We start from the raw sequence: 57671 nt of genomic DNA, 5'->3' as shown, positions 1-57671 counted from the left end.
GGCTTCATCAACTTCTTGAATACTTTCTCCAAATCCATCTTTCCAGGTATCTTTTGCAACATTACCAAGCTCTTTTGTAGCTTCTTTTGATAAACCAAGTGTAGATTCTAGCTTTCTATTAGATGCATCAAAATCAGACGCTACTTTTACAGCAGCTGCACCAATACCAGCTAAAGGTAATGAAACACCGGCAGTCATATTTGCGCCTGTTTCTTGCATCTTGCTACCTACATGGCTAATTGATTCCCCTGCTTTTTGAAACTTATCATGCATTCCATTTGCAGTTTTTTGTACACGATCTTCGAATTGTTGTAAATCTTTATAAGCGCCTTCTGCTTTAATACCAATCGTTCCGAACAGTTGGAACATTTCAGCTAACATTTACGCACCCCCTTTCACGGGGCCGATAACCATTTTATTCTTCATCGTCTTCTTGGAAGTGAGCCATGATTTGAGCAGCATGCGCTTCACACTCTTCTTTCGTCCATACTTCACCCATTTCATAAGATGATTCTTTATCGTCCTGGGTTTCCGTTAGTCCAAAGGCTTGAAGATAATCATTAAAAGTAGTACCTTCTTCAAGTTGACGGGTTTGAAAGCCAATGAACGCCATCTTCTTCCACTCATTTAGTTCTTCTTGCTGCTCTTCTCGTGCAATTAAAGAAAACAGATCCATTAAACGCGAATACGGTATTGATAAGACATAATCATCTGTCCATCCATACCGTTTTTGGATCTTATCGAAAGCACGTAACATGTTTTGTTCGGCTTCCTCTAAATATTCCTCTGAATTTTCGTTTAAGCTTGAATCGGAGCTGCTGCTGATTGGCTCCATTTCTCGCTCTGAACTTTCACGAGTCCCTTGACCTGGTTGAAAAAAGTCATTAGGTCTTCACTTTCTAATAGGCCTTGTATAACAGCAACCATTGCTTCCGGAGGGAACTGTCTAAATTCTTCTGCTTTCACTTTTAATAAACTAGCAAAGAACTCTGTAAAATCATCCTCACAAGCAGGGATCATCGTTAGAACACGGAAAGCAAATTCTAATCCTTTTTGTTGCTGCTTCTCTTTAAGTGCAACTAATTGTGCTTGTTTTTCTTCTTCTGGAAGAGATTCTGCTTCTTTAGTTAGTTCATCCATTGCTTGCTTATCCTTGCCGAAATCTGCAAAGTTAACTATTGCGCTGCGTCCAACCTTCGAAATAATCTTAGCGAATCGCCAAACGTCCGTTACATTTAATCGTCGCATTGATACTTGTACACCTGCGATTGTAATATCCGTACCGGTATTCATCATTTTTTCTAAAATAGAAGCCATTTTGTACTCTCCTTTTAGCATTTAGCTTGTTTTATGTAATAGAAAACCGACTACCATTTATACGGTAGCCGGCGCTTTAAGTGCTGCTGTTTTCTTTTTCTTTGGTAAATAGATTTCATACGGTGGCGTAGATGGTGCAGATTCACTGTAATGACCAATAAACTTACATTTCAAACCAACTGTCCCCTTACCATCTTTTAAATCAACCTCAATAGATGAAACTACCATTGCATTACGAATTACGAAAATGACAGGTGATTCACTACCCGAAATCATACCGATTAGTGCGATATCATGGTAATTTGAATCCGGAATATCATTTGAAGGTTTCATAATATCGTAATCCGCTTCTGTAGTGCTATCTACCGTCATCCCAGGTAAAGCTAACTGCAGATTTTCTTTCGTAAATTCCACAAGTGTTACCTCAACATGTGGTTCATCTTTTAATAGCCATTTACCACGTACTAATTTACCAAGTACACCATCAATATCTGCATCATAGTATTCTCGATCAAAACCGACTTTTGTTCCGCCAGTTGTTGCCCCAACCATTTCACCTAAATCTTTAATACTTTTAAAGTTTTTGTAAATGACACCAGGACCGATAACAAAATTATCAGTAGTCCCTTCACGGACACCATTAATTAATTTCCAGCTCATTTGCCCTACCCCCTAATACAAGTCCGTTCGCATGGTTCGGACAAGAAATTTTGCATTTATATGAATGATAGATGGATCTTCATCCGGTACCGGCAGTTTACCTGCACGATGTATAGAAAGTATCCCATCATCTTTTAAACCAACTTCTCTATCTAGTAACTTCTCAATACGTGTAGCAATTAACTTTGCCTTATCATAATCCCCATTATCACAATACACATCGAAATTTAGAATCATACGATCTATAATTTCAACATCATCCGGATTATCTGCTTCAATTCTCATAACTACATAAGGCATTTCCATATCATCTTGTGCAGTTTGGAATGAAAGAGCAGGGCCTTTGTCCTCGCCTTCACCATATTCTGATAGATTAGCTTTTATTATTTCATCGTTCTCTACAAGTATTCTAATAGCTGCAATAGCGTTAGACACCTATTACCCTCCCATCATTCTTTTAAGTTCTCTACGTTCTTTTTCAAACGCTTTTAATAGGAATGGGCGGGCTTCCATATGACTTGTACCAGTTTCAAGCCATATTGCTTTCTGCAAGTCGCTTCCTACTGCACCCAATACCTCTGATTGTGACCGTTTAACATTGTATTTAATCGAATTTAACAAGTCACCGGTACGAACAGCAGGAGCTTCACCTGGTTTAGAAGCAGTATATTTACGACTCGTATGAGGTATTTTGTATTGTTTACCGCTACGGCTACCCGTGAGATTCTTCTTCACTTGATTTTGTAAATGAATAGATGCTGCTGTGACCTTTTCAACACACATAGCGTTAATATGCGTCTTAATTTGCTCCATATTGCTTGAATACTCAATTTCTACTGAATTAGCCATATAGAATCATACCTTTTCGCAATAAATTTCAATGTGGTGATTCATAAACGCAGGATTTCGCGGTTCCCCTTTAACTTCAAACGTATAATCAACACCTAATTCTTCACTTTTGAAATGAATACGATCATTAGGTTTAATTTTGTAAGAAGCAGGCGCATATATCTTAAAGGTTGTATCAAAATTCTGTTTATCACGCTTAAACCTCTCATTATCAGCAGCAGAATTAGTAGTTACACGACAAGTCATATTGTCGTAAACGTCCTCTTCTACTTCTGCATAATTACCAGAGGATTGTTTCTTTTTCATTTTTCGTTTTACAACTACCTCATGAATATATAAATCATCCATTCCACCATCATCGAAATACATTTCGTTCATGTAGCCATCACCGGCTTAACTCTTGCTCTAAACCCTTTTAAACCATAGAGTATCTTATTGTTTGTAGCTGGTTCATCTAGCGTTTCTGGGCTAATCTGGTACGAATAATCACCAATACTCTCCGATGTCTTCATACCTTTTCGTTGTAAGTTAGCACGAACGACTGCAGAAACAACCAAATCAATAATACATTTCTTCATAAGTACCTGCAGATCATCATAATCTTGTATCTTATACTCGAATTCATATAACTGATTTTCGGATAAACCATAAACAATACGCCCGTTTACAGTAATAGAATCGGTCATATCTTGTTTCGAACTAACATGAGTTACTTTTGCTATAGATTCAGCAGGAAAAGAAAGCCAAGCTAATTTACTTGTTTGGATGATTTCTTTCATTGGATTCTCCGGCTTAACTCTTAAATACTTCTTAGCAATAACCGCATAGTAATCTATTAGTTGTTGAATTACTGTATCAGGCATCTTTTGCACATTTACGCGGTCTTTAATGTCCTGTAAGGTAATATCCATTATGTTTCTTTCTCCTTCTTATCGACTTCTTTTACAAGTTCAAAATGTCCAGTGCTTACAAGGTAATCAGCTTTTTCGTTTGCAACTGTTTCTTCTTGGCCATTCTTAAACTTTTGTCCATAAGCGGTGTAAGTGCCACCGAATCGCAGCGTAACTACTTTCATAATTAACACCCCTTTCACGAATGTAAACTATTACACGAAAGTTTACATTCGTATCATTGGTTTTATTGGTTATATATCGTTTTCCATTAAAAACAAGAAAATAATAAAAAAGTATACATTCAAAACCCTAATAACAAAGAGTTTGTTTCCATAAAAAATACGCCTGGATATTAAGCTCCAAACGCATCCGGAATATTTGTTAGGATTGCTACTGCATCCATTTCTTGAATTACAGCATCATCATCAAAGTGAATTACATAGAATCGTTTATCTTCCATTACTGCAGCTTTACCTTCTGTTGTTTTACGGATACGAGTATCGTATGTATTAACTGCAATAAAGTTTTTAGGGTCTGCAAGAAGAATTACATCATCTGCTAAAGATGGCACTGTCACAATTCCATATCCCATTGGTTTATTAACTTGATCTCCTGCTCCAAGTAATGCAGCATCACCGGCACCTGTAGGACGATTTGTTAAATATTCAATCCATTTCTCTCTGCGGTTTGGAGACATAATCCAACGTAGATTACTATTTTTATATTTATTTGGCATTGCACCAGATAACGCAAAGATAGAACCTTTACCGAATCCATTAGCAGTTGCTGCTTCACCTGTACCAGTTACTAATTTAGCATGGTCCACAATATGTGATGCTTTTGATTTCTTGATTTTTTTCAACCATCCATCATTAATATTTAAGAATGGGTCGGAAGAATCTAGGTCACCATTCCAATGTAAGTCTTCAAGGTCAATACCGGTTTGAGTAGACATAAGTTCCATTACTGTATCCTCATAACCTTCACCTTCAATATTTTCACGAAGTAATTCTTCAGTAATTTCCCAAGGTAGACGAATTGGTTTTGTATTATATTCAATTTTTGATGTTTCCACACCGGCACGGTATCCATCATCGCTATTTTCTGTTTTCTTACGTAAGATACGGCCACCAATTGCGATTTTATCTAATTCACCCTGCTTCGCTTTACGCATTTCTTTACGGTGTAATTGTGAGAATGGTGTTGTATCAAACGCCATACGGAAGAATTCTTTACTTTGCTCCGGATTTAATAATCCTGCATTCATTCCACTTGTTGTCATTGCTGCCTTTTCAATACGATCTAAACGTTTTAATAGTTGTGCGTTAGTCATTGTCATAATAATAAATCCTCCTCTTACAGGTTAATCCCTGCCCATTTAGACTTTTTAATTGATTGTTGCCCTGGTGTGAATTCTTCGTCTGGGTCTAAGCCTTTACGAATAGAAGCAGCATTTTCGATATTCTCAAGACGTTCAGCAAATGGCGCTAATGCTTTTTGGATAACCGCTGCAACTTTCTCTTCATCTGTTTGCTCTTCTGGTGTCGGTTCTACTTCTTCGCCATTCACTTGCTTTTCAATCTTTTCTAATTTAGTAGCTAGTGGCTCTACTGCTTGTTTAACAATCTCTGCAATATCTTCTGCTTTCATTTCGTCTTCCTCCTGTGGTGAAGCTGCTTCTTTTATTTCATTAATTAAAGCTAATGCTTCATCTAATTTTGTATGATTCTTTTGGGATAATACCTTCCCAGCTTTTTTAATACTTTCTAAAACAATGCTTTCTGCTTGTACACTGTCCTCTGATTTCGCAATGGTATAACCGCCTTTAATAGAAGAAAGTATGTCCTTCATATCATCAAGAGCAGCTGCCATACGGTCGATATCGGGGTTACTTTCCCAAATCTCCCAATAGAACACATCTTCAAATAAATTAAAAACAGCCCGCAAATCACGCTTTTGTTTTTCATCAACAAAGCGGTCTTTTACTTCACCTTTTGCGATTTTGTGAGTTTCACCTTTAACGAAATCTAGCATTTTTCGAATAAGGCCTTTATCTTCATGAGTAAAATCATCAGTCTTGGCAATTTCAACACGTTCACCAAATCCACCCATAGAAAAACCAGTGACTTCACCTTTTTTAATTTCTTCCCAGGTTTCTGCATCATCAACACGAACAGTCATAAGCCACGTTCCTGCTTTTACTTCTTGTTCGCCTACTGTCATATCACTTTTAGCAATCCAGTTTTCAACCACAGTCCCTTTACCAGCGATTTCATCATGTTGCTTGTCGATGTGTTGGTAATTTTCCATAAAGGTATAAGCTGCCTTTTCTATTTCTTCTGCGGTCATAATATCCCCATGTGAATCTTCTACATCTGGTTCATATACAACACCTGTAACAAGCTGCTTCTCTTCTTCTGTTTTAAGGATTGGAACTTGCTTTGATATATTAGGTTGTTTAGCAGATTCACTTTTCATAATGGCAAATTGACGACCGTTTGCGCCCTTTGTAACTAGCGAAATATAACTGATATTGGCGTTTTTTAGTTCGTATCCCATCGTTTTACCTCCTTCCCTATAAATATTGGGGTTCCACTGTCAAAACGCATAGCAGCCAATTTAAAGCCGTATACGTTTTGACGATGAAACCCCAATCAAATAGGTGTATTTTACTACTCTTCTGAAATCATAGTGCAGCGGCAATGTGGATGAGCTGGCGGACACATCTTTCCATTGCTGAATAGATCATCAATATCTACCGTTTCCCCATGTAAACCACCACATTCTTTACAAACACGCTCATCGTTTCCTGTAAGCCATGTTTTCGTGTTTCTATTTGCGCCCTTATAAGCAATTAAATTACCGTAGTTCATTGCATATGTTGTTTCTGTTCGTGCAATCATCATTGCTCTGTAGTTACTTGCTTCTGACATTACATCTGCAATAGAAACACTTAATGCATCGACACCCATTCCCTCACTAAGATTCTTTAACATAGTTTCTCTTAATCTATCTTTAGTGGTTTCATGGATTCCTTTAGCTAATTCAAAAGCGTAAGCAGCAACCCATTTTGCAGCAACGTCACCAATTGGGTCTAATACCATCCAGGTTAAACCGTTTGATGCAATGGCACTTTGTACAAACTCTGTTACATCATCCTGTAGGGTGTCTGTGACTTCATCGACAAACATTTGTCTTTCTTCATCCCAATCGACACTATCAAGAAATCCATCAACTTCTGCTTCATCAATTACAGGAACAAATTCTTCATCTGCTTTATTAATACGAATTACGGGAAGCAGGTTTAAGAGCCGTTTTCCCTGCTCTGAAAAAAATCAGCTACCTTCTTTTGCATAGCTTTCTCTATTTCTTCATGCTTTTCCCTAAATGCATTAATAGCAATTAAGTTATCTTGCTCATTATCTGCAGCTTTTGCAATTGGTTCAGGGAGGGTAGTTTTAGTTGTATCATTAATGAATTTATCTCCCCCTGGTACAGGTTCATAACCTACTACTTTCCGTGACTCATTCAGCATTAATATTCCACCATCATAACTGTCTTTTGCATACTTCAAATCAGCTTCACGATCATCCGTATCGATTTCATTTAATTTGAAATGCCAATCTAGGCTGCCTAATATTTCAGCGAATACACGGAACAATTGATTATTTAATCGATGCTCTAAGATTTCCTGGCCAGGCTCTATAATAGAGCGCTTGTACATCTCGTTCATTTCTTTAGCGGTTGTTTGTCCCAATGAACCTGTCATAGCCCAACCGATACGATAAGGCGGTACACGATGGGCCACACATATCTCCATTGCGTTATCCTGTTTATATAAACGGAAACTACCTTCTTTTACGTCTGGGCTGACTTTCTCTAACCTAGCTTTTGCTCCTGGTGGAACAGGAACTACGGCCAACTTATGATGTTCACCCTTAGTTTCTGCAGAGAAAAACGCTTTTAGTTCGTTTTCTGTTCCCTCATCTATTTCATCGACTCCCTCAAGGAATAGCAGAGCATCTGGAATAGTCTTACCTGTGAAAAAGTTAATGTTGTAATCTCTTACCGCTTGAGAGCCAACTATTGAACCAATGGAACTAACGTAATTAGGTATCCCATAATAAGAAGAACGAGAACCGAATTTACGAATAACAATTACTTCTCCGGCTTTTTCTGTTTCATTTTCTGCAATATCCTCCGCACCTAATGGATTACCATCAGCAAGACGATAATCATCAGGGTAACCAAACTTTTTAAACCAACGTTCTTTGTTATTAACGATTTGAGCAAAACGTACTTTATCTTTATGAGCACGTACTGTATGAGCCGGTATATGATAAAGCTCTACCGGACTTTCACCCTTCTTATCGCGAACAACTTCAATGACGCCCCATCCAACCGTTTCGTAATCCTCCCATACAGCTCTAAGAATTTCTGAACTTGTCATTTCTGGATTACAATTCCGCATGAACTCTTTGAGCCTTTTATATTGCTCCTGGCTAGCTGCTTCTTTCACTTCTTCAAAAGGCGCGAAGTCAAAACCGACACCTGCAATATCATCCACTTTCGCGCTAATACAAGCAGAATGAATAGGGTTACTTTCCTTTATATCAATCAGTACCTTCATATCATAAGGCGGCTTAACCAATCCCTTATCTCCATATATTTGTGCGAATGGGTCAACTGCCATTTGTTTGCTGTTGTCTTCCTTATTCTTCTGATCATCTGCTGCTTTATTAATACCAAATACCTTTACATTTTTAATTGTTTTCTTATCGCCCATATCGTTTGTATGTCCTCCTTTCTTCTATTGATAAAGAGCAAAAGAAATAGCCGAACAATAAATGTCCGACTACACTCTTTTAACCTTTCCACCCATAACTACTTTATGTTTGCTCATATCGTCCTCACATGCATAACGAGTCATATCGATACTATGATTGTCCTTATCTTGTAATCTGTTTTTCGGATTACCATCTTTATCAACTTCATAATCAATATTTTCAAATTCACCTGCAGTTTTTGGACAACGCTCGGGATCAATTATGATTTCTACTAAATCATCTAACCATTTTTCTCCGTATTCAACAGAACCAGGCCCTTTAACTGCACCCTTAATTTTCTTGATATCATGATCGTTTTTCATTTCATCGATTGATTTTGGTTCAGAAGAATCCGCAATTATTTCAACATCATCCCAGCCGAGTTTTTTAATCTTTTCAGCTAATGAACGGTTACTGATTTTAACACCATGTATTTCACCAAATATATAAAGCTTCCTGCGTGTTTTGTCATAATGCATACGACCAAAAGACAGCGCGTCATTCCCGTAACCCCAGTCAATTCCTTGACGTATATTATCAAATGTTTTAATTTCTTTATCTGTAATACGCCTGAATTTAAGGTTACTAAATGGAACAACACCACTACCTGTCGGTTTCCCTTCATATTCGTGTTCGTATTGCTGCGGTTTAAGCCTTTTTGTTTCTTCTGCTTCTTCTACAAACTGCTTAGAAATATGCGGGTTATCATGGTATGTACTATGATGTACAAATGTATTCTTTGGTCTGAATTGCGTTTCAAATTTCTTGTTAACCCAGGATTGTTTTCTCTTCGGTGGGTTGTATGAGTAATACATTTTATATCGCAATCCATTCGGTAATTCTTTACGCAAAATAGATTTTTCAATTGTAGAAACATCTTCTTCTAATTTAAATTCGGCCAATTCTTCAAACCATGCAATAGCAACTGGATATTTCGCTATCTTAATAGATTTAATTTTCGCAGGGTCATCAGCACCACGGAATATCATTTTGTTCCCACGCGGCTTATAAATGATTTCCATTGGACTTTCTTTAAAACGAAATAAATGTTCTACACCTAATATTTCTATTGCTTCTTTTATTTGCTCATAGCAGGATTCTCTTATTGTATCCTTTACTTTACGTATGCAAAGAACCGTAATAGGAAACTGAATAAGATCCATAACAATACAAATGGATATATCAGTAGATTTACCTGAACCACGTCCGCCTTTACAAACAATTTTTAATATTGATTCACATTTACGAGCTAACCAAACTTGATGAAATGCCGGTGGAAGTATTTCTGCGATTTGCTTTTTAGACATTTAAATCACCACTAATATTATCTACAATGACAACCGGCTCAATATTGTTATCATCATTATTAGTATTAGATTTAATTTTGTCGATTTGAACCTGGATAAATTCAAGTTTGGCCCTTCGTTCATCATCTATATTTGCTAATCTATCAAAATCTCTAATAAGAGCAGATAAGGTAGAAAGTGCTTTAGATTGTGCATTTAAGAAGCTAGCCTGTTTGTCCCAAGCGAATTGAATTTCCCACTCTTCTTCGAATCCACTTTCGCTAAGTTTTTTCTTTCTCAGTTCCTTTGTCATGTCCTCTTTATTATTAACGAACATAATACGTTGAGCATGAATGATTTGAGCGTGCTGCAACATTATACTTTCCCATAGAATCGATAAAGGATCATTGTTAATCGCTTCCTCTAGCTCTTCTTTTAAAACATATAATTCTTTTGGTAAATACTTTCTATATAAACCATGGGTAGCAGCATTACCATTACGCAATGGAGCAGAACCTCCGGGATTACCAACAGCATTTTTATTGCCCTTTTTAGCTCCACCGCGATTGTTTACAGCATTCTTATTACCTTTGGGTGCTCCTGGTTTCTTTTTGGAGTACTCCGTATCTTTCTTTGGAGTACTCCGTTCATTTTTATGGAGTACTCCATTTAATTGGTCTATCCATCCATCTTTGGATTTCCATCCACCAACCGTTTTTTCACTTACAGTTTTTTCGGATGTAGACAACAATTCGGAAATTTTACGATTCGTAATATCACCGTTATGTTCTTTAAATATTTCATACGCTTTGTTACGGTCTGGACTTCGTTGTCTGGCCATAATTACATAACACCTGCCCCCTTATCCAATTGTTTGCACTTCCTTCTCTAAACACTCAATGCATATATGAGCATTATCCGTATTTGCTTCACGGATATATGTTTTATCAAAATGAGTAATAGTTAATGGCATTTTTAAGGTCCACATACACGGCTCATTACAAACAGAGCATGTAGGAACGTTTATAGTTTCTTCTTCCATTTACACCACCTCACGCTAATTGCTTTACAAAATAAAAAAGCAGCGGATTCGCTACTTTTGTTGTTTCTTATTTATAAACTGAAATCTTCTAATGATTTATCGATCTCATCTTGTTGAATTCCTATATAACGTAATGTAATAGACGGAGCAGAATGATTAAATATCGTTTGTAGCATTACTACATCTTTTGTCTTCTGATAATAATGGTATCCAAAAGTTTTTCTAAGAGTATGCGTTCCAATTTCATCAAGCCCTACTTTTTCAGCAGCGGTATTCATGATTCGATAAGCTTGAATTCTAGTGATAGGCTTTTTTGTCTTTTTAGAAGCAAATAAACAATCCGTTTCGTTCATTCCACTTACATACTCGTTTATTTTTTCTCTTAACGCTGTATTGATAATGAAACGTTTATCTTTTCCGGTCTTTTGTTCTTTAATAACAATGTGAGTTCTTTCTTTCACATCATTTACATGTAACTTTAATAAGTCACTAATTCTTAGACCTGTATTGATTCCCATTTCAAATAAAAACAAATCACGATAAGACTGGCGACGTAAAACCTCTTTCACTTCTTCTAATTTTTTCTTATCTCGAATTGGTTGCACAAACTTCATTCCTTACCCCTCCATACGTTATGTTACATTATATGTATCTTTATTATACAATATGTTACATAAAATATGGTAGTTATTTTTGCAAATGGATAAAAACGTTGATATAACAGCGTTTCTCTCCTTAAATCTAATGTAACAAAATATATGATGTGTTACATTAGACTATATTTTTAATTAATTACCATTAAATGGGTTGAGTTGAGTTTGTTTTGTTAATCCTTATCTTTCCTTAACAACAAACAAGACGCCACCCAGATCATGGTAGCGCCTACGATAATTGCTATACACATGTTTGTTCTATCTACATAGTAAAATAAAACACCCATAATGAACACATCATAAGATTAGTAACCCTATTTTCTGTCCGTTGATTATTATGTTTATAGACCTAGATTATGCACATCTATATTCAGTAAGTGCATACCCTATTACATGAATACTACTTTAGGAGTGATTATATTATGAATCCTTTCCCGATGAGGATTGTTGTAGCTCCAGCTTCGACTTGGCAACATTTAATTCACCATCCTTCATATGGTCAATATGGTATGCAACCTGGGCATATCCCCTTTACTCCTACAATTGCGCCTTCTCCTGTAATATACCAATATCATTATATTTTTCCAGCATTGTATTTCCAAGAGTTTCACGGTACATTTAACATCTAATCTAAATAGAAAAATATCCGTTATCTGTACCATTGATGGTCAATTCATGTTATACCTAAAACAGTATTTAAATACGTTTAATGTGTAATTTCTATATAACAAAGAAAAAAGCACCCGTTTTGGATGCTACTCTTTAATTAATACTATTCTTGGTTTACTTCCTTCATACGGACCAATAACTCTATTCTCTTCAAGACAATCAATAATCTTTTCTGCACTAGTATAAGCAACTCTAAATCTACATTGAATCCGAGTTACTTATGCAGCTTGTTAGCTTCTTCTATAATGTTTCCCTGCAATTTCATCACTTAAATGTGTTTCCGTCATATAAATTCTACCTCCCACACAAATAATAAAAAGCGCACGAATGGACGCTTTGATATAAATTATTAATTTGTACTTCAATTACGGTAAATGAAGTTTTATCCTTCTTCCAATCACCTAATATTAAGTATCAATCTATTAATACACTATTAAGTAACTGGAAGAAGAGCAAAAGCTCTCCTTAATAACGGTATCATTCAATCGTTACCATCTGCTGGTTTCGGATTTTATGTGCCATCATTACGAACCGTTTAGAATTTTAAAAACAACATAATGAGTTGTGTTTCCCGCCACTTCCCACAATACAAATATAACACGTTAATTCCAAAATAACCGGCACATTTCCTGCCAAAAAGCGGTCACGACTCTGCCAACTTTTTCATAGTTCAAATTTTTCCACTGCATCTGTTAATTCCACTGATACACCGAAAATACTTTTTTTCATTTCTGTCATTTTCTTTTTTATAATCCACTGTGGATAATTCAATTCTTCTAGAATATTTCTAAAATAAGTTGGATTTAGCTTTAACACATCAGGATTTCTTCCAGTATTCCTTTTGTATCTAATTATTACTTCTAATAGTTCTTCATTTAACATGAATTACAATTACCTCCCCCTTACATTTTATATTTATGTATATACACCATTCAATTCCTTGATACTACCACTTACCCTTATCTTATATTGTGTGTAACTAATCCAAACGCTACAGCCCTTGATATTAATAACTTCATAGCACTTTCTCTTTTGAGTTACACAACACAATAAAAATGAGTAACCGTATAGAATAGGGTAGCACCACACATCCATCAACTTAAGGAGAATAAACGCTACCAAAACAAAAAAAGCCCCAAATTTTTCTTAAAAATAAGTTAGGGCTTTTGAACCAGAAAAGTATATTTTCAACTATGAAAACTACGATAAATTTTTCCTTTTTTCCTACTTGCTAAATTCAGCAAGTAAAATTTTTTTAAAAGGATTAGGACTGTCAGTTCTACCCAAACTATTCCAATTGACGACCAACGTATGCTTGCCTCCAAGTTTACCTCCAACAAGAGTAGTAAACCCTAGAATGCCACCTGTGTGTCCCCATATCGAGACACCGCTTGGAAGCTTAGTTTCATAGATTCCAAGACCATATCCATCGATTCCTTCTTTTCCTGTAGGAACTGTAGTAAGCATTTGTTTTAGTTGCTGTTCTTTCAGTAATTTGCCACCGAGCAAGTAAGAGAAAAATTTGTTTAAGTCGTCAGCAGTAGAAATCATATCTCCAGCAGAGCTACCTGCACTTGGGTTATAATAAGTAACGTCTTTTAGCTCACTTGCGCCGTCTGGTTGGACATATCCACGGGCATGGTTAGTGCCTGGAATAACACTTGAGTTGCCTGGTAGGAATGTATTCGACAATTCAAGTGGTTCAATAATTCGATTTTCAACCTCTTCCGCATAGCTGTTTCCAGTTACTTTTTCAATAAGGATACCCAGTAATACGTATCCTGTGTTTGAATAAGACCAGCCCTTTCCTGGAGCAAAGTCTGGGGGAAAAGAAATCCCCATCTTCACTAACTCTTCAGCCGTATACGATTTTTTTGTATCCGTAAAATCAACGTCTTTTGACCTTGAGTATTCAGCGATACCACTTGTATGGTTCAATATCTCCCGGATAGTAATCTTGTTACCATCATATCCATTTCCTTGAATGACACCAGGCAACCAGTCTTCGATGTGGTCGTCTAGCTTCAGGCGATTCTCTCCAACTAATTGAAGTACAACTGTTGCGGTGAACGTCTTCGTCACACTCCCAATGCGAAAGCGAAAATCTGTTTTCATTGGTTTCTTGGTTCTCAGATCTGCTATTCCAGCGGCATACCCCCACGTTTTTCCACCCTCAGAAGTTTTAGCAAGTATCCCCGGGTATCCAAATTGCAATGTATCCCGCATTGCTTGCTTGACGGAAGTACGATCTCGTTGAGTATTTGTTTGTAACGAACTAGATACATTTTGAGTAGGCTCTGCTTTTACAATTGAGGTTGGTGTTGTATATAACAGGGAACTTCCAGCTATTAAAAGGGCCAGACTTGCACATGTAATTTGACTACGTATTTTCATAAGGCATTCCTCTCCTCTATTCATATTGTATAAGTGTTTGCTTACGGATCCTTACTTCCTGAAAAGACTTAGGGAAAGGCCCTCACGTATATAGATTAAAGCCCCAGTACAAAGGTATCTATCAATACCAACAATTTGAGCCAGTTAAATCTCCATCCCTTCTATAACAAAATTATTCAAAGGTATAAAAGCATATTATGTACCCTTAGTTATTGTTAGGATTAACACAACATGAGACATAGCCCCAACCCATATTTTACTTTATTTATCCATGATATGTATTGAGAAAGAATGTAAATTCGAATCCTTTCCGTACCCCAACTATTGATCGTTTTTTTCACCTATTATAATTAGTTATTTTGAATTTCATAATAAAAAACTGTAAAAAAATAACGAGTCCCTTAACGTACAGGAAGCGGTTGAAAAATATGTCTAAACGCACAATTTTCTTTTTTGATATGGTGACCCCATCGCAATCAAGCTAAGGTTTTGAAGTACCCACTAAATGAAATTTCTCTTTCTCTATAGTTAGTTATTTTGAGAAATCAGCTCACTTTTTGTTTTTGGGGTGTTTACTTTTCTTAAGTTGATGGATGTGGGGGAGCACCACATCCATCAACTTAAAGTTTTAATATACCAGAAATCAGGAATATTTTATTCTGTTAGCTTGATAGCGATAGGGTACAGCCAACATTTCGGAAGCTATGTATGTTAGACGAATTTTAACCTAAAAAGTCGAATTCTTGTACGTGAAGTGCAGTGATATTTCATTCATATAATCCGTATTATCTGAACTTAATAAAGTCTGTTACACTCTCTTCTTTAGGAACGTTTCCATAATATCCTTCTTGAACCATTCATAATCAAACTGAAAAGCTACATTATGCGTTTTATAGCCTGGATTAGTAACAAAACGAAAGTCTGCAATGCTTTGACCAAATCCTTCCCCTTGATCAGGAATCACTTTAATGGGTACCCTTGAAAGACTAACAGCCTCTTGATTCAGCAAATACCACACCGTTACAAAATCATGCATAGGACTTCCACTTATACCAGGATTCGACTTGGAGTAGAAATTATAATAATAATCTAACATAGGTTTGATGATGAGTCCTGCAAGATCCTGTGTATTCCGATGAAATGCATCGATTTGCTGGACCATTTCGGGTGTAACAATCGCATGTTGAGTCACATTTAAAGGAATAACCGTCAAGTTCTTTGCATGCTGCAGAATTAAGTTTGCTGCATAAGGGTCTGAGTAAAAGTTAGCTTCAGCCACAGCAGTTACGTTACCTGGGTAGAAAAAAGCTCCCCCCATGCAAATGCATTCTCTTACGTTTCGCATTGTTTCTAAATTCAATACAAAAGTCGTAGCTAGCGAAGAAAGTCTTCCTAAATTGATAATTGTAAGATCTTCTAAATTTGATTCTATAATTTGATAAATATCATTTAAAGGATAAACTGGATATGAAATTTCAGGGGGAATAATCGGTCCTAATCCAACTTTTCCATGTACCTCAGGGAAATACTGAATCAATATACCTGTCAACGGTACAGAAGCACCAAGGAATACAGGTATTTCTTCTCTTCCCGCAATATACTTTAAATAGTTAATATTTTTTATTACATTTTCTCTTGATACATTTCCATAATCGGCCACAATTCCTACAAGTTGAATGTCTTTACGAAAAAAGGTGTACAGTATAGCAAACGCATCATCAATCCCTAAATCTGTAAACAGGAGAACCTTTTTTTGCATATCTCTTCCTCCAAAATTTATAGTATTCTACTTTCACCAATGATGTAGTGATTAGACAACGCTTGTATATATATTTTTTATGTATTCTTAAAGAGTGGATTCTATTCACTTGAAATAGCTTTTCTCATCTAAATTTGATTTTATGTTCAAGCGTAAGTTTCTGTTCTTAAGTCGATAAGCATATGTTGCTATCCTCGAACAAAAAAGCAATGATTAGATTTTAAACCTAGTCATTGCTTTATCCATTGCATCTTGGTTTACTCCTATATATCTTAACGTTACTCGTTCACTTGAATGATTGAATATCTCCATCAGCAAAGCTATGTTCTTTGTCTGCATGTACATATGATATCCAAATGTCTTACGTAATGTATGTGTCCCAATCTCATCTAAACCAAACTCTGCTGCTGTACTGCTAAGTATTTTATACGCCATGCTCCTTCCAATTGGTCGATTCGTTCCTTGCCTACTCTTAATTAGATACTCATAATCTTCCATACCTTCAAGATACCATTTTAACTCTCTTCTTAATGCTGCAGTAATTTGAATACGTTTCTGTTTACCTGTCTTCATTTCACGCATTGAAATATGGCTTCCTTTTAAATCTCCAACCTTCAGTTTTAAAATATCACTAATACGTAGACCTGTATTAATTCCCATTACAAACAAAATATAATTGCGTTCATTCTTTTCTTTTAGATATTCTTTAATTTGTTGTATTTGCTCTGGATCACGTATTGGTTGAACAAAATTCATTATTCATTATCTCCCCTTCCTTCAGTCTCATAAACTTCTAATCCGAGCGCAAAAGCAAGTTTATAAAACGCTTTAGATTTCCAACGTCGATAAGTACGCTCTGACATCCCTATTTCGTTATAAACCATGTAATCACATACATCCTCATCTTCTAAATAACGTTTATAAATAATATCTCTTTGAATTCTTCCAGCACGTCCGTTTCCTAATCGATTTAAAAACTGATCAATACGTACTGACATTCTTGCAAGCCACTCTTCTCGTTTACTTTGTTGAATATTTGCTATAGCAACATCTTCTAACGGCTTACCAACTGTATGTGTAGGACCATGCTCACGCATTTTATAAGAAGGAGTGACTTTCATTTCTTTACGCATCATCCCAAATTGTCTATGTATACGTACGCTTTCCAACACACCTTCTAATTCCTCCTGTGTTGCTGATCTATCGATTTTTGGTAAGAAAGATAATTGTTTAGTCATGTAGGACCACTCCTTTTTATTTTTTTACTTTTGTCTTAACGCTCCACGTCTACGTTCATAACGTGGTTCACGAACTCCCATTAACTCTTCAATTTCACGAGTGCTAAATTTCTCTTTTCGTTTTTTCTTATTTTTCTTCTTTGCTTGTTTTGATTGCTTTTTCCACTCACGTAACTGATTCTTTAGCACCTTCATTTCCCCATCTCCTTTTCAAAATAAAAAGGACACCTATTCTTAAAACAGCTTTCATTGCCGCTTTAATGAATTGGTGTCCTCTAGTTTTCTAGCCGGACTATATTCTGTTTGCTTTCACTTTAAAAGAATTATTGTTTTAACTGTTCTATTAAATTACTCTATTCATCGTTCCCTTCCAATTCCTCACTCTCTTCACGTATTTGTCCAATTAATGAAATTACAGAACCAACCGCTTGAACCCAACTTCCTATAATATCTATTAGCTTTCCTTCTTCATTTTCATTAGTTTCGTTTTTCACCTGAGTGTCTGTATCTTTCTCCACATCATTTACACTACGTTCTTTATTAGACTGTTCCTTATTTCTGATACTTTTTAATTCGTCAATACCTCCTATTGCTTGTAATGAATTCCCAATTGATTGCAATAAGTTTCCTATAATATTTAAGTATTCATCTTTATCGGATGTATCCTCAAATTCATCTGCTAATGCTGTAAGTCCACCCAAAGCCTGTGTCCAATTCCCGGCAATCACTAATTTAATTTGTGTTTCTTCTTTAAAATCGATAATCAATCCAGATATTACAGTGACATTACCAATTGATTGGATTTCATTACCGATTTTTTCAAGAGACACCTCTCCTTGACCATCAGCCTCTAAAGCATTTCCAACAGCCTGTAATACATTTCCATAAACATTTAAATCCTTTCTTACATTACTGCTTATAAAATCAAAAGGCGTACTTCCAATAGCGGAAGTAATTGTTCCTATCGCTGCTACCCATGCACCAAATATCTCTTTAAATTGATTCTCCATTTAAAACATATCCCAGCATTAAGTAATTAATATAATCCTATTCAATTTCTCATCTTACTGTTAATAATTTTAAATATCTCTTGGCCATCTCCTTTTTATTATAATGTCTTATAAAAATATTTTTTTAGGAATTATGCAAATTTGTTAAACGTACTTCTACGTTTATACTTATTACTGAATTAACTTTATAAACCAACTATATCTTTAAATTTATTAAAATACTTAAGAATCATTATCCGCTCCACACAATGTAAAATGTTCAAAAAGCTCATATTGATCAGCGAAACATTCTAAACATATTGGACAGATATACATTTGTTTCACCACTTTCTTTTAAAATAAACCTTTCATTAAGTTTTATTCCCATATAACTCTTCCAATTCTGTTTATACTGTAACTGTAAATTTAAGTTACATACTATTTATATTAAAAAGGATTATTTTGTATAAATTCAGTTTCCCCTCACTTCACAGTTGTAATCTCCACTTACTCCTATGGATAAGTGTTTAATCATCCTATAATTAAGTATGTTCGACCGTGTGCGAATACCTTTTTGAACACCCTTTTAGCTAGGAGTAATCCTAGCTTTTTATTTACTTCTCTGAATAAAACTCAATATTCTGTTCATACTATAATTACATTTAGAGACACATCCCTGTTTGGAGCAGTTAGCTTTTGCTAGCTGCTCTTTTATTTAGAGTTGATTGTCACTCCTACTACAGCATTTTCATATGTTATTGTGTAGCCGCATCTTTTCAGTTGTAGGCTCATTCATTTTATTTCTTAAAAACCTTCATGAAGTATCATGCACTACACACTCCGAGGAAAAGCGCTGTTCGAAGGCGCTCTTTTTTTATCCTAATAATATTCACGATTTTGTACATACTACTCATAAGCTGCTTTCTTAACAGTGTTTGCAGCCCGGAACCTTTTTTGGGAAAAGGAGCAGTTAGCTTTTGCTATCTGCTCTTTATTTGTAAAAAGCACTCAATTAACTGGACTCACATATAATATTCTGAGTTCCTTTCTTTATAAAATAGTCGTTATAAAATGGGTCTCGTCACGAGAGCACTTTACTAAGTGCTCTTTTTATGTTCCAACTTAATACAAAATGAAATTTTTATATACATAAATACCTGACTAAATCCCTATAATAATTAAAAATTCAGGTGGTATTCAATGAAAACAGTACTCACGACCCTTAAATATTTATTAATTACACTTGGAATTACTTTCTTAGTTATTCTAGGTTACATATGGTATTTTCCACATTAATTCAAATAGCGTTTTGTTCAAATTAACGACCATAAAATCGGACATATTTACCAGTGTTTTTACCAATAAATTCATGATTACCTTAAGTTTTTTTCACCTTTTAATTGGACAGGCATATGATGTTTTATGGAGGCATCCACTTATAGCAATCTACGTTTCTTGTCAAAGGGCATACTTATATGTGTGCTCTTTTTGTTTGTTATGAAGACACGCTTTTGTTCACATTTCTGATACATTTATGAAACATTCATGTGTTATCTTTAGTAAGTCCTTTAACTACAGAAAGATTTATTATGTAAAAAGTCCTAGTCCCCTCTAGGGATTTTTACATTGAGATAACGATTTTATAATTCATCAACATCTTCATGCCCGCGTAATACATCTGTAAACATTACTGAATTTCTTGCTTTTCTCCTTAAAAAACGTTATATACTACATTTGAAATAAGTGAATTTGCTTATTATCTTTCCTCATTTCCCATGTGACACAACCTTTTATTGAGCGCTAGGATCAATCCTAGCCTTTTTTACGCAAGATAAAGATTTTATTTAAACTCGCACCTACACCAAAAACATACATACAATATTATGGGTATTATTTTTCAATATTAGTTTTGGTCAGAGCGTCTTTCTCTCAAGGCGCTCTTTATTCTTTAATGACAGGCTCCATAACTCCAAGTAAGGCATACAATATTAAAAATTCACTCGTAAAAATCTGATTACGATTTTCTGAATTTTTTATATTTCATGAGACATTTACATACCTTACTAAGGGTGCATATAAAAATGCGCTCTTTTTGGTATGGAATGTGAAATAAAGGCTTGCTCTTAAAACCTTTTATGTAATTATTGTGGGGGGGTTCCTTACACCAGTGTGTCTGTTTACTCATAAGTTGTTAAAGTATAAATATAAATTGTTAGTTAATTTATAAGGGAGGTGTAAAAATGAGTAAATTTAAAAAGAATTGTCACATACCCTTTCCATGTGCCTTTCCTTTACCTCAAATCGGGTCTACTGGATTAACTGGTGCTACTGGACCTTCGGGACCTACTGGAGCTACCGGACCTTCAGGTGGACCTCGGGGACCTACCGGGCCTACTGGAATTCAAGGTAGCCTGGGACCTACTGGGCCTCAAGGTATTTCTGGACCTCAAGGGATTCCTGGGATTTCTGGATCTATTGGTCCAACTGGACCTTCTGGAATTCAAGGTATCCAAGGTATCCAAGGCATTCCTGGCATTCAAGGTCCTATTGGACCCACTGGAATAACAGGGGTCACTGGAATTCAAGGGATTCCTGGCATTCCTGGCATTCAAGGGATTCAAGGGATTCAAGGGATTCCTGGTCCGACCGGCCCTCAAGGGATTCCTGGCATTCCTGGTTCTGTAGGTCCAACTGGACCTTCTGGAGCTGTTGGACCTACCGGCCCTTCCGGGGGACCGCCAGGACCAACGGGCCCCACTGGACCTTCTGGGGGACCACCAGGACCAACCGGAGTGACTGGCCCCACTGGACCTTCTGGGTCACCAGGACCAACCGGACTTCAAGGTATTCAAGGTATCCAAGGGATTCCTGGCCCCACTGGACCTCAAGGAAGTCAAGGGATTCAGGGGATTCAAGGTAATCCGGGGCCTATTGGTCCTATTGGACCTACTGGAATAACTGGGGCGACTGGAATTCAGGGTATCCAAGGTATTCAAGGTAATCCGGGACTTATTGGACCTATCGGCCCGACTGGCCCAACTGGGCTTCAAGGTATCCAAGGCATCCAAGGCATTCCTGGGCCTACTGGATTACCAGGAACCGCTGGAGCTACCGGATCTACTGGACCTACCGGACTTACAGTATCTGGGTTATCTCATTATGCTTATGTTTTCAATACAGCAGCTCAAGTTGTTGCCTTAGAAGCACCTATTCTTTTTAATTCACATGGTAGAATGACATCTGGTTTTACTCATACGCTGGGAACTTCTCAATTAATGGTTCTTAATGCAGGTGATTATAAAATTTCTTTTTCTGTATCAGGAGTTGAACCTAATCAATTCACACTTTTTTTAAATGGCGCTCCGGTTACCAGCGCAGTTTATGGATCAGGTGCAGGGACTCAACCAAACAACGGGCAAACAATTATCGCTTTAGCTGCAGGTGATATTATTACCCTTAATAATCATACTTCTGCCGCTGCAGTTACTTTGCAGACTTTGGCAGGTGGAACACAAACGAATATAAATGCTTCGATTGTAATTGAAAAATTAAATTAATTTAATCATTTATTTCTTGAAACTCTAGCAGTTAATAACCTAGAGTGGATTCTTTTTTTAACAAGCAGTTAGCTTTTGCTAGCTGCTCTTTTAATTAGTTGCGATAGATAAGACTTTGAAGTTATCTTCATTTTTCCCCCCGCTTACCACTGTACGTGCGATTTTCATCGCATACAGCGCCCCATCTTATCCTTTTATACTAAAGCAACTAGATTACAAACAATGTTGTACTCACCAACGTATTAATTCCCCTTTCTTACGAAAGGTCACATCATCTTACTCGATCCTGTGAGTTACATCTAATTGATTTAGTTTTCAAAGAACAAGACTAGGGACTATCCCTCCACATTCGTTACATGCTTCGTCGGTACTGTGTCCCCACTTTCACAAGAATGAAACAATTTCGGTTCGTTAGAACCCTATATGCATCTGTCCGCTAGTAGGCATTGGTGACAGTTTCTTGCTTACCACGTTCCGATTGACTTAGCTTTACATATATCCTTAGGTGCTTGCTGTAAGCCTATTATCTTTACATCCTCATTGTTAGATGTTCCGAATTTCATATTATTTACTCTTACTTTTCGGTAGATAAAGTCATCAATGACGACATACACATTTCAGTTTAGACCCGTACATTCGCAAGTTCGCCAGTCCGTTAGGACATTCTCACCATAGATATTTTATAGCATCCCGACCTATCCATTACCATATGATTTCTCACTTAGGTTTTGTTCAGCCGACCTCACCTAGCTTCATACAATTTGTGACTACTATCACGCCTTGCATGTAGGAGTATCAGATAAGTAGTTTCAGCTCAACCTGACGGCTTTCATTCCTACTTTCAGTCAATTAGTTGTTGCTATCAAATTGATAACCCTTCTATTTCGTGTTTACACACTTATAAGGAAACGCGTCGCGCAAATAACGATTTTGTTTAGTTTTCAAACCTTTTATCTACAACGAATTCTTAAATTAATATATAATAATACATATATTTAAAACAATTTATTATTAGGAGGTGTAATTATGTCATTTGCAGCATGGAGTGCTATTTTTATGACTTTAATCGGAGCAATATCCGGAGCTATATTTGGTACAATCTCTTCTAGAAACAAGAGCAAAAGTACGAACTAAAAAACCTAATAATAAAAGTTAATATCTATTTCAGTGCCAGCTGATACTTCCTAGACATTTCAGCTGGCATTTTCTGTTCAAATAAGGATTTTATTTAATTCCCGTTCATCTTTTTGATTTCTTCGAATACATTAATATCACAAGAAATTCTACATGGTGCTCTGGTCCAGTTACCTTGAATTTCTTGCAGACCTTGAGAGAAGAATCCGTTTTTAACAAACGGGTTCTTTTATTTTTGGTCATACAACAAGAAGTTTGTTAAAAAATTAATTAAATTCTACATCCTGGTGCATTCTATATCTAAAAGGACTAATCATAAAAATCTTAAAATACATTGCTCTTATTATTGGATGGATCACATTGATATCTTTTGGGTATGCTATATTCTTTTTGTAATTATTTCTTTGCCGCACTTTTAATTTTCCCATTAAAATTTATCACCATTAGGCAAAAATCACATATATTATTTATGGATTGTTATTCATAGTTTTAGGCGGAGCACCCTGGTCAGGTGCTCTTTTTTTATTAATCAAATAACTATTTTATTAAGTTTTTTATACCAGTAGTACATCTCTTATTAACTTGTTACTTTTATTTTTCCTGAAAAAATAAAAACGTTTGTTTGTATTTTTTATTAATGCCCATTTCCTCTTTTTCTGCATTCCTATAAATAGACAACAGCATAGGATAAAAAGTAAATGATAAAATTATGAGAGGAGCTTGGATATGCAACATACTCCACGTTATTATTATCAATCTCAAAGCCCAATGGATAGCATCTGGAATAACAATAATTGGATTTACGCTTGGAATCCTTATTATTACAGTTACAACAATAATGCTTTGGACCACAACCGATATCCTTATTGTGAAAATTTCAGATTAACAGATTATGGAACTAGACCATTTGTATTGAATATTAATCAAGCCACCAAACAAAACAATACTTACCGAACCGCTATCTGGACAGGAAAAAACTTACAAGTAACTTTAATGAGTATTAATGTTGGTGATGACATAGGTTTAGAAGTACACCCTACAACCGATCAATTCATACGTATTGAAGAGGGTCAAGGACTCGTTCAAATGGGTGATACCAAAGATAAATTAGATTTTCAAGAAATGGTCTATGATGACTATGCAATTATGATACCTGCTGGAAAATGGCATAATGTAATTAATATGGGGAATAAACCACTTAAAATTTACTCTATATATGCACCTCCAGAACATCCCTATGGTACAGTTCATGAAACAAAAGCGATTGCCATGTCTACTGAAGCAAATCGGTATTACTAATGAGAAAATATCTTAGTCTTAAACAAAATTATTGCTTAAATACTTCAAAACCATAAAAAATTTAAAATAACTCTTAGTCATAGAGCCACTTAAAAACCACTCTTTAATTTTTGAATAAAGATTTTATCTATATCTATTCACTAATCTCATACTCTGACATACAATAATAGTGCCTTTCTATATAATGTGAGTTCGTCACTGTCGTTATAATGAGGTATAAGGAGCGCTCACGATTAGCGCTCTTTTTATTTAAATAAAGATTTTGTTTACTTTTGCTAGCTACCCTTCCCTTGTATAAATGCACCTTTTTTACATACCATATTAAAATCCAAATAATCCTCTTTTAGGACGGTACTAATATGAACAAGACATTAAAATACATTTTAATCTTCTTTTGTGCATTGTTTTATATTGTAATTATGGGCTGTATTGTCTATCTAAACTTTGTTTAAGAGTATTTTATTTCCAAGCAAGAAATCTAAGATCAAATATAAACATTTATAATTAGTAGGCATAAGGAGCGCACTACAAGGCACTCTTTAGCTTTAAAATAAGAATTTTGTTAAAAACTTACATACAAATGTTTTTCGTTATATAATTAAATTATCAATATATTAGGAGTGTTAATTATGTCAGAAACAATAATGATTTTGTTATACATTTGTTTCGGATTGAGTGCAGTTTTTAGCTTAATAAAGGAATTGAAAAAGCCACAGAAAAACCAGTTCTTGATTTTAGTTGATTCTCTAATTTTGCTAGGAGCTCTATTCCTAGTAAGTAGCATCTTCATCTAAATTACATAACCAGAACTCTATTAGGAAGCAGTTCAAAAAGTGAACTGCTTTTTTTATTAAATTAACTATTTTATGAAGCTTTTAAATATCCGATTTCCCGTGCATATTCACGCATCTTTTCCATTCCTTCTTCTGACCAACCCCAATGAATACAGTACAATCCTCCATAACCATTTCTACCGTTCGAATTATCGTTACCGAATATAAAGTCTGTGAAATCTCTGATTAGCCCCCACATTGTTCCTCCACCAGAGAAATTATGCTCCTGTTTCTTGTTCATGTATGAACTTCTTGTCATACGCATCGGAACATTCGTGCCGTGGTCAACGTACCAAAGGTTTCTACCATCGTGTTTAAAATGAGCAATACTATCTTTGTAACGAAAGAACTCTCTCTCGTTATCTGCAAGATATTTAATAAGTAAATTCACGATTTCAATCCGTTTTTGCTTGTCCATCTTTCAATCCCCTTTACGAATAATCTTTTTTACATTACACATACTACCCGTAAGTCGACTTCCCACGGCGGTACTCTTTCAAAACGGGGCTCACTCCTCCGAATTGTTTAAGAACACGGCAGGTAACTTAGTCAATTACCTGCCATTTTCTATTCAAATAATACTTTTGTTTATTTGAAACCAATTAACTAATATTTTAAAAATAGGAAACAATTAGCTAATGTTTTTTCTGAATACTCATGATATTATTTGGTTGCTGGTGTTCATCAACCCGAGCATTCAGTAACACCATCCACAGACTCTACTCTCATCCTTCCCTTTTGAGAGTAGAGCTTGTATTTATAGAACTCCCCTTAATGCTCTCTGTATATTTGTACAAAATTCAAATTTGATTAAAGTAACTGTGTTTTTCGTTCTTCCATACGAATTACTTTTCCATTTTGATATACAAATGATTGTTCACCAAATCCACCTTGAGGTGGTTCTATTAGTTGGACCTGACCATTTTTAACAACATATATTCCGTTTATTTCCAAATCTATTTCAGCTGTCATTTCTACAAGATTTTCTTTAATAATTCCCACTAAGACCACTCCCGTATGTTATGATTATTTTGTCGAAGCAAGTCAGGAGCAATCTCGACTTTTTTATTTTGTTATAGATATTCCACAACATTATCAGGAATAAATGATTGTTCTAATAATAAATAAAGTCGTATCGAAATCGGTTCTTTATTATCTCTCGCAGACTTGCAAAGCTCCTCCGCTTCTTCCCACTCGAACTGTTTATCTTCCACTCGTTTAAATCTCCAAATCCCAATTGTATATTCCTCAAATAATTCATACTGATCATTTGGCGCTGTTGTTGGTTTTAATTCATCAGTAGCTCTTACTTGCTTTGGTACTTGAACAACTATGTCCGTAAAACGAACTTTAGAATTTAATCGATGAATATGTGCTTTCTCAGTATCGAATGCTACTACAGACTCAACATCAAATATTGTTAACTGCTTTGGCATTACAATCCTCCTAAGCCTCTTTTTTATATTTAGATAACACTTGTTCTAAACGTTTACGTTCACCCTCTAAATCCATTTCATCGTGCTTTACAGGCTGAGATTGCACTTCTGTATCTTGAGTATGTAACCAATCAGGGACGATTTCTTTTCTAGTATTACTTCTCCCACCACGAGACTGGTATTTCTTACGGAATTGAGTTTGTGCAGCTTCAACATCAGTAATACTCTTATACCCCTTAGCATGCCAATCTCTTAAAATACCTTGTACATAAGACATATTAGGTGCATTCTTTTCTAAAGCTATTTGCATTGCTTTAATAACAAGCTGCTCATTTAGATCATCAATCCAAGCGGTAATCCCCTCTGCTACAAATGGTTTAAGAACTCCAAAATTTTGCTCATAAAATGCTATTGGATTTTCTTCTGCAACTTTTTTATCTCTTGAGCAGCTTGCTGCTTCTTCTTTTGTTTTTGTTTCTTCTTTTTCTTTTGTTTCTGTTTTTGTTTTTGTTTCTTCTTTTTCCTTCATAGGGTCTTCGAAGCCCCTTATAAGCCACTCAAAACGAGCTTGGAAGTATTCCTTAATACGAGGAATTTTAAAATCTTGCTGCTGTTCTAAATCTAAACATGTCTCATAAAAATCAATTAAAAAATCTTCACACTTAATATTCTGGATTTCTTTTAACACACACTTTTCAATATTCATATTTGTAATAGCATTGAATTTAAGCCAATTAATCAACATAATTTCTTTCGTCTTTTTGTTGTAATGAATTTTCCCATAATCAGCAAAACGCTCTAACAGCTTTTCAACCGTTTCACGGTTATATCCTGTATCCATTTCTATCACTCGTAATGGAAGCTCATAGATACCACTCTGAGAAGTTTTGCTATTAGTCATTAAGTATAAGTAGAAGTATTTCTCCTCCGGTGTAAGATCTAAAACGAAAGCATCTTGCCAATATGAAACTTGAACAGGTCTATAAACTGCCATATTATTCATCCTCCATTGTTTTACTTGGTTTGCTTTGATATACTTAATCTCCAATTCAATTTTTAGAAAGACTCTCTATTAGAGTCTAAAATCTATCACTCTGCAAAGTGATAGATTTTTTATTTTTTATTTTTTATTTTTTACGACTAACTAATGATGCATTAATCCCCTTTTCTTGAAACCTTTTAATAACTACACGATAACTCTTAGATATTTCATGTTCCTCTTTTTCATTACGAAGGCTCTTGAATTCTTTTGCGCATCTATTTAATTCCTTCTCCCAATGATCTGCTTCATCTAATGAACCAGCATTGAACATGTTATGAATACATGTAACCATGCAATTATGTAATTCATTCGCAAAGGTAAAATCCCCTGGTAGAACTAAATCAAACAGACGATTACATTCTGATTTCATGACTTATTCCTCATTTCTATTAATTTGATACTGTACGCATCGTTATAAACAGAAAGAAAAAGCAGAACCTCTTAAAAGATGGGGCTCAGACTTTCTGATCATAACGACAAGCACAATTGCTTGTCGCATTAAATTGAAGTATGCTATAATTCATATGTTAATTTTCTTGGCTATCGCGGGCTATGCGGTAGTCTTTTCTTTTTTATTTTTGTTTTTCAAAACGAAAGCTGCTTCTATAATTCGAATTCTTATCTCCATCAACTTCTTCTCTTGCTTTAAGTTTTTTGCTTTCCTATAGTCTCCACAAACTGATGCAATTCGAATATCACCATATAAATTTGCTTCCTTACGAATTAGAGCTTTATATTGATTTAAAGTTGGACTTACATAATCAATCTTCATAACTTAAACCTCCCCAATAAAATAATTAAATTAAGCTTTTATATACTTCCTAGCTCGTAATGATACTTTCCAGTACTTAAAGACTTCTTTCATTGAAATACCATATTGATCACATAGGACCGCTACGAGGCTCATCATTGAACCTGTAGCATCCAAGACTACATGCATTACCTTTTTCAAATCTTCTTTCTCACTTTCGGACCAAGTTTGTGAAGGCTTAAACCAACATACCGTATCGAGTTGTTTCAAAGCTTCATTTATTTCTTGATTGACCATGTACCTCATGCTTGTAGGATGAATATCTATATGCTCTCCATTAAAGAATGGGATACTTACATGACCTGTTGCTTCATTCCACATTTTAAAAAATAACTGCGGATCATCAATTCCTTCTGTAATGCATTTTCTTAAATCTTCTGGTAATCGTCGCTGTTCAGTTTCATATTTTGCTAGTGACTCACGACTCACGGGGATTTCTAAGGAGAGTTGTTCTTGGGTGATTCCCTTTCGTTTTCGTGCCATAGCAACTTCTTTTCCTATGGACATCGTTTACTTCCCCCATTCGTACCTAAAGCATTATTTATTTGTGACAACTTACTATGGTAATTTGTTATTAGACGGATTCTTTAAATGGATTGTAATACTCCGTATTGTTTTCTACCCATTCAGTGTGATTCTCCATCCACTTAAAAAGAAGGTGTGTAGGAATAAGAACTCCTGCTTCGCGACATACTGGAAAATCAGAACGGTTTAATAACTCAGATGCTTTAGTGCGTTTAATATGTAATAATGCCATCAATTCTGTAATAGTTAAAAATGGTGGTAATTCTTTCATTGGTTGAAGGTGCTCAGTTGCTTTTTGCACCTCTTCACGGATGATTTGACGGAATGATTCAATGTCGAAATTGATCATAGCTCTCCCCTTTTTTGCTGTTTTAGCAAATTTTATTTTAAAAAAAGATCCTCTATTTTGCAATCTAATACTTTTGCTATAAATGGTAAATGATTTGCCTTAAACATATACTTTCCTTTTTCGTATTTCATATACGTGGAAGCATTCTTAAAACCAAGCACTTCTGCTAGATCTAACAACGTAATCTGTAGTTCCAAACGTCTATTTTGAATAAAATCCAAATTCAACTTCTCCAAACTTCCATCTCCTTTTTTGCTAAAATAGCAAATGTATATCTATATAATATTTTGCTATTACAGCAAAGTCAAGCTTTTTTTGCTATTTCAACAAATCACTTTTTCCATTTTGGAAAAAATGATAAAATACCTTTAGATAATCTTAAATTTGACATAATAATGTTTTTAGGAAGTTGGTGAAAAAATGTCAGAATCCACAATTGGCTATCGAATAAAACAATTACGTGAAAAAAGAAAATGGTCACAAATAGAATTCGCAAAAAAAATGGGGATTAATAACAGTGTGCTATCCAGAATTGAAAGTGGAAAAAGACCTATTGAGGACTCCTTAATTAGCAAAGCTGCTGACATTTTTAACGTTTCTTCTGACTATCTTCTAGGAAGAGAAAGTGATTCTAATAATAGATTATTTGTGGAAAATCTTTTTGAAGATCAAAACTTAGGTCTCTGGTTTAAAGATATTAAAGACGCCTCTCCAGAGAAACAAGAAGAACTTAAACAATTTTGGGAATTTATCAAACAAAAAGAAAACAAACGTTAATTATATGAATAAACAAAAAAACTCAATAAGTGTAGTTATTTTTGTTTATTCATTTCCTTTTTAAAATATTAAATAATAATATAAAGATTTATAGTTATATATACTAATCTGATAGGACAAGTATTACACCTCTAATATTACCCTCATTTTATCTGCTAATTACCTGAATTCAAGCGTATGTCTAATATAGATAAAACTCTAAATGATTTAAAATTTTGAATACACCTAAACCTACTCCTACTTTCTGTATAATTATATTCTTATTGAGGAATTATTACTGTTCGCATAACGGAGACTTCCTCTCACATATAGCCAGTTCCTTAAGTTGTTAATAGATAGTGGATTATAATTATATCAATACCCTATCTTATAAGTTTGCCTTCCAATTTTTACTTTTCCATTATAAAATAAGAACGAATGTTCTTATTTTATTTGAATGGAGTGTAAATTTTGTTTCAATCGCAACCCTATTACAATACACAACTTGAAGACTATATCCAGCACTTGTACCAATCCTTATCTATTTTTGTTCCCGAGCAAATTGATATGATGGAGATTGCGAAAAAGCTAAACATTTTGCTGTACTTTGCTCCGTTTGGAAGTCATGCAATGGAAAGAAATCAAATAGCTAACTTAGTTATTGATAATCGTATCTCTCAGCAAGAACAATGGGAGGATTTTGGCCACGAGACTTGTCATATCCTATTTCATTCAGGTAATCAATTATTAATGCATCAAATGTTTCTAAATTATCAAGAAGCAAAGGCTAAAAACTTCGCACAACAATTTTGTGTACCTACTTTTATGTTACGAAAGCTTCCTCCCCTACAGTTAAAAGCATATATAATCTCAGAAAAGTTTAATGTAACAACACAGTTTGCTGAAAAAAGGCTTTTACATTATGAAAATCAATTATTAGCAAGTAAATTACAGAATCAAATATCACAATACTGTAATTTTCAAAAATAACGATTTAGGAGGTATTGAATATGAAAGGAAGTTTTCGTAAACGTGGAAATACGTGGTCTTTTACAATTGATATCGGTATAGATCCGGCCACAGGAAAACGCCAGCAAAAAAGCAAGAGTGGATTTAGAACAAAAAAAGAAGCCCAAAATGCTGCTGCAACGATGATTACAGAGATAGAGAAAGGAATATATTTTGATGACAAACAATTAACTGTTTTAGATGTGTGGGAAAAATTAAAGCCCCTTCGTAAAGCTGAATTAAAAATTACATCTTATGAAAAAGACATAAGCTTAGTTAAGCTCTATATCCTTCCCCCATTTAGTTATAAAAAAATTAAAAGTATTAAGTCCGTAATGATTCAAAGCTACTATGCTGAACTTAAAGAAAAAGGCCTGTCAAATGGTACAATCAGCAATATCCATCGCTGCTTCCGATGCATATTCAAACATGCAGTAGAATGGGAAATCATACATGATAATATAATGAATAAGGTTAAAAAACCACGTGAAGAGCAAGGTGAGATGAAAACATGGTCTAGCGAAGAATGTAATCGATTCCTCCAGTATCTAAAAGAAAAAAATATTAAGTACCATATGTTCTTCTTACTTGCAATCTATACAGGTATGAGACGCGGAGAATTACTTGCACTAACATGGAAAGATATTGACTTTGATAATAAACGTATCCTGGTTAATAAATCACTTGTAAAAACAGAAAAAGGACTATTTAAAGCTGCTACAAAAACTAAGTCCTCAAATAGAAGTATTAGTATCTCTTCTTTTGTTATAGGAAAGTTACAATCCTACTACTCCTATAAAAAGAAAGAATTTTTCCGTTGGGGTATACACTTGAATGAAGAGGCGTTTATTTTCACCGGCAATACGATACATTCGCCCTTACATATAGATGCTCCTCATCGCTTTTTGAATGATCACTATAAAAAAGCTGGTGTTCCTCGGATTCGTATACACGACTTACGACATACTCATGCTACACTTATGCTTCAGGCTGGAGAACATCCTAAAATCGTACAAGATCGCTTAGGACATTCATCTATTCAAATGACTTTAGACAAGTATAGCCACATCACACAGAACATGCAGCGACAAGCAGCAGAAAACTTCGAGAGCATAATAAAATCTAATGAAAACACCTGATAACAAATGAAAAGATTTAATGTGAGCAAAATGTGAGCATCGAGGAAAACCAACACTTATAAACCTTGATATAATAAGGTTTTCCATACTATATCGTTGAATCTTGGGAGAAGAATGAGCAGTTTTAGGGTTGTTTATTTGATAAAATATAAAAAACACAAAAGTGCCAAACCCCTTATACCACAAGGGTTTCGGCACTTTTTAATATCTAAAACAAATTTTATTGAAATAATTATTTTTATAGATTTCATACTTTTTTATATAGTACGTGAACATATACAGTACAAAAATACACCTTTGTATACACATTTTTAGAAACATCTTACGTTTATCAAACAATAACCAAAAGACGTACCTGCAACCTCATCATATAAATAATAGATATTAAAAAGAGGACACTATAAGCGCCCTCTTCCTTAGGTTTTAAATATGTTCTCCATGATCCATAAACACTTCAATTGCTTCGTTTTGTGGTATGTCTTTTGCATTAGTAAGACCAAAAGTAAAAACAGCGGATAACATCATCATTAATAAGATTGCTTTTTTCATTTTAGCGCCCTTCTTTCTATGCTCTTTTTGTCTGCATCTAAAGCGATGTGCAAATACTTGCTTGCTTTTCTGTGATTTTCTGAACCATAGAATATTTCACCTAAAAGAGAAGCATATTCTTTTACCCAATCATATAATTCTTCTTTTTCAAAATACGAAATACCTTCTATAACCACATTTTCTAATTCTTCTTGCGGTACATAGTTATGTACTGCTTTTAAAATTCGGAAATGATGACGATAACATAAGTCGCTAATCTTATAGCCATTCTCAATATATTCATTAGCGATATGACTATAACCTAACTTAAAATGTTCTCTTGCTAAAAGAAACATAGTTTTAGCGTTATTTTCTAATGAATCCTCTAAGTGTTTAATTGCTAACTCTGGCATGTTTTGACTTGCGTATAAAAGTTCTAAATTATGCTTAACTCGTTTAATAAGAAGTTCATCATTAGATTTTTGGAAGGTACCTAGTGCTGAAAGTAAATATTCCTCTGCACTTTCGAATTCATTTAGTCGAATGTGTGCCATTCCTAAAGTATTTAAGCATGCTGCAGTTTTTAATTCATACCCTGGACTAATTGAAAATACTTCATTCGCCTTTGTAGCAAATTGAACTGCTAGGATCGGTTTTAATACGTGATAGTAATGGACTGCAAGCCAATAATTAAATTCAGCTTTTTCAATTTCATCATGCATGTACTCTAAAAACGTTTCAGCTTTTTCAAATTGCATTCTTGCTTCACTATGGTTTGCTTTATTAATAGCGTAAATTGCTTTAAATAAATGATGATAGTACTCTAAAAATGTTTCTGTAGACTCTGGTAAAGGCTCGATTTTGTCCAGAATATCTTTTGTACTATCCATATCCCGAATTAGCAGTTTATACCGCGCATTCAATAAAGCGTAGTAGACTAATATTGTTTGGTCTTCCTTAATATTATTGATTTTATTTGCAATATCTTCTTTTATTTTCTGAGACTGTAATACACGTTGTGAAATCATAGCTTGATACCAGTCGTTTAATAATTTTGTGATTTCTTCTTTAGAAATAATGTCAACACTCATCTACTTCTACCCCCTTTTGTTAAATGTTATCATGACATGCTTGTTTGCATAAATAAGTTTTTGAATATTCTAACTCGAAAAAATTATTTTTGAATATTCACGTTAACAAAATGGTCCCTTTTCAAACCCCAAAAAAAGAACACACATTCGTTTGTAGTGGAGTTAAAAAAACAAAAGTGAGGTATTACATCATGGAATATAACGGCTTTCCTGTAGTACGTGGAAGATGTATGGTGAAATGGAATCCGTTTGCTTCAATACCGGAGCAATACGAGGAAATACATAGAATGTTTGAGGAACAATATAAAGTACCTAAACCTTTTTTAACACAAGATACTATGGAACGAATAGAAAGAGCGTTAATGCAATCTTTTCACGAGGAAGAAGAAATACATATCTCATACTATCGTGATGGAATGGTGCAAGACATGTACATAAATGTATTACATATTGAACCGATGACGAAAACTATATATTGTACAGATGCTTTTGGTTTGAATACTAAGTTTAAGTTTGATGAATTGGTGAATATAAATTAAAAGAAGCCGCCCGACAGGACTGAAGTGCACCCCAATTGTTAGACACAGCCTAACAATTGGGGTGCACTTCACATATATAGGTGGCTTTTGTACGACAAAAAAAGAGCTCTGCTATACAGCAGAGCAAAAGAAAAATATATAACCCTATAAAAATAATACAAATTATTGATACTTTCAAAAGACGAAATTTAAATTTCCATCACAATAATACCTATGTTTAAGTATGAAACATTCTACCTTCCCTATAGCTATGAATATTCTTATTTTAGAATTCCATAGTATCCAAATAGCTCTTTGAGAAATACCTCAATACCGAACTTCTTCAAAGAATCTTTTCTTTATTCAAAGAGAAGTTCTAAAACTTTTTTCTTATCTTTGTCTCTTCCATAATGAATCAACCTATGACAGTTCGGACATATACTAACTATATTTCCAACAACATCTAAACTATTTTCAAAATCATGTTGCATTCTTAACGGTATTAGATGATGGACCTCCATATAATTTTTTCGGCTGGCTTCCGATACAAATGTTTCATGTGTGTCATCTATTTCACATTTAAATTCTGCCTGTTTAATAGCTTGTTTAGCTTTTTTCGGATCACGAGGCCATACTTCCCTACCAGATTCCATTTTAGTTTTTTTTCGATTTTCCGATTTCTCTTCTTCTGCAATCTTTACTTTACTAAAATCCGAATCAATATTAGTAAATCCTTGTGGTGTATGGTTCAATTTGTAGCCAAAGAAAGCTGCGAATTCGATTGCTTTAATGTTTACAGGTTTTAGGTCCTTAATAAAATAGATGTATTCCCAAGTTTCATCATTATCGTTTGTTTTCTAAATTTTTCTAGCCACATCTGGGTTATGAGTCTTAGCAAAAATTGTCCCGAAAAACTTAAATTCCCCTTTAGAATATGCTAAAATCCCGTCACCCTCTTTTAACTTTTCCCATCTATCAACATTTGAAGAACCAGGAGTTGCTCCCCACATACATACATTCTCATGTAATTCATTATCTTTAAGTTTAGTTACTGTATCGGCATCTAAATCTGCTAAACATGTAGAAATAGGATATATTTTTTCAATAGTAGCTTCCAAATTTTTTATAGCACTATTATTACTTGCAGTAAAAAGATATAACATATTTAATTCCACCTTTTTTAAATTTCATTATATTTCTTTTTAGAGTCTCGAGATTTCTCTACTGGATATTTTTTATTATTTTTTCTATTTCGTTTATAATAATCTCTTCTAAGTCAATATCCAATTGATCTGCCAACTCATCTTTCATGTCTTCTTTTTTTGTTTCTACAGCTTCCTCACTGCTTTTCCACTGAAAATTCTCCAACAACTCACTCGCCTCTAAAGAAAGAGAAATAGCTAAATCTTTAGGATTGTGGAACTGCTTCCAGTTCCTATCATCCCGAAATTTTAGGACTTTCTCTAAAATAGTTTGATTCATTTTTTGAATCCCCCAGTTACTTTTCATTGGTAAACTCTTCTATTTATCAGGTAAACTATCATAAAAACGTTCAATGGCCGCTACTAAAACTAAATCTTCTAAATGAGCAGTTTTAGGGTTGTTTATTTTTAAAAACATCAAAAATGCCAAATCCCTTATGTCACAAAGGATTTGGCATTTTTAAGTATCTAGAACACTCGCTAAGTTTAAGGAAAACTTAACAGACATGCGTCCGGCATAATGCCATGTCCACACCCAAGGATCGGTTACATAAAATAACGTATCTAACATGGGAAGTCTATTGGTCTTTTCCCCTTATAGTAACACTCTCTTCTACTAAGACCTTTTCTTTCTAGGACCTACAATTAATTTAATCGCTGTTCTATCTTCATTATTGATAGAAATCTCTTGAAATGCTGGTACGAAGGCTAAGTCAATACCACTTGGAGCGACGAACCCTCTTGCAATCGCAATTGCTTTAATCGCTTGATTTATAGCTCCAGCCCCAATCGCTTGAATTTCCACATTACCACTTGTTCTTAGTACACCCGCTATTGCACCCGCGACTGAATTTGGGCTTGATTTTGAAGATACCTTTAATATATTTTCCATGTAAGTTGCTCCCTCTATTATTTAATCTCTCTTTCGTTACAATTTTAAATATTTTAGCGTATCTTTAATTACTATTCACACCAAAAACAAACGATGCTTCATATGTACATTATTCTATATTTTCTGACTTCTTCCTGCTCAGCTACGCAAATAAAAAAATAAACTGAATAACCTAATATACATACAGTTAAATGCCATAACTTCACCAAATGATAACATCCATACAGCGAAAGATAATATTGCTGTTTGTCAGACGAAATTAATATAGTAAAGTGAAACTTTAATGAGTGGGGGTTTTGTTCATCCCCACCTAACTTCTTTGCTTTCGCTGAATTTTGAGATGGGAGTCTTACTGCTCGGAAAATAGCGGGATAAACGTTTCCTCGTTACTTCAATCTATTTAGAAATTCCATTTATTTTTCTATCAAATTATGAACCTTATCATCTTCAAAAGGTGTTACAGGTAATACCCAAATACTACATTTCATCATTTGACCACTTTATATTCCACATCTATCTCCTTTTATAGTACAAGCATACACGCCAATTGTGATTCACCTTCATAAACTACTATGTGGTTTAAATTTATTAAGAATAGGAGGTAATATATTGGGTTCATACTATCATTCTTCAAACTCGTATAAAAAATGTTCATGTGACCATTCACATAAACGCAGCTGTCCTGCATACGGAACTTTTTGGCAAACTGAATTTATAACTGTTCCTTTTGGCGATCCTTTTCCATTTAATCACGTTGGACCTTTAGCAGGAGGCGTTTCCTTACTAAATCCTACTACTATACACTTTAGACAATTTGGTGATTATAGAGTTTCGTTCATTTCCAGTATTAATACTACTTTAAATCCTGTATTTCCACATATCCCAGTCATAACTATATTTTTAAATAACAATCCACTTGCTAATAGTCAAGGTGACTTCGCTATTCAAATGAATACTTCATCAAATAACGAATGTCTTCAACTCGTTGGCGAAACGATTGTTACAGTGCCTGCTAATTCAACTCTTCAACTTAGAAATAATAGTGGTTTTAATCGTCAAAGTATTGTAACTTGTGACAATGGTATAAATTCAGTTGAATTAACAGTTACAAAACTAAGTTAATATTATTTCTTTACATTCAGATGCTATTTCAGCATCTTTTTTTATTGAATAACAGTTTTCTTCGACTTTTATTATCTTTCATCACGCAAAAAAAGTGCAGAATTCTTTCTAACACAAGATTTCTGCACTTTTTTATTATACTTATTTATTCTTCCTTATTTCTCTACATAAACCGACTTAACAATCGTACGATTATATGATTTTCCTTCTTTATTCATCCCTTTTATATCCATCGTAACGTTATATACTCCCGGTTGTTTTATATCTTTCAAAGCACCTGTAAATGTATTCGTATTAACATTTTGTAATTCATTAAATTCAGAGACTAACTTACCTTCTTTATTAACGACTCTTACTGTTATGGAAAGATCCCCTTTCATTTCAGGTGCTACAGGTGATTTTTTCAGTTTATACTCAGGTTTATTTACTTTAACTTTTGTAGGCATTTGAAGAACAAATGGCGCGCCATCCTTGTAATCGCTTACAACTAAATATGCATCTTTCGACTGCTTCGCCATCATTTTGATTTTCCATTCGCCTACTTCCAATTTATCAAACTTAAATGTTCTAATTGTCGCCCCATTAAAAAAAGATTCGCCTTCACTAGTAGTTATAGCGCTATCTTTATTTGCATAGATTTTTCCTTTTGGAGATACCATTTGTACTTCAACATCAGAAGAAGCAGTTAGTACAGAAACTATTCCTTCAGCCTTTTTATCAACAGAAATACTTTGCTCTATCCACTGATTTTGTGGTAATTCGCCTCCTAAAATATTTTGATTTGAAGTTGTATTTAATTGTTCTAGATTTTCATTTGAACTAGTGCTAGATGCTACTAAAGCTGGTAATCCCACATTTGTCGTACGTAAATATGGTTCAATTCGTGCAAAAACAGCTGATCCTTTTCTTATATTGTCATGATCAAATCTGGAATCTGTAAATAAATGTGTACCGTACGATAGCTTGGCACTCCATTCATTTACTAGTCCATCATTTGAACCGTACGATGATAAATATAACCCACCCATAGATAATGCAGAAAATGTTGGCCCCCAGCTAGTTCCAGTAGCCGTATAGTAACGGTTTAATTTAGCTGCTGGGTTGTTATCTATTATTGAACGAAACTTTGCCATTTCACCTATTTGTAACGAGTACGTACCATCATCTTTTTGACCTAATATAGAAGCAAGCCACCCTGCCCACCAACTATATGACAAATCTGCTAAATTTGAGCCGTGATGCGGTGTAGCAAGTGTAATAACATTTCCAACAAATCGATTCGCACCATATTCAACTAATGCGGCTTGTGTATCAATACCACCTTTACTATGCGCTACAATATTAACTTTTTTACCGAAATGATTATATATTTCTTCCAGTTTTTGTGCTAACAATTTTCCGTTATCCCACTGACTAGCCGAACCTTTCCCCGCAGCATCATACAATTGTATAAACACTGTTTGATAGCCTGCTTTTAAAGCATAATCATACATATCATTTATATCATGATATACTGTCTTTCCATACCAACTATCAGCATTACCATTTCTTCCTTGTACAAAGAGAATTGGCGGTTTATTCTCATCATAATTAGCAGGTTTTTGGCCTAAAAACCATTCTCCAGGTGTGAATACTTCTGTATCAGGAAACCCCTTTCCAAGCTCTTTTACAACTTCTGCCTGTACATTTGTGCTAATCGTTGGAGCCATGATAAAAAATACAATTAGTAAGGCCACACATCTTCTCATCAGTCGCATATTACTCCCCCTATTTTTTTGAAAGAAGGTGTTCTTTATAATATTTTATATTTTCCCTTCCTTAATAATAGCTAATCTTTTATTTTAAAAAGATGTTAGCCCTATTTTTAGAAGGTTACTAGTTGTATACCCTCTTTCTTAACTCTCGTTATTCTCTTTGTTTCTACCTCTTCCTTTTGATAGAATACGACAAAAAAGTTTCTCAATAATTGTTAACTTAGCTACATCCAGATATTTTTTAAATCAATATTGTTTATATAAAGCATACAAATCTTGAAAAAATTTTAGTAAAAAAACATTTTATTACTAGTTAGTTATTTAAAAATATAATAAAGATCTGTACTTTCTTTTCATTAAATACAAACTAATTTTAAAGGAGCTTATATTATAAGACTTTCCTACGATTAAAAATTAAACTGAAATTTCAGAAAAAACAATCACATTTCCAGAAACATATATTATGATAATTTCCGCGCACTTGAATTAACTTTTTAGAAGTACTAACCTATCGGTGAGCAGAAGAAAATTCTGTAAAAAGAAAGGAGAATACTTTATGATGACCAATTTACAAAAGGAGTTTTTTAAACGCTTAAAAATTCCTGCAAAAGAAATAACATTTGATGATTTAGATGAAATTCTCTTAAAAATGGGAATGATTCTCCCCTATGAAAATCTTGATATTATGGCTGGTACTATTAAAAATATCTCAAAAGATAACTTAATAGAAAAGTTACTTATTCAAAAACGAGGTGGACTTTGTTATGAATTAAACTCCTTATTGTATTATTTTTTAATTGATTGTGGGTTTCAAGTATACAAAGTAGCCGGTACTGTTTATGATCTGTACGATAATAAATGGAAACCCGATGATGGTCATGTCATTATCATATTAAGTCATGAGGATAAAGATTATGTTGTGGATGCAGGTTTTGCATCTCATCTCCCTTTACATCCAGTCCCTTTTAACGGAGAAGTCATCTCCTCTCAAACAGGAGAATATCGAATTCGTAAGCGAAATACTCGAAAAGGTACGCATATTTTAGAAATGAGAAAAGGAGCTAACGGGGAATCTACAAGTTTCTTACAATCTGAACCTTCAAACGAATGGAAAATAGGCTATGCTTTCACTGTAGATCCAATAGATGAGAAAAAAGTGAATAACATTCAAAAAGTGATTGTAGAGCATAAAGAATCTCCTTTTAATAAAGGGGCTATCACTTGTAAATTAACTACTTATGGTCACATATCATTAACAAATAAAAATTATACAGAAACCTTTAAAGGCACTAAAAATAAACGACCAATAGAATCTAAAGATTATGCTCGCATTCTTCGTGAATCTTTTGGAATAACGCAAGAGAAATATGTAGGAAAAACACTAGAAAGAGGTTAGTTGACTACAAGTACTTCATAATAAAGCAGATTCTATATTTAGAATCTGCTTTATTTTATACTTTGTTATAAATTAATTTAATTTTGTTGTTACCCTTTAATTTTCAATTATATATTCATCATCATATTTATCGTATTGTAACCCTTTCCCTATCTTTGATTCTGTAACTTGATCTCTTAAAAACGGTGCAGCATCCATTTTGCTAGTTGCAATTTCAATTCCATATTTTTTCGTTAAATAAGCTAACTCTAGTAAAAACCACTCTCTTCGCAATGTAACTGGAATATCAAATGTTTTTCTTTTCATATATAATAGCACCTCTTTTATTTTCATAACTTAAAAACATCACTGGATGCACTTATTAAAACTACCTTTCACCGCTAACATCCAATGAAACATTATAGTATATGCATGTCCATTTCAAACGTGCTATCACAAATATGATATTTAAGTTTACATAATTATATTATGTAATAGTAGAAAAGGAAGGCATGTCCCTTCCCCTTCTACTATAGAGATTTAAATTAAGAACATCTTGGTACACCTAAAGCTAAAAATAAACCTGCTACTCCCGCAGTAATCGGTACTTTTAACGTAATAACATCGTCTACCTTCGTTACTAAAAAGTAAGCATTACCTTCTTGTAATATACAAGTTACCAACAATTGAAATTCCATTCAAATCTCCTCCTTTCAATCGATATACTATAATTTATGAAATCTCTTTCAAAACGTAATAGGAAATACATCTATTTTTCCTTATATACAAAATAAATGTTTATAAGTCTAGTAAAAATATTTATTTTTTAAATTTATATAAAACGTGTAATATCCAATAAGTTCCTATATAATCAATAAGAAAAATCTTACAAATGGAAGTATGAAAATGGTGATTTTGAGTAATATTGGTGCAGCTCTATTTTTTATTGCTTTTATTCTTTTAATCTTATGTATTATTTCATTCTTTAAGAAAAATGGAAAAGCAAAACAAGATGGACGTCCTACCGTTATTTTTTTTATGATTTCTATTATATTAATAACGGCCGGTACAACAAAATCGGAACACCCCGTCGTCGAGTTTTTTTCTACTTTAAGTTTCATTCTATTTATATTCTTCCTTGTTCTAGCAATCTTATCTGTTATTAAGAAAACAGGTGTAGCGAAAAAACAATTTATTATTACAGCCGTATTATTTGTCATTTTTGTTGCGCTATCAGGTATTTCAGATCCTTCTTCTGAAAAAACGACAGCAACTAGTACAAAAGTTGCTTCTAACAATGAGGAACAGAAAGATAGCGAAAAGAAAAAAGATCTAGAAAAAAAAGAGGCGGACGAAAAAACTCAAAAGCAAGAAGATGAGAAGCGTCTAACCGAAGAACAAGCTCGTAAGCAAGAGGATGAAAAACGCCAGGCTGATGAACAAGCTCGTAAACAACAAGAGGAACAAAAACGTCAGGCTGGTGAACAAGCTCGTAAACAACAAGAAGAGCAAAAACGCCTAGCTGATGAGCAAGCTCGTAAGCAACAAGAAGAGCAAAAACGCTTAGCTGATGAGCAAGCTCGTAAGCAACAAGAAGAGCAAAAACGTCAGGCTGATGAACAAGCTCGTAAGCAACAAGAAGAGCAAAAAGCACAGCAAGCTCAAACACAACCTGCTTCAGGAAATACTAGTAGTGCATATTACAAAAATTGTGCCGCAGTTAGAGCTGCCGGGAAAGCTCCTCTATATAAAGGACAACCAGGTTATGACTCACATCTTGATCGTGATGGCGATGGAGTTGCATGTGAAAAATAGTAGTAAAAAAGAAGCTTCTAGTAAGCTTCTTTTTTATTATCAGAAACTATTATGACGAATTCCCTCTCCCTCTTCCTTTTATAAAACTCATTTGATTATCCTTAAAATTGACACATTATAAGTGATTTCAATCACCACATTGTTTTTCATTTATTGCTATTCTTAATTTAGATATTACATTCAAACTTTATGGAGGCATTCATATGGAACATACATTTACTGAAACTTCTATTGTCGGTGAGATTGTTACACAATTTCCAAAAGCTAGTAATCTTTTTAAATCATATAGAATAGACTTTTGTTGTGGTGGTAATAAACCACTTATTGATGCAATTCATGAAAGAAATTTATCAGCAACAGAAGTACTTACAGAATTAAATACACTTTATAATAATACGAAACGATTAAATGAATCTGAAATTGATTGGAAAAATGCTTCTTATCGTGAATTGATTGATTATGTTATAAATAAGCATCATCGCTATTTAAATGAAGAATTACCACAGTTAAGTCCGTATGTGACGAAAGTATTACGCGTCCACGGAGCAAGTCAGCCTCACTTAGCTCAAATTCATAAGCTATTTCACGAATTAAAGATGGAATTAGAACAGCATTTAATTAAAGAAGAAACAGAAGATTTCCCATTAATTTTAGAATTTGAACAAAATCCAATTGACGAAAACTATGTGAAATTACGTAAAATAGTAGATGAGTTGGAAAATGAACATAACCACGCAGGCAACATTATTAAAGAACTTCGTAAAGTTACAAATGACTTTACTCCTCCAGAAGGAGCTTGCGGTACTTATCGACTTGTTTACCAACGTCTTGAAGCGCTAGAGTCTGATTTATTTGAGCACATTCATTTAGAAAATAATATTTTATTTCCACGTGCCATTACGAGAGCATAAATAAAGAGCAGGACATGAGTATACATACTTATGTCCTGCTCTTTCATTTGGTAAAGACTATACACATCCCTCTCGAATAAATCCGAATTTTAACAATTTGTGAATCATTATAAAAATGTGATAAACATCACATCTCTTCCTTTTTTGATTTTCTATAATAAAAACATAATCCTTTGTTCAACATTTCACAGAAAAAGGGGAAACGAAAATGAAAAAACGTTTAGTTATGATCGGAAATGGTATGGCTGGCATACGCTGTATGGAAGAAATATTAAAACATGATAGTGATTCATATGAGATTACTATTTTTGGAGATGAACCTCATCCAAACTACAACCGTATTATGCTCTCTCATGTTTTACAAGGCAAAACAAATATGCAAGATATCATTATGAATGAATACAGTTGGTATGAAGAAAACGAAATAACTTTGTATACAAATGAAAAAGTTCAAAGTATTAACCGAGAAGAAAAAATTATTATTACAGAAAAGAATCGTACTCTTACATATGACAAACTCATTATCGCAACAGGTTCTAGTGCTTTTATTTTGCCTGTAGAAGGTTCCACTCTCCCTGGTGTAACAGGATTTCGAACAATTGAAGATACACAATTTATGATTGATACCGCTAATGAAAAGAAAAAGGCTGTTGTCATTGGTGGTGGGTTACTTGGTTTAGAAGCCGCAAGAGGTCTTATTGACTTAGGGATGGACGTACATGTTGTTCATTTAATGCCAAACTTAATGGAGCAACAACTAGATACGAAAGCAGCTTCTCTTCTGCGCGAAGATTTAGAAGCGCAAGGCATGAAATTTCTAATGGAAAAGAAAACTGTAAAAATTCTTGGTACAGACCATGTTGAGGGCATTCAATTTGAAGATGGTGAAGTTGTAGATTGTGATTTAATCGTAATGGCTGTCGGAATACGCCCAAATACGCAAATAGCAAAAGATGCTGGTTTAATTGTAAATCGCGGTATTGTAGTCAATGACTATATGCTAACAAATGATGAGTCCATTTATGCAGTTGGAGAATGTGCAGAGCATGACGGTATCGCATATGGACTTGTTGCTCCTCTTTATGAACAAGGTGCGATACTAGCAAAACATATAACAAATTTACAAACTGATGGATATTCGGGCAGTATCGTCGGTACGCAATTAAAAGTTGCAGGTTGTGATTTATTCTCTGCTGGTCAAATTTATGAAGATGATCAAACGAAAGCAATATCAATCTTTGATGAACGTAAACGTTCCTATAAAAAAGTATTAATTCGTGATAATAAAGTCGTCGGTATCGTTTTATATGGTGACACAGCTGACGGTACACGTCTCTTTAGCATGTTAAAGAAGGAAGAAGATATACAAGAATATACACCAGCTTCCCTTCTTCACAAAGCTGGTGAAGAAAGTGAATTTGACGTTGCTACAATAAGTGCGGATGACACGATTTGTGGATGTAATGGTGTTACGAAAGGTTCAATCGTTCACGCCATTTTAGAACAAGAGTTAACGACTTTTGAAGAAGTTAAAGGCTGTACGAAAGCCGCAGGTTCTTGTGGTAAATGTCGTCCACTTGTGGAACAAGTTTTATCTCATACACTTGGAGATGCTTTTGATGCCTCAGCGCAATCTGCCGGTATGTGTGGATGTACACCTTTATCCCGTGATGAAGTCGTAGCAGCCATTCACGAGAAAGGCTTAAAATCTCCAAAAGAAGTACGAAATGTTCTTGGTTTTGCACATGAAGACGGCTGTTCGAAATGCCGCCCTGCTTTAAACTACTATTTACGTATGGCGATTCCAGAAGAATATGAAGATGATAAATCGTCCCGTTTCGTTAATGAAAGAATGAATGGTAACATCCAGCACGATGGTACATTCTCTGTTATTCCACGTATGTACGGAGGCGTTACAACAGCTGATGATTTAATGAAAATTGCTGAAGTTGCGAAAAAGTACGATGTTCCTCTTGTGAAAATTACAGGTGCAAGCCGAATCGGCTTATATGGTGTTAAGAAACAAGATTTACCTAACATATGGGCTGACTTACATATGACTTCGGGATATGCATATTCAAAATCGCTTCGTAATGTAAAATCATGTGTTGGTTCTCGCTTCTGCCGTTTCGGTACGAAAGATTCATTAGGACTTGGTATGCTCCTTGAACAATCATTAGAAATGGTAGATACACCTCATAAAATGAAGATGGGTGTAACGGGCTGTCCGCGTAACTGTGCGGAAGTACTGACGAAAGATTTTGGCGTTGTTTGTGTCGAAAATGGATACCAACTTTATATTGGCGGAAATGGTGGTACAGAAGTACGTGAAGCTGATTTTGTAATGATTGTCCCTACTGAAGATGATGTCCTTCGCATCGCTGCAGCTTACATGCAATATTATCGTGAAACTGGTATTTACGGAGAGCGTACCGCCTACTGGACAGAACGTTTAGGCTTCGATCACATAAAAGAAATACTACAAGATGCAAGTATGGTTACTACGTTAAATGAACGTTTCCAAACAGCTCGTAGAACATATACGGAAGCATGGGGACAAGCACTAGAAACGAAATCATTAAAAGCGATGTATGAAGTAGAAACTGTGAAATAAGGAGCTGTGATCTAAATGATACACACGAAAGAAAAAATAAAAGTTATGCGTGCGGAAGATCTTGCTATTCAAATCGGTAAAGAAGTGCAAATGAAAGGTATGTCTATCGCCCTATTCCGCCTTTCAAATGGCGATATTCGAGCTGTAGAAAATCGTTGTCCTCATAAAAACGGACCGTTAGCAGAAGGGATTGTGTCTGGAGAATTCGTCTTTTGTCCACTGCATGATTGGAAAATCTCACTACTAACAGGTGAAGTTCAAAAACCTGATGACGGCTGTATTCAAACATACGAAGTAGAAGTTATTGACGGTGACATTTATTTATACATGTAATTTTCGAAAGGAAGCCTCCTCTGGCTTCCTTTTAAATAAAAATTGATGAGGTGCAATTATGAACGGATATGTATATTTAGTTGGTGCAGGACCAGGTGATGAAGGGCTTATTACAAAAAAAGCGATAGAGTGTTTAAAACGTGCAGATATTGTTTTATATGACCGTTTACTAAACCCTTTCTTTCTTAGCTATACAAAACAAACATGTGAACTTATGTATTGCGGAAAAATGCCAAAGAATCATATTATGCGACAAGAAATAATTAACGCACACCTTCTTCAATTTGCGAAAGAGGGCAAAATTGTTGTCCGATTAAAAGGCGGAGATCCATCTATTTTTGGCCGTGTTGGTGAAGAAGCAGAAACTTTAGCAGCAGCAAATATTCCATATGAAATTGTACCAGGCATTACATCTAGCATCGCCGCTAGTAGCTATGCAGGTATTCCCCTCACCCACCGTGACTACAGTAATAGTATCACTTTATTAACCGGACATGCAAAAGGTCCCTTAACCGATCATGGAAAATATAATTCATCTCACAATAGCGACACGATTGCCTACTACATGGGTATAAAAAACTTACCTACAATTTGTGAAAACTTACTACAAGCAGGAAAAAAAGAAGATACGCCAGTAGCAGTCATTGAATGGGGTACAACTGGTAAACAGCGCGTTGTCACAGGGACACTGTCTACCATTGTTTCTATTGTCAAAAACGAAAATATTTCTAATCCTTCTATGACAATTGTTGGTGATGTTGTTACTTTGCGGAATCAAATCTCTTGGAAAGAACGTAAACCATTGCACGGCAAGAAAGTTTTATTTGCAGCTGCAACAAATAAAAAAAGCGCAATAAAGCAAAAGTTACAAGAGTCCGGTGCAGAAATATATCAAATTCCAACTTTCAAAAAGAAAGAATACACAGTAACCTCTGAACAAATCAATAAGATTTTTAACGTTGATCGTCTTGTATTTTGTTCCGCTGACAGTGTAGACATCTTAATGCAATCATGCAGTAAATATCATAAAGATATTCGTTCCTTACAGGCAGAACTTCAGTATATGAACCTTTCTATTCAAGAAAAGCTCATGCAATATGGATTGTTCAGTAAACCTGCGCAATTTTCTTCGAATTCAACGATTTATTTAGGACGAAACATTAACCGAATTGCTGTTATTCAAGAAAAAATTGGTGCTGGTTCCTATATGATGACTCATGAGTACACAATTGATCATCGCTTCGATGAAATTCATTCACGTATTCTTTCTGAATTCTCATGGGATAGCATTGTATTTGAAGATCGTGCTTCTATTGATACGTTTCTAGCAGAAATAAAACGCCTTGGCTTTATCAATATTCTTACTCTCCCATTCTCGTATACCGACGTTCCAACTTTACACTATGCAAATAAAGTTGGGTTTCATAACGTAGATCATCAATTACAAGAAACTCTTATGAAGAAAGACATGGTGAGACAATGAAAGGAATTGTATATGTTGGACATGGAAGCCGGCTACAAGAAGGTAATGAACAATTCATTCAATTTATTCAATCTGTTATGAAAGAGCGAAACGAAAGAATTCAAAAAATAGCTTTTCTAGAACTAACGACACCTACTATTTCGGATGCAGTTACAGAAACGATAATAGAGGGAGTAACTGAAATAATGATTGTACCTGTTTTATTATTTGCAGCAGCTCACTATAAACGTGATATTCCTTTGGAGATAGCGAAAATGAAAAATCAATATCCACATATCTCATTTTCAGTTGTACAACCTTTTAGTACGCATCCGCATATGGTTGAACTTGTAGTGAAAAGAATACGTGAAACTATGCCAATGCAAGGTAGTAGTGTTTTACTCGTAGGGAGAGGTAGTAGTGATTTTCAGCCGATACATGAGTTACAACAAATCGGAGCAGCTGTCGAACAAAAACTCAGTCTACCAGTATCATGCTCCTTTTTAACGAAAGGAACGCCCTCTTTTACTGCTGAGCTAAAGACTATAACATCAACTGCATCCCATGTATATGTCATGCCCTACCTTCTCTTTACCGGATTATTGCTTCAAAAAATTAAGTTGTATACAAAAAAATACGATCACGTGACGACTTGTAATTGCCTACAGTTTGATACATATATGAAATTAACATTGTTAGAACGAATGGAGGAATGCATATATGTATAACATGTACCCCCTTATGTTTAATCTGCAAAATAAAGTGGTCGTTATCATTGGTGGAGGTAAAATTGCATATCGAAAAGCGTCTGGACTAAAAGATACAGGCGCTTTCGTCACCGTTATTAGCCCCGAGATTTGCGAGGAAATGAAAGAACTTCCTTATATTACTTGGAAGCAAAAAACTTTTAGTAATGATGATATTAAAGATGCTCATCTAATTTATGCAGCTACAAATCAACATGCTGTAAATATGATGGTCAAACAGGCCGCTCATGATTTCCAGTGGGTTAACGTTGTAAGTGATGGTACAGCATCATCGTTTCACACACCTGGCGTTATACGAAATGATGAATATGTTGTCACTATTTCGACTTCAGGTAAGGACCCATCGTTTACGAAGCGTATGAAACAGGAATTAACTTCTGTCCTTCCTAAACTTATAAAAAGACTTTCTCGTACTCATAAAATGTAATCTATCACTTAGCTAAAATAGGAATTAACTGTGAACAAACGTTTTTTAGAGGCGTTTGTTCTTTTTGCTTTAGTTTCGTTTTTTAGGATCAGACAAACAATTGGACAAGAATCTGTGAAGAAAAATAACGGCAACAATTACGGACAAAAAAGCAGTTGCTTGAGAGCAACTGCTTCAATACAGGTTTTATATTGGATATTCATTCAACCAAATTAGCGCTTGTTCATAATCATCAAAAAATCTCACAGATTCTTTCGTATTAGATTGTTGTAAATAATCCATTATCTCCCCCTCTTCAAGGAGAAATGCAATTGCCTTACTGTTATTCAAAATGATTTCATTGAAGAACTTCTCTTTCCATACTTTTTGAACAGAAAAATGATTTGGCGTGTATCCTTTTCTATCCACCAACAATTTGTATTTCCGCCCTTCAGAAATGAATTGCTGACAAACCTGCTCAAAACCATTAAACCATTCATACACATCATCTGTTTTTATATTGCCAACTAGATGGGTAACAATTATATCTCCTGAAACTGTTGTGCTGATATTCTGTTTACTCAACTTGGAATCCCCCTTAGTTACAATTTTGCGGAAAAACCGCATAAAATCAATAAAGAAAAATTTCTTACTTGACACTCCCACCCCACCGCTATCAAACTAAGCTCATGTAACGTCAATTATAAGCGAAATTGTGTCTTTTTTCGCTAAGCTACTTGATTATCAGACATGGTACAATTGTAAACGATACCCAATATATCATAGACTGTTTTCTTCTCATATCTATGGGATTTCCGCCATCATTTACCGCCTCAAATCTATTCGTTTTAACACGTATATTCAAAACAAAATATATGACAAATAAATAACGACAGTTACTGTAATAATGCTGAAAAGTGTTGAAAATAAAACGATTTGTGCATGTAATTCAGGCTCTATTTGATATTCCATAGCAATGGTTGATGTATTTCTTGAAGTAGGAAAAGAACTTGCAATAAATAATGATTGTGCAACAATACCATCGATGTTTAGTATGTATATTACGGCAAGTGCTAATAATGGTCCCATCAGTAACCTTCCAATTAAAGCCCATGTTATGACTCGATGGAAAAAATTAAGCTTAATGTTGGATAATTGTGCCCCTAGCAATATGAGTGCTATTGCAACAAAACCATTCGCAAGCTGATTAAGAGGAATAAAGATAGAATTAGGTATTTGAATTGTAAAAGATTGAAAGAAAACCCCTAATACGAGTGCATGAAATACAGGCAGTCTTAGAAATGATTGAATAATACCTCCGATTGTTTTTGTTGCTGATAGTAAGTTATATATCCCATATGAATAAGTTAAAAGATTCTGGAAAATAACAATAAAAATTTGAATGGAAACCCCCACTGGATTGTGACTGAAAATCAATTGACTTACTGGTAACCCATAATTACCGGAATTCATTAACGAAATGCTATTTTTTAGAGCTGCACTTTCTCCTTTTTCTAACTTTAATATTTTTGAAATGAAATGACTTACTATGATCAGACTCAGACTATAAAGCATTAAATAGTATATTATCTGGAGCAACAAACCTGTTTCTATACGAATATCATATATATTCACAAATACAGCCGCTGGCATTAAGCAATAAGTAATAAGTGTAGATAGCTGCTTTAAGTTAAATTGGAACTTTCTTTGTAAGATTGCACCAATTAGCATCAATATTAATATCGGTAATATTACGTCTAATATAATAAATACAAACATTTAAAACCTCATTCTAAATATATTTTAGTTGGATTAAACGCTTTACTAAATGTGGACACATTTCATTCATCGGAAAACACCCTTAGTTCTCAATAATCAGAAAACTAAAATCGATAATATGAAAATGCTCATCAAAAATTCTTATTTCATTTCCCTCCCCTCTCTTTTCTTTAACATATCAAATATAACTCATAAAGAAAATTATGGATTATTTATACAAATTCATAATTTTATCTTATTGAACTAAACTGTATTCTTTAGTGTAGTACTTTTTTCACAATATCCGTTAGCCTTACCAAAAAATTTGGCCCTAAAAAAATCTGATACTGCAGTTACTATGCGAAGAATACTTACATCAATCCCATACTTGTCGCTTAAACCACCTAACACACCTGATACTTGTTTATCTTGAGTGGACTTATATTTTTTTCATCTAAACATCCCGATTCAATTAAATATTTGCATTCTAAAAATGAGTTCGATCTTTAGAATAGATTTAAGATTTCCTTCACTAATCTACCCTTTAAATGAATAACTTTTGACTTCTATATTTTAAAATAAAATTCCATAAGCCTTCTGTTTTTCATTTTAAAAACACATTCTTATAGAAAACAAGCGTTTATTGAGATATCAATAAAAACATGTTGAAGCCTATTACTAAAAGAACCATCCCAATATACTTTGGGATGGTTCTTTTTCCTTATTAATGATTCTTTAACATCACTAACAATTTCTCTTGGCTATACATCCATACTGTAATAATTAAACAAGCAAGTGCGACTTCTGATAGAGCCATAAATCCAATTGCATAATGACCTGTTAATTGGAATAGTAATGTTAAAATTAGCGGTGGGAAGAATCCTCCTAGTCCACCTAAAGCTGATACGAGACCATTTACAATACCAGCTTGTTCTGAGAAATACATTGGAACGAGTTTGAAGATTGTACCATTACCAATCCCTGCACAAAATGCTACTAGTAAGCAACCAAATGTATACACGTTCATACTTGGCATAAACGATAAAATAATACCTGAAAGTGTTAAACCGATAAATACGAAGATTAATATTTTAAATGGATTAAACTTATCACCGAGCCAACCACCAATCGGGCGCATAATTGTTGCGAGTACGATGAATCCGGCTGTCCGCATACCTGCATCTACTTTCTCTAATCCGAAGTGAGATACTAGAAAGTTTGGTAAGTATACTGTAAATGCGACAAATGATCCGAATGTTAAAAAGTAAAAGATACATAAAAACCAAAGTTTCTCATTTTTATATACACCTTTTATTTGTTCCATTAATGGTGTATTCACTTTTTTCTCCTTACGATCACCTAATAAAAAGTTCATAAGTGCAAACGCTGCAAGTAAAACTAAATAACATTGTACTGTCGTTCTCCAGCCAACTGAAGTTGCAATGACAGGTGCTAAAAACGAAGTAATTGCTGTTCCGGCGTTACCGACACCGTAAATACCATTTACAAAACCGTGACTCTCTTTCGGAAAATATTTTGGTAAAGAAGTTACTCCTACAGAGAATACAGCACCACCGATTCCTACAAATAATCCACCAATAATTAAATCCATCATAGAATTGGCAACACTAATATAAAAAACAGGAAATAATAATAGAATAAAACTAATAAAGAATAATTTTCTTGCTCCAAAACGATTCGTCCAATAACCAATTGGAATACGAAGAATAGAGCCTAAAATAACAGGTACTGCTGTGACCATAGAAATTTGTCCCGCAGTTAATGGAATATCCGCTTTAATATAAGGCATTAATGATGATAAAATGACCCATACCATAAAACCGATAATTAGATTAGAAGTTTGTAAACTTAATTGAAAATTAGGACTTTTCATCCTGTTCCCTCCTATGTATGCATAGTTATATTCATTCTCTCCAGCCTAATCACGTCCTAACATGATTAGGCTGAAAAGAATCAACCACCACTTACTGGCGGAATCATTGCTACGATATCGCCAGTTTGAATGATGTCATTCTCATTTGCATACTCTTCATTTATCGCGACCATAATCTCGTTTGAAATTGCTATGTTGTATTTCTTAATGAGTACTTCCTTCAGCTTCGCAACTGTAATATTTTCACAATCTATGTGCAATGACGACTTACTTACTTCTTCCTGTAAATGTGCAAATAATAGCACTTCAATCATATTCTCATCTCCTTTCTAGGCTCACCATTTGCATATGTTACCCTCTCTAACTGATCACCTATCCATGACTCACCATCTTCCCAAAACTCTTTCTTCCAAATTGGAACAATTTGTTTAATACGCTCCATAATATATTCGTTCGCCTCATAGGCAGCTTTCCGGTGTGGTGTAGAAACAGCAACGACAACAGCAAGATCAGAAATTTGTAATGTACCAATGCGATGTGTAATAGCGACATATATCCCCGGCCAATTCTCTCCTACTTCAGTGCCAATTCTCTCAAGCTGTTTCTCCGCCATTGTCTTATAAGCTACATACTCTAAACAAAGTGTACGTCGACCTTTCGTAAATTCTCTAACAGTACCAATAAAAGTAGTAACCGCACCACACTCACGACGAATTACTTTGTTTGTAACTTCTTCAATTGAAATAGGTGTATCAATTACTTCATAATACGTATGTGTCATTTTGCACCTCTTATCTTTATATAAGTTAGCAACCTATTTTTCTATTACTTGTATGATCGAAGCGGCTCTTCCCACGGCCACTCACTTCCGTTGTTTGATTCTAATAACAGTACCGAAACAGTAATTCCAGCTTTAAATCCTCTCGTTCCCCCTGGCAAAACGATAAATGCATTCGCTTCTGCAAGTGAAGAAATTGCGCTAGATTTATCTAAACCAACTGGTGTAACTTGTAATTGCCCATCTACAATTTCCACTCTCCCTCTTACAAAACGAGTAAATGGGTTTGCTTTCGGAAAGTCTTTTTGTAAAATTGCCTCTGCACGATATATGTGCGAATCTTCCCTATGTAAGTATTTTCCAATCACTGGTCTAACATATAATTCACAACCGACATAACAAGCAGAAGGATTACCAGATAGACCAAATAGTAGTTTTCCTTCTACCTCAGCTACAGTTGTCACACTTCCCGGTCGCATCGCTATTTTGTTAAAAAGTACATTAGCTCGTAATCTCTCATAGATGGCAGGTAAATAGTCATAGTCTCCTACCGAAACGCCACCAGTTGTAATTAAAATATCGACTTCTTTTATCGCTTTTTCCACAGTGTTATAACACGTCTCAAAATCGTCAGCGAATTGTCCATAATACCGTACAACTCCGCCTGCTCGTTCAATTTGCGCAGCTATCATATAGGAGTTACTATTTCGAATCTTCCCTGTCTTTAATTGTTCATGTACTTCAAGCAGTTCACTTCCTGTCGTTACAATTCCAATAACCGGCTGTTTTACAACGCGTACGGTACTATAACCAAACGTAGCAAGAAGCGCTGCTACTCCAGGATTAATAACAGTCCCTTTTTTCACCAGAATGCTATTTTGTTTTACATCTTCTCCTTTAAAAGAAATGTTATCCCCAGCAACAAAGGAGCGTTTCAATTTCATATAAGTCTTTTCGTTTTCTTCAAATCCTTCCGTTAGCTCTAACATAACTACTGTATTACACCCCGCAGGAATTGCCGCACCTGTCATAATACGGACAGCTTGAAATGCTTTCACATCTTCTGTAAAAACAAAACCTGCTCCAATTTCACCAATCACTTCAAACAGAATGGGATTACTGCTACTTGCTTCTTTCGTATCTTCTGCTCGAATCGCAAACCCGTCGTACGGAGAGCGATCAAAATGCGGGACATCATGATCTGCAATAACATCTTTTCCAAGCGTTCTACCGTAGCTTTCTATAAGAGAAACCTCTTCTATTTCACCCTGATAAGCATATTCCATTACTCGTGCAACTGCTTCTGCCACTGGAATTGGATTACGTTTTAATAACATTCTTTTTCACCTCGTTTTTGGAAAGTGAAACTCACTTTCTATTCAGCCTATATATTTTGCGTATAATCGTTTTGCTATTTTCACGTCATTTGTTCCATGAATAAATGCCCTACCGTCTGTAAATAAAACGAAACGATATTCATCAATTAGAAATGATAGCAAGTACGGCGTTTTTTGGACATGTACACTTTTATGTAATCGTTTTTCAATTTCCTCTAAATGAAGAACACGTTTTATCCCTGGACGGATTTGAACCGTATTCCGTCCACATAGCACTTCCGTTTTCATCTGTGCATCAAATGTTAAACTTGGATACGTTCGTGATTTCCCACAAGATGGACATGTATTTTTCTTCTGCCTATTCACTTTCAATGAGAGATACTGATTGTTCCAAATATCAAATGATAACATTGTTCCTCGCAGCGCCTCGAAATCACCCACCAATATTTTCATTGCTTCTGTCACTTGGTGAGCAACGACCATTTGTACAGCTGGCTGAATAATCCCCGCTGTATCACATGTTGCACCGCCCATAGGATGATCCATTAAGCAGCGAAAACATGGTGTTTTTCCTGGAAGAATTGTGTACGTTACACCATAACTTCCAATGCATCCACCATATATCCAAGGTATATTTTCTTTTTGTGAAATGTCATTTATAAGTAGACGCGTATCAAAGTTGTCAGTCGCATCCAATATGAGATCCACTTCTTTCGTTAACTCTTCCATTTCTTGCATTGTGACGTCCGTTACAACTGGTACAATTTCCACATCAGAATTAATCTTTCTTACATGTTCTGCCGCTGCAATTGCTTTCGGTTTACACTGGTGTGCATCTTCTTCTGTATATAACTGTTGCCGTTGTAAATTACTCCATTCAACGTAGTCACGATCAGCAATTGTCAATTTCCCAATTCCCATTCTAACAAGAGCCTCTGCATTTGCAGCTCCTAGTGCACCCGCACCGATTAGGAGCACATGCTTTTCTCTTATTTTTCTTTGTCCCATTTCACCAATTCCAGAAAACAACACTTGTCTTGAATAACGCTCTTGCATAAGAAATCCTCCTTTCACTATCCACCAATGTAAGACATTTCAACTTTTGGACGTTTACTTGCACTCTCAACCGTTCTTTCATCTGAATATCGATCTGTTCTATATCGCCATGTATGTTGTAAAATTTTTAATAGTGAGGCATCAGAAATATTTTCTCGAAGAAGCGTTCGCAAATCCGTTCCTTTTTCTCCAAATAGGCACGTAAAAAACTTACCATCTGCCGAAATACGTGCTCTCGTACAAGAAGAACAAAATGACTCAGAAACAGAAGTAATAAATCCCACTTCTGCATTACTCCCTACATATCGATACAATTTCGCAACCTCTCCAAAGTAACGAGGCTGAGCGGGCTCAATTGGATATACACGATTAATTTTCTCTATTAATTGTTCCTTCGTAACGACTTGCTCAAAGTTCCATCCGTTCGTACTGCCTACATCCATAAACTCAATGAAACGTAACTGTATTTCTTGTTCTTTAAAATAACGAACCATAGGAAGAATTTGACTATCATTCATCCCTTTTTTTACGACCATATTTACCTTTACTTCTAATCCAGCTTCCTTCGCTGCTTCAATTCCTTTCAGTACAGGTTTCGTACTTACATTTCTTCCATTAATTTTTTGGAAGACATGATCCTCTATTGCATCTAAACTAATATTCACACGCTTTGATCCTGCTTCTTTTAGCGCCTTAGCTTGTTTTGCTAAATGAATTCCGTTTGTTGTGAGTCCAATATCTTGTAAGCCTTCTAGATTTGTAAGTCTTGCAATTAACGTCGATAAGTCTTTACGCAATAAAGGTTCACCGCCAGTAAGCCTAATTTTATTAACTCCCATACTTATAAATAATCTCGCTAACCTTTCTATTTCATCGAACGTTAATAAAAACTCTTCCTTTAAAAAAGCGTAATCAGGTCCGAACATTTCAGCAGGCATACAGTATGTACACCTAAAATTACAACGATCAATAACTGAAATACGTAAATCTTGAAGTGGCCGCTTTAAAGAATCTTTTATGTTCTCGTGCATCTCTATCCCTTCTTTTCTGCTACAATCCTTAGTAAGCTTTCATTTTTTTATTTGCCTTCATTATAAAAAAGAAGCTACATATTCAATGTGACTTTTCTCACATTACTTTCCCCATTCAAAAATTTTTCACAAATCCGTTCGAATTTTGTTCACATCTTTAATCTCATCTACTTTGTCTATTGAATTTTTCAAACTAAAAACTGAAAATCTCTTCCCCTTACGGTCATTGAAATTTCAATTTATTTTTAAAATAGCTCTTGCATTTTCATCATATTTACACTCAAAATAGGAAATGTATTGCTTATAAGAAGAAAGGTGATCACTGTGGCAAACAGTATGACATTATCTCAAGATTTAAAAGAATTACTTGCATCTGTTGAATATAAAATGCAAATTAAAAAAGGTAGTTTTATTTTTCAAGAAGGTATGGAGGCAACAGAGCTCTATATCATCCACTCAGGAAAAGTACAAATTAGCAAACTAAGTGCTGACGGACAAGAATTAACACTTCGAATTTGTTCAGAATATGACATTATTGGAGAATTAACATTGTTCACGGACAA

The 57671-nt window shown here is 34.7% G+C and carries 67 protein-coding genes and 2 pseudogenes (2 of these 69 running past the window's edge); 17 read left to right on the top strand and 52 right to left on the bottom strand.

Features of this window, described 5'->3' with window-relative positions; genetic code table 11:
- The 17 genes from ACTFRM_RS07115 to ACTFRM_RS07035 all read right to left on the bottom strand — a co-directional run.
- Positions 1–381, bottom strand: the 5' end (the start) of a protein-coding gene (locus ACTFRM_RS07115; protein WP_440043153.1) for a phage tail tape measure protein. 2643 nt of this gene lie to the left of the window's left edge; 381 of the gene's 3024 nt are visible here — the first part of the coding sequence; its start codon is at positions 379–381; its stop codon lies off the left edge, out of view.
- 34 nt (positions 382–415) lie between these two features.
- A complete protein-coding gene (locus tag ACTFRM_RS07110) occupies positions 416–835 on the bottom strand; it encodes a hypothetical protein (protein ID WP_440043152.1) in 420 nt (139 codons plus the stop codon).
- Positions 799–1317: a hypothetical protein gene (locus tag ACTFRM_RS07105; RefSeq protein WP_440043151.1), complete on the bottom strand. Its 519-nt coding sequence runs from the start codon at positions 1315–1317 to the stop codon at positions 799–801. Before ACTFRM_RS07105 ends, ACTFRM_RS07110 begins: the two co-directional genes overlap by 37 nt.
- 57 nt (positions 1318–1374) lie before the next feature.
- Positions 1375–1977 carry a hypothetical protein gene (locus ACTFRM_RS07100; protein ID WP_440043150.1) on the bottom strand — a complete coding sequence of 201 codons (603 nt, stop codon included), beginning with the start codon at positions 1975–1977 and terminating at the stop codon, positions 1375–1377.
- A 12-nt stretch (positions 1978–1989) separates the two neighbouring features.
- Positions 1990–2412 carry a hypothetical protein gene (locus tag ACTFRM_RS07095; RefSeq protein WP_000063387.1) on the bottom strand — a complete coding sequence of 141 codons (423 nt, stop codon included), beginning with the start codon at positions 2410–2412 and terminating at the stop codon, positions 1990–1992.
- A 3-nt stretch (positions 2413–2415) separates the two neighbouring features.
- Positions 2416–2826 carry an HK97-gp10 family putative phage morphogenesis protein gene (locus tag ACTFRM_RS07090; RefSeq protein ID WP_000024032.1) on the bottom strand — a complete coding sequence of 137 codons (411 nt, stop codon included), beginning with the start codon at positions 2824–2826 and terminating at the stop codon, positions 2416–2418.
- A gap of 6 nt (positions 2827–2832) precedes the next feature.
- Positions 2833–3204, bottom strand: coding sequence for a hypothetical protein (locus ACTFRM_RS07085; protein WP_440043149.1), 372 nt, complete (start codon positions 3202–3204; stop codon positions 2833–2835).
- Positions 3201–3737 (bottom strand): hypothetical protein, encoded by a 537-nt coding sequence (locus ACTFRM_RS07080; protein ID WP_440043148.1) that lies wholly within the window; start codon positions 3735–3737, stop codon positions 3201–3203. Before ACTFRM_RS07080 ends, ACTFRM_RS07085 begins: the two co-directional genes overlap by 4 nt.
- Positions 3737–3901: a YqbF domain-containing protein gene (locus ACTFRM_RS07075; protein ID WP_000869883.1), complete on the bottom strand. Its 165-nt coding sequence runs from the start codon at positions 3899–3901 to the stop codon at positions 3737–3739. The genes ACTFRM_RS07080 and ACTFRM_RS07075 overlap by 1 nt, the downstream gene beginning before the upstream one ends.
- 170 nt (positions 3902–4071) lie before the next feature.
- On the bottom strand, positions 4072–5058 hold the full coding sequence (locus ACTFRM_RS07070) for a phage major capsid protein (protein WP_000178928.1): 987 nt from the start codon (positions 5056–5058) through the stop codon (positions 4072–4074).
- A gap of 17 nt (positions 5059–5075) precedes the next feature.
- Complete coding sequence (locus ACTFRM_RS07065) at positions 5076–6278, bottom strand: XkdF-like putative serine protease domain-containing protein (protein WP_440043147.1); 1203 nt, start codon at positions 6276–6278, stop codon at positions 5076–5078.
- A 113-nt stretch (positions 6279–6391) separates the two neighbouring features.
- Entirely contained in the window at positions 6392–6910 is a 519-nt protein-coding gene (locus ACTFRM_RS07060; RefSeq protein ID WP_098162683.1) for a phage head morphogenesis protein, read from the bottom strand.
- 113 nt (positions 6911–7023) lie between these two features.
- A complete protein-coding gene (locus ACTFRM_RS07055; protein WP_440043146.1) occupies positions 7024–8505 on the bottom strand; it encodes a phage portal protein in 1482 nt (493 codons plus the stop codon).
- Between the two features lie 69 nt (positions 8506–8574).
- Complete coding sequence (locus ACTFRM_RS07050) at positions 8575–9852, bottom strand: PBSX family phage terminase large subunit (protein WP_440043144.1); 1278 nt, start codon at positions 9850–9852, stop codon at positions 8575–8577.
- Positions 9845–10672: a phage terminase small subunit gene (gene terS / locus ACTFRM_RS07045; protein ID WP_440043143.1), complete on the bottom strand. Its 828-nt coding sequence runs from the start codon at positions 10670–10672 to the stop codon at positions 9845–9847. The genes ACTFRM_RS07050 and terS overlap by 8 nt, the downstream gene beginning before the upstream one ends.
- A 21-nt stretch (positions 10673–10693) precedes the next feature.
- Positions 10694–10873, bottom strand: coding sequence for a hypothetical protein (locus tag ACTFRM_RS07040; protein ID WP_002167186.1), 180 nt, complete (start codon positions 10871–10873; stop codon positions 10694–10696).
- Between the two features lie 71 nt (positions 10874–10944).
- A complete protein-coding gene (locus ACTFRM_RS07035) occupies positions 10945–11487 on the bottom strand; it encodes a site-specific integrase (RefSeq protein ID WP_000673901.1) in 543 nt (180 codons plus the stop codon).
- A gap of 461 nt (positions 11488–11948) precedes the next feature.
- On the opposite strand from ACTFRM_RS07035, the gene ACTFRM_RS07030 reads away from it, so the two are divergent.
- Positions 11949–12155, top strand: a complete 207-nt coding sequence (locus ACTFRM_RS07030) for a hypothetical protein (protein ID WP_061139386.1) — start codon at positions 11949–11951, stop codon at positions 12153–12155.
- A 126-nt stretch (positions 12156–12281) separates the two neighbouring features.
- Here the strand turns inward: ACTFRM_RS07030 and ACTFRM_RS07025 are convergent.
- From ACTFRM_RS07025 to ACTFRM_RS06990, 8 genes and pseudogenes are all read right to left on the bottom strand, one after another.
- A pseudogene (locus ACTFRM_RS07025) lies at positions 12282–12413 on the bottom strand (DNA translocase FtsK); the annotation flags it as partial.
- Positions 12414–12858: 445 nt separating this feature from the next.
- Entirely contained in the window at positions 12859–13077 is a 219-nt protein-coding gene (locus tag ACTFRM_RS07020) for a hypothetical protein (RefSeq protein ID WP_000930974.1), read from the bottom strand.
- Between the two features lie 342 nt (positions 13078–13419).
- Entirely contained in the window at positions 13420–14589 is a 1170-nt protein-coding gene (locus ACTFRM_RS07015) for a serine hydrolase domain-containing protein (RefSeq protein ID WP_016081850.1), read from the bottom strand.
- 808 nt (positions 14590–15397) lie between these two features.
- Positions 15398–16348: a nucleoside hydrolase gene (locus tag ACTFRM_RS07010; protein ID WP_440043142.1), complete on the bottom strand. Its 951-nt coding sequence runs from the start codon at positions 16346–16348 to the stop codon at positions 15398–15400.
- 213 nt (positions 16349–16561) lie between these two features.
- Entirely contained in the window at positions 16562–17104 is a 543-nt protein-coding gene (locus ACTFRM_RS07005; RefSeq protein ID WP_098277487.1) for a site-specific integrase, read from the bottom strand.
- Positions 17104–17586 carry an ArpU family phage packaging/lysis transcriptional regulator gene (locus ACTFRM_RS07000; protein ID WP_440043141.1) on the bottom strand — a complete coding sequence of 161 codons (483 nt, stop codon included), beginning with the start codon at positions 17584–17586 and terminating at the stop codon, positions 17104–17106. Before ACTFRM_RS07000 ends, ACTFRM_RS07005 begins: the two co-directional genes overlap by 1 nt.
- Positions 17587–17610: 24 nt before the next feature.
- The gene (locus ACTFRM_RS06995; RefSeq protein ID WP_080470683.1) at positions 17611–17781 is read right to left on the bottom strand and encodes a hypothetical protein; all 171 of its coding nucleotides are present in this window, start codon (positions 17779–17781) and stop codon (positions 17611–17613) included.
- Positions 17782–17939: 158 nt separating this feature from the next.
- Positions 17940–18596, bottom strand: a complete 657-nt coding sequence (locus tag ACTFRM_RS06990) for a DUF6944 family repetitive protein (RefSeq protein ID WP_063536213.1) — start codon at positions 18594–18596, stop codon at positions 17940–17942.
- A 2219-nt stretch (positions 18597–20815) separates the two neighbouring features.
- Here ACTFRM_RS06990 and ACTFRM_RS06985 point away from each other — a divergent pair.
- A complete protein-coding gene (locus tag ACTFRM_RS06985) occupies positions 20816–22132 on the top strand; it encodes a BclA C-terminal domain-containing protein (protein ID WP_063536212.1) in 1317 nt (438 codons plus the stop codon).
- A gap of 1860 nt (positions 22133–23992) precedes the next feature.
- Entirely contained in the window at positions 23993–24565 is a 573-nt protein-coding gene (locus ACTFRM_RS06980) for a cupin domain-containing protein (RefSeq protein WP_098818813.1), read from the top strand.
- 864 nt (positions 24566–25429) lie between these two features.
- Here the strand turns inward: ACTFRM_RS06980 and ACTFRM_RS06975 are convergent.
- The 9 genes from ACTFRM_RS06975 to ACTFRM_RS06935 all read right to left on the bottom strand — a co-directional run bounded on the left by ACTFRM_RS06975 (position 25430) and on the right by ACTFRM_RS06935 (position 29797).
- Positions 25430–25816, bottom strand: a complete 387-nt coding sequence (locus ACTFRM_RS06975; RefSeq protein WP_061684752.1) for a hypothetical protein — start codon at positions 25814–25816, stop codon at positions 25430–25432.
- Between the two features lie 392 nt (positions 25817–26208).
- Positions 26209–26400 carry a DUF3954 domain-containing protein gene (locus tag ACTFRM_RS06970; RefSeq protein WP_061139392.1) on the bottom strand — a complete coding sequence of 64 codons (192 nt, stop codon included), beginning with the start codon at positions 26398–26400 and terminating at the stop codon, positions 26209–26211.
- Positions 26401–26471: 71 nt separating this feature from the next.
- The gene (locus tag ACTFRM_RS06965; protein ID WP_368506220.1) at positions 26472–26834 is read right to left on the bottom strand and encodes a cell division protein SepF; all 363 of its coding nucleotides are present in this window, start codon (positions 26832–26834) and stop codon (positions 26472–26474) included.
- Between the two features lie 10 nt (positions 26835–26844).
- Positions 26845–27828 (bottom strand): DnaD domain-containing protein, encoded by a 984-nt coding sequence (locus tag ACTFRM_RS06960; protein WP_440043140.1) that lies wholly within the window; start codon positions 27826–27828, stop codon positions 26845–26847.
- A 133-nt stretch (positions 27829–27961) separates the two neighbouring features.
- Complete coding sequence (locus tag ACTFRM_RS06955; RefSeq protein WP_044797199.1) at positions 27962–28246, bottom strand: hypothetical protein; 285 nt, start codon at positions 28244–28246, stop codon at positions 27962–27964.
- Between the two features lie 180 nt (positions 28247–28426).
- Complete coding sequence (locus tag ACTFRM_RS06950) at positions 28427–28648, bottom strand: RNA polymerase subunit sigma (protein WP_368506217.1); 222 nt, start codon at positions 28646–28648, stop codon at positions 28427–28429.
- A 30-nt stretch (positions 28649–28678) separates the two neighbouring features.
- On the bottom strand, positions 28679–29194 hold the full coding sequence (locus ACTFRM_RS06945; protein ID WP_098134315.1) for a helix-turn-helix domain-containing protein: 516 nt from the start codon (positions 29192–29194) through the stop codon (positions 28679–28681).
- Positions 29195–29261: 67 nt separating this feature from the next.
- Complete coding sequence (locus tag ACTFRM_RS06940) at positions 29262–29561, bottom strand: DNA-binding protein (RefSeq protein WP_086392334.1); 300 nt, start codon at positions 29559–29561, stop codon at positions 29262–29264.
- 32 nt (positions 29562–29593) lie between these two features.
- Positions 29594–29797: a helix-turn-helix domain-containing protein gene (locus ACTFRM_RS06935; protein WP_016091031.1), complete on the bottom strand. Its 204-nt coding sequence runs from the start codon at positions 29795–29797 to the stop codon at positions 29594–29596.
- A 184-nt stretch (positions 29798–29981) separates the two neighbouring features.
- On the opposite strand from ACTFRM_RS06935, the gene ACTFRM_RS06930 reads away from it, so the two are divergent.
- The 3 genes from ACTFRM_RS06930 (at position 29982) to ACTFRM_RS06920 (ending at position 32464) form a co-directional block, all read left to right on the top strand.
- Complete coding sequence (locus ACTFRM_RS06930; RefSeq protein WP_000004574.1) at positions 29982–30338, top strand: helix-turn-helix domain-containing protein; 357 nt, start codon at positions 29982–29984, stop codon at positions 30336–30338.
- Between the two features lie 450 nt (positions 30339–30788).
- Positions 30789–31307, top strand: a complete 519-nt coding sequence (locus ACTFRM_RS06925) for an ImmA/IrrE family metallo-endopeptidase (RefSeq protein WP_400154594.1) — start codon at positions 30789–30791, stop codon at positions 31305–31307.
- Positions 31308–31327: 20 nt separating this feature from the next.
- Positions 31328–32464, top strand: a complete 1137-nt coding sequence (locus tag ACTFRM_RS06920; protein WP_400154593.1) for a tyrosine-type recombinase/integrase — start codon at positions 31328–31330, stop codon at positions 32462–32464.
- Between the two features lie 423 nt (positions 32465–32887).
- On the opposite strand, the gene ACTFRM_RS06915 is transcribed toward ACTFRM_RS06920, so the two are convergent.
- Together ACTFRM_RS06915 and ACTFRM_RS06910 are read right to left on the bottom strand one after the other, a co-directional pair.
- Positions 32888–33013 (bottom strand): aspartate phosphatase, encoded by a 126-nt coding sequence (locus tag ACTFRM_RS06915; protein WP_000709201.1) that lies wholly within the window; start codon positions 33011–33013, stop codon positions 32888–32890.
- Entirely contained in the window at positions 33010–34083 is a 1074-nt protein-coding gene (locus ACTFRM_RS06910; RefSeq protein WP_440043138.1) for a hypothetical protein, read from the bottom strand. The genes ACTFRM_RS06915 and ACTFRM_RS06910 overlap by 4 nt, the downstream gene beginning before the upstream one ends.
- A gap of 191 nt (positions 34084–34274) precedes the next feature.
- On the opposite strand from ACTFRM_RS06910, the gene ACTFRM_RS06905 reads away from it, so the two are divergent.
- Positions 34275–34622, top strand: coding sequence for a YolD-like family protein (locus ACTFRM_RS06905; protein WP_000456179.1), 348 nt, complete (start codon positions 34275–34277; stop codon positions 34620–34622).
- A 338-nt stretch (positions 34623–34960) separates the two neighbouring features.
- Here ACTFRM_RS06905 and ACTFRM_RS06900 read toward each other — a convergent pair whose 3' ends face one another.
- The 4 genes from ACTFRM_RS06900 to ACTFRM_RS06885 form a co-directional block, all read right to left on the bottom strand.
- Entirely contained in the window at positions 34961–35353 is a 393-nt protein-coding gene (locus ACTFRM_RS06900; RefSeq protein WP_173600559.1) for an HNH endonuclease, read from the bottom strand.
- Between the two features lie 105 nt (positions 35354–35458).
- Positions 35459–35764: a restriction endonuclease gene (locus tag ACTFRM_RS06895; RefSeq protein ID WP_173600560.1), complete on the bottom strand. Its 306-nt coding sequence runs from the start codon at positions 35762–35764 to the stop codon at positions 35459–35461.
- A 58-nt stretch (positions 35765–35822) separates the two neighbouring features.
- Positions 35823–36110: a MazG-like family protein gene (locus ACTFRM_RS06890; protein ID WP_217362700.1), complete on the bottom strand. Its 288-nt coding sequence runs from the start codon at positions 36108–36110 to the stop codon at positions 35823–35825.
- Positions 36111–36419: 309 nt separating this feature from the next.
- Complete coding sequence (locus ACTFRM_RS06885) at positions 36420–36695, bottom strand: stage V sporulation protein S (RefSeq protein WP_000427799.1); 276 nt, start codon at positions 36693–36695, stop codon at positions 36420–36422.
- A 609-nt stretch (positions 36696–37304) separates the two neighbouring features.
- Between ACTFRM_RS06885 and ACTFRM_RS06880 the strand changes: the two genes are divergently transcribed.
- Positions 37305–37817, top strand: a complete 513-nt coding sequence (locus tag ACTFRM_RS06880) for a hypothetical protein (RefSeq protein WP_000536148.1) — start codon at positions 37305–37307, stop codon at positions 37815–37817.
- A 155-nt stretch (positions 37818–37972) separates the two neighbouring features.
- Here the strand turns inward: ACTFRM_RS06880 and ACTFRM_RS06875 are convergent, their stop codons facing one another.
- Positions 37973–39574 (bottom strand): esterase/lipase family protein, encoded by a 1602-nt coding sequence (locus ACTFRM_RS06875; protein WP_001238704.1) that lies wholly within the window; start codon positions 39572–39574, stop codon positions 37973–37975.
- Positions 39575–40127: 553 nt separating this feature from the next.
- Between ACTFRM_RS06875 and ACTFRM_RS06870 the strand changes: the two genes are divergently transcribed.
- On the top strand, positions 40128–40967 hold the full coding sequence (locus ACTFRM_RS06870) for an arylamine N-acetyltransferase family protein (RefSeq protein ID WP_000988903.1): 840 nt from the start codon (positions 40128–40130) through the stop codon (positions 40965–40967).
- Positions 40968–41063: 96 nt separating this feature from the next.
- Here the strand turns inward: ACTFRM_RS06870 and ACTFRM_RS06865 are convergent, their stop codons facing one another.
- Positions 41064–41273 carry a hypothetical protein gene (locus ACTFRM_RS06865; protein ID WP_000824197.1) on the bottom strand — a complete coding sequence of 70 codons (210 nt, stop codon included), beginning with the start codon at positions 41271–41273 and terminating at the stop codon, positions 41064–41066.
- A 218-nt stretch (positions 41274–41491) separates the two neighbouring features.
- The gene (exsG, locus tag ACTFRM_RS06860; protein ID WP_000395679.1) at positions 41492–41644 is read right to left on the bottom strand and encodes an exosporium protein ExsG; all 153 of its coding nucleotides are present in this window, start codon (positions 41642–41644) and stop codon (positions 41492–41494) included.
- A 208-nt stretch (positions 41645–41852) separates the two neighbouring features.
- Between exsG and ACTFRM_RS06855 the strand changes: the two genes are divergently transcribed.
- The 7 genes from ACTFRM_RS06855 to ACTFRM_RS06825 all read left to right on the top strand — a co-directional run bounded on the left by ACTFRM_RS06855 (position 41853) and on the right by ACTFRM_RS06825 (position 49275).
- Positions 41853–42761, top strand: a complete 909-nt coding sequence (locus ACTFRM_RS06855; RefSeq protein ID WP_086402037.1) for an excalibur calcium-binding domain-containing protein — start codon at positions 41853–41855, stop codon at positions 42759–42761.
- A gap of 203 nt (positions 42762–42964) precedes the next feature.
- Positions 42965–43672 carry an iron-sulfur cluster repair di-iron protein gene (ric, locus tag ACTFRM_RS06850; protein ID WP_000401373.1) on the top strand — a complete coding sequence of 236 codons (708 nt, stop codon included), beginning with the start codon at positions 42965–42967 and terminating at the stop codon, positions 43670–43672.
- A gap of 208 nt (positions 43673–43880) precedes the next feature.
- Positions 43881–46286 (top strand): NADPH-nitrite reductase large subunit, encoded by a 2406-nt coding sequence (gene nirB, locus ACTFRM_RS06845; RefSeq protein WP_173600562.1) that lies wholly within the window; start codon positions 43881–43883, stop codon positions 46284–46286.
- A gap of 15 nt (positions 46287–46301) precedes the next feature.
- Positions 46302–46619, top strand: a complete 318-nt coding sequence (gene nirD, locus ACTFRM_RS06840; protein ID WP_000581982.1) for a nitrite reductase small subunit NirD — start codon at positions 46302–46304, stop codon at positions 46617–46619.
- A gap of 58 nt (positions 46620–46677) precedes the next feature.
- Positions 46678–48102: a uroporphyrin-III C-methyltransferase gene (locus ACTFRM_RS06835; protein WP_086402040.1), complete on the top strand. Its 1425-nt coding sequence runs from the start codon at positions 46678–46680 to the stop codon at positions 48100–48102.
- Positions 48099–48809: a sirohydrochlorin chelatase gene (locus ACTFRM_RS06830; protein WP_000676478.1), complete on the top strand. Its 711-nt coding sequence runs from the start codon at positions 48099–48101 to the stop codon at positions 48807–48809. The genes ACTFRM_RS06835 and ACTFRM_RS06830 overlap by 4 nt, the downstream gene beginning before the upstream one ends.
- Entirely contained in the window at positions 48802–49275 is a 474-nt protein-coding gene (locus tag ACTFRM_RS06825) for a precorrin-2 dehydrogenase (RefSeq protein WP_000282590.1), read from the top strand. Before ACTFRM_RS06830 ends, ACTFRM_RS06825 begins: the two co-directional genes overlap by 8 nt.
- A gap of 186 nt (positions 49276–49461) precedes the next feature.
- Here the strand turns inward: ACTFRM_RS06825 and ACTFRM_RS06820 are convergent, their stop codons facing one another.
- The 9 genes and pseudogenes from ACTFRM_RS06820 to moaA all read right to left on the bottom strand — a co-directional run bounded on the left by ACTFRM_RS06820 (position 49462) and on the right by moaA (position 57108).
- On the bottom strand, positions 49462–49881 hold the full coding sequence (locus ACTFRM_RS06820; protein WP_073339619.1) for an STAS/SEC14 domain-containing protein: 420 nt from the start codon (positions 49879–49881) through the stop codon (positions 49462–49464).
- A gap of 234 nt (positions 49882–50115) precedes the next feature.
- Positions 50116–51033 (bottom strand): AEC family transporter, encoded by a 918-nt coding sequence (locus ACTFRM_RS06815; RefSeq protein WP_000497498.1) that lies wholly within the window; start codon positions 51031–51033, stop codon positions 50116–50118.
- Positions 51034–51333: 300 nt separating this feature from the next.
- Positions 51334–51462: pseudogene (locus ACTFRM_RS06810) on the bottom strand (PspC domain-containing protein); the annotation flags it as partial.
- A 274-nt stretch (positions 51463–51736) separates the two neighbouring features.
- Positions 51737–52906: a nitrate transporter NarK gene (narK, locus tag ACTFRM_RS06805; protein ID WP_000841841.1), complete on the bottom strand. Its 1170-nt coding sequence runs from the start codon at positions 52904–52906 to the stop codon at positions 51737–51739.
- Positions 52907–52986: 80 nt separating this feature from the next.
- Entirely contained in the window at positions 52987–53220 is a 234-nt protein-coding gene (moaD, locus tag ACTFRM_RS06800) for a molybdopterin converting factor subunit 1 (RefSeq protein ID WP_000573688.1), read from the bottom strand.
- Entirely contained in the window at positions 53217–53687 is a 471-nt protein-coding gene (gene moaE / locus ACTFRM_RS06795) for a molybdopterin synthase catalytic subunit MoaE (RefSeq protein ID WP_000149962.1), read from the bottom strand. Before moaE ends, moaD begins: the two co-directional genes overlap by 4 nt.
- Positions 53688–53731: 44 nt before the next feature.
- Positions 53732–55021, bottom strand: a complete 1290-nt coding sequence (locus ACTFRM_RS06790; RefSeq protein ID WP_000925030.1) for a molybdopterin molybdotransferase MoeA — start codon at positions 55019–55021, stop codon at positions 53732–53734.
- Positions 55022–55063: 42 nt separating this feature from the next.
- The gene (locus ACTFRM_RS06785) at positions 55064–56077 is read right to left on the bottom strand and encodes a molybdopterin-synthase adenylyltransferase MoeB (RefSeq protein WP_025688305.1); all 1014 of its coding nucleotides are present in this window, start codon (positions 56075–56077) and stop codon (positions 55064–55066) included.
- A 17-nt stretch (positions 56078–56094) separates the two neighbouring features.
- On the bottom strand, positions 56095–57108 hold the full coding sequence (gene moaA, locus ACTFRM_RS06780; protein ID WP_440043137.1) for a GTP 3',8-cyclase MoaA: 1014 nt from the start codon (positions 57106–57108) through the stop codon (positions 56095–56097).
- A gap of 324 nt (positions 57109–57432) precedes the next feature.
- Between moaA and ACTFRM_RS06775 the strand changes: the two genes are divergently transcribed.
- Positions 57433–57671: the beginning of a Crp/Fnr family transcriptional regulator gene (locus ACTFRM_RS06775; protein ID WP_440043136.1), read on the top strand. Its footprint extends 454 nt past the window's final position; the window shows 239 of its 693 coding nt (coding positions 1–239); it begins with the start codon at positions 57433–57435; the stop codon falls past the right edge of the window.

The organism is Bacillus cereus group sp. MYBK227-1, from assembly GCF_051916325.1.
In the GTDB taxonomy this organism is placed as follows: domain Bacteria; phylum Bacillota; class Bacilli; order Bacillales; family Bacillaceae_G; genus Bacillus_A; species Bacillus_A cereus.
Note: the sequence above shows the minus strand (reverse complement) of the source record. Positions and strands in the feature narration are given on the sequence as shown.

Coding starts and splice junctions, on each gene's coding strand:
- nirD (WP_000581982.1), top strand. CDS start 46,302: ATGATACACACGAAAGAAAAAATAAAAGTTATGCGTGCGGAAGATCTT.
- ACTFRM_RS07075 (WP_000869883.1), bottom strand. CDS start 3,901: ATGAAAGTAGTTACGCTGCGATTCGGTGGCACTTACACCGCTTATGGA.
- ACTFRM_RS06890 (WP_217362700.1), bottom strand. CDS start 36,110: ATGAAAAGTAACTGGGGGATTCAAAAAATGAATCAAACTATTTTAGAG.
- ACTFRM_RS06790 (WP_000925030.1), bottom strand. CDS start 55,021: ATGTTATTAAAACGTAATCCAATTCCAGTGGCAGAAGCAGTTGCACGA.
- ACTFRM_RS07020 (WP_000930974.1), bottom strand. CDS start 13,077: ATGTTAAATGAAGAACTATTAGAAGTAATAATTAGATACAAAAGGAAT.
- ACTFRM_RS07005 (WP_098277487.1), bottom strand. CDS start 17,104: ATGAATTTTGTTCAACCAATACGTGATCCAGAGCAAATACAACAAATT.
- moaA (WP_440043137.1), bottom strand. CDS start 57,108: ATGCACGAGAACATAAAAGATTCTTTAAAGCGGCCACTTCAAGATTTA.
- ACTFRM_RS07100 (WP_440043150.1), bottom strand. CDS start 1,977: ATGAGCTGGAAATTAATTAATGGTGTCCGTGAAGGGACTACTGATAAT.
- ACTFRM_RS06930 (WP_000004574.1), top strand. CDS start 29,982: ATGTCAGAATCCACAATTGGCTATCGAATAAAACAATTACGTGAAAAA.
- ACTFRM_RS06975 (WP_061684752.1), bottom strand. CDS start 25,816: ATGGACAAGCAAAAACGGATTGAAATCGTGAATTTACTTATTAAATAT.
- ACTFRM_RS07070 (WP_000178928.1), bottom strand. CDS start 5,058: ATGACAATGACTAACGCACAACTATTAAAACGTTTAGATCGTATTGAA.
- ACTFRM_RS06895 (WP_173600560.1), bottom strand. CDS start 35,764: ATGTTATATCTTTTTACTGCAAGTAATAATAGTGCTATAAAAAATTTG.
- ACTFRM_RS07055 (WP_440043146.1), bottom strand. CDS start 8,505: ATGGGCGATAAGAAAACAATTAAAAATGTAAAGGTATTTGGTATTAAT.
- ACTFRM_RS06885 (WP_000427799.1), bottom strand. CDS start 36,695: ATGGAAAATATATTAAAGGTATCTTCAAAATCAAGCCCAAATTCAGTC.
- ACTFRM_RS07065 (WP_440043147.1), bottom strand. CDS start 6,278: ATGGGATACGAACTAAAAAACGCCAATATCAGTTATATTTCGCTAGTT.
- moaD (WP_000573688.1), bottom strand. CDS start 53,220: ATGATTGAAGTGCTATTATTTGCACATTTACAGGAAGAAGTAAGTAAG.
- terS (WP_440043143.1), bottom strand. CDS start 10,672: ATGGCCAGACAACGAAGTCCAGACCGTAACAAAGCGTATGAAATATTT.
- exsG (WP_000395679.1), bottom strand. CDS start 41,644: ATGGAATTTCAATTGTTGGTAACTTGTATATTACAAGAAGGTAATGCT.
- ACTFRM_RS07030 (WP_061139386.1), top strand. CDS start 11,949: ATGAATCCTTTCCCGATGAGGATTGTTGTAGCTCCAGCTTCGACTTGG.
- ACTFRM_RS06955 (WP_044797199.1), bottom strand. CDS start 28,246: ATGAAATCAGAATGTAATCGTCTGTTTGATTTAGTTCTACCAGGGGAT.
- ACTFRM_RS06910 (WP_440043138.1), bottom strand. CDS start 34,083: ATGAGTGTTGACATTATTTCTAAAGAAGAAATCACAAAATTATTAAAC.
- ACTFRM_RS06920 (WP_400154593.1), top strand. CDS start 31,328: ATGAAAGGAAGTTTTCGTAAACGTGGAAATACGTGGTCTTTTACAATT.
- moaE (WP_000149962.1), bottom strand. CDS start 53,687: ATGACACATACGTATTATGAAGTAATTGATACACCTATTTCAATTGAA.
- ACTFRM_RS07080 (WP_440043148.1), bottom strand. CDS start 3,737: ATGGATATTACCTTACAGGACATTAAAGACCGCGTAAATGTGCAAAAG.
- ACTFRM_RS06855 (WP_086402037.1), top strand. CDS start 41,853: ATGGTGATTTTGAGTAATATTGGTGCAGCTCTATTTTTTATTGCTTTT.
- ACTFRM_RS07000 (WP_440043141.1), bottom strand. CDS start 17,586: ATGACTAAACAATTATCTTTCTTACCAAAAATCGATAGATCAGCAACA.
- ACTFRM_RS06825 (WP_000282590.1), top strand. CDS start 48,802: ATGTATAACATGTACCCCCTTATGTTTAATCTGCAAAATAAAGTGGTC.
- ACTFRM_RS06870 (WP_000988903.1), top strand. CDS start 40,128: ATGATGACCAATTTACAAAAGGAGTTTTTTAAACGCTTAAAAATTCCT.
- ACTFRM_RS06915 (WP_000709201.1), bottom strand. CDS start 33,013: ATGAAAAAAGCAATCTTATTAATGATGATGTTATCCGCTGTTTTTACT.
- ACTFRM_RS06785 (WP_025688305.1), bottom strand. CDS start 56,077: ATGCAAGAGCGTTATTCAAGACAAGTGTTGTTTTCTGGAATTGGTGAA.
- ACTFRM_RS06980 (WP_098818813.1), top strand. CDS start 23,993: ATGCAACATACTCCACGTTATTATTATCAATCTCAAAGCCCAATGGAT.
- ACTFRM_RS06940 (WP_086392334.1), bottom strand. CDS start 29,561: ATGATCAATTTCGACATTGAATCATTCCGTCAAATCATCCGTGAAGAG.
- ACTFRM_RS06905 (WP_000456179.1), top strand. CDS start 34,275: ATGGAATATAACGGCTTTCCTGTAGTACGTGGAAGATGTATGGTGAAA.
- ACTFRM_RS06835 (WP_086402040.1), top strand. CDS start 46,678: ATGAACGGATATGTATATTTAGTTGGTGCAGGACCAGGTGATGAAGGG.
- ACTFRM_RS06815 (WP_000497498.1), bottom strand. CDS start 51,033: ATGTTTGTATTTATTATATTAGACGTAATATTACCGATATTAATATTG.
- ACTFRM_RS06965 (WP_368506220.1), bottom strand. CDS start 26,834: ATGCCAAAGCAGTTAACAATATTTGATGTTGAGTCTGTAGTAGCATTC.
- ACTFRM_RS06865 (WP_000824197.1), bottom strand. CDS start 41,273: ATGAAAAGAAAAACATTTGATATTCCAGTTACATTGCGAAGAGAGTGG.
- ACTFRM_RS07010 (WP_440043142.1), bottom strand. CDS start 16,348: ATGCAAAAAAAGGTTCTCCTGTTTACAGATTTAGGGATTGATGATGCG.
- ACTFRM_RS06820 (WP_073339619.1), bottom strand. CDS start 49,881: ATGCGGTTTTTCCGCAAAATTGTAACTAAGGGGGATTCCAAGTTGAGT.
- ACTFRM_RS07110 (WP_440043152.1), bottom strand. CDS start 835: ATGGAGCCAATCAGCAGCAGCTCCGATTCAAGCTTAAACGAAAATTCA.
- ACTFRM_RS06950 (WP_368506217.1), bottom strand. CDS start 28,648: ATGAAGATTGATTATGTAAGTCCAACTTTAAATCAATATAAAGCTCTA.
- ACTFRM_RS07015 (WP_016081850.1), bottom strand. CDS start 14,589: ATGAAAATACGTAGTCAAATTACATGTGCAAGTCTGGCCCTTTTAATA.
- ACTFRM_RS06960 (WP_440043140.1), bottom strand. CDS start 27,828: ATGGCAGTTTATAGACCTGTTCAAGTTTCATATTGGCAAGATGCTTTC.
- ACTFRM_RS07035 (WP_000673901.1), bottom strand. CDS start 11,487: ATGAAGTTTGTGCAACCAATTCGAGATAAGAAAAAATTAGAAGAAGTG.
- narK (WP_000841841.1), bottom strand. CDS start 52,906: ATGAAAAGTCCTAATTTTCAATTAAGTTTACAAACTTCTAATCTAATT.
- nirB (WP_173600562.1), top strand. CDS start 43,881: ATGAAAAAACGTTTAGTTATGATCGGAAATGGTATGGCTGGCATACGC.
- ACTFRM_RS07090 (WP_000024032.1), bottom strand. CDS start 2,826: ATGGCTAATTCAGTAGAAATTGAGTATTCAAGCAATATGGAGCAAATT.
- ACTFRM_RS06945 (WP_098134315.1), bottom strand. CDS start 29,194: ATGTCCATAGGAAAAGAAGTTGCTATGGCACGAAAACGAAAGGGAATC.
- ACTFRM_RS06875 (WP_001238704.1), bottom strand. CDS start 39,574: ATGCGACTGATGAGAAGATGTGTGGCCTTACTAATTGTATTTTTTATC.
- ric (WP_000401373.1), top strand. CDS start 42,965: ATGGAACATACATTTACTGAAACTTCTATTGTCGGTGAGATTGTTACA.
- ACTFRM_RS07105 (WP_440043151.1), bottom strand. CDS start 1,317: ATGGCTTCTATTTTAGAAAAAATGATGAATACCGGTACGGATATTACA.
- ACTFRM_RS06990 (WP_063536213.1), bottom strand. CDS start 18,596: ATGGAGAATCAATTTAAAGAGATATTTGGTGCATGGGTAGCAGCGATA.
- ACTFRM_RS06830 (WP_000676478.1), top strand. CDS start 48,099: ATGAAAGGAATTGTATATGTTGGACATGGAAGCCGGCTACAAGAAGGT.
- ACTFRM_RS07040 (WP_002167186.1), bottom strand. CDS start 10,873: ATGGAAGAAGAAACTATAAACGTTCCTACATGCTCTGTTTGTAATGAG.
- ACTFRM_RS06985 (WP_063536212.1), top strand. CDS start 20,816: ATGAGTAAATTTAAAAAGAATTGTCACATACCCTTTCCATGTGCCTTT.
- ACTFRM_RS07060 (WP_098162683.1), bottom strand. CDS start 6,910: ATGTTTGTCGATGAAGTCACAGACACCCTACAGGATGATGTAACAGAG.
- ACTFRM_RS06995 (WP_080470683.1), bottom strand. CDS start 17,781: ATGAAGGTGCTAAAGAATCAGTTACGTGAGTGGAAAAAGCAATCAAAA.
- ACTFRM_RS07085 (WP_440043149.1), bottom strand. CDS start 3,204: ATGAACGAAATGTATTTCGATGATGGTGGAATGGATGATTTATATATT.
- ACTFRM_RS07050 (WP_440043144.1), bottom strand. CDS start 9,852: ATGTCTAAAAAGCAAATCGCAGAAATACTTCCACCGGCATTTCATCAA.